General features: G+C 68.8%; 59 protein-coding genes and 2 pseudogenes (2 of these 61 only partly in view). 33 read left to right on the top strand and 28 right to left on the bottom strand.

The features are described from left to right. A protein-coding gene (locus ACWPOB_RS08730) for an AbrB family transcriptional regulator (protein ID WP_455400566.1) crosses the window boundary here: on the top strand, positions 1–67 show its final stretch. It extends 980 nt beyond the left edge of the window; 67 of the gene's 1047 nt are visible here — the last part of the coding sequence; the start codon falls outside the window, past its left edge; the stop codon is at positions 65–67. A gap of 74 nt (positions 68–141) precedes the next feature. Here ACWPOB_RS08730 and ACWPOB_RS08725 read toward each other — a convergent pair whose 3' ends face one another. After that, positions 142–1008, bottom strand: a complete 867-nt coding sequence (locus ACWPOB_RS08725) for an N-acyl homoserine lactonase family protein (protein WP_100055064.1) — start codon at positions 1006–1008, stop codon at positions 142–144. A gap of 970 nt (positions 1009–1978) precedes the next feature. Here ACWPOB_RS08725 and ACWPOB_RS08720 point away from each other — a divergent pair. Beyond that, a pseudogene (locus ACWPOB_RS08720) lies at positions 1979–2242 on the top strand (acetyl-CoA C-acyltransferase); the annotation flags it as partial. Between the two features lie 1650 nt (positions 2243–3892). Continuing rightward, entirely contained in the window at positions 3893–4231 is a 339-nt protein-coding gene (locus ACWPOB_RS08715) for a histone-like nucleoid-structuring protein Lsr2 (RefSeq protein WP_455400565.1), read from the top strand. Positions 4232–4478: 247 nt separating this feature from the next. Here ACWPOB_RS08715 and ACWPOB_RS08710 read toward each other — a convergent pair whose 3' ends face one another. After that, positions 4479–5474, bottom strand: coding sequence for a LacI family DNA-binding transcriptional regulator (locus ACWPOB_RS08710; protein ID WP_455400564.1), 996 nt, complete (start codon positions 5472–5474; stop codon positions 4479–4481). A gap of 317 nt (positions 5475–5791) precedes the next feature. Here ACWPOB_RS08710 and ACWPOB_RS08705 point away from each other — a divergent pair, with 317 nt between their 5' ends. The 5 genes from ACWPOB_RS08705 to ACWPOB_RS08685 all read left to right on the top strand — a co-directional run bounded on the left by ACWPOB_RS08705 (position 5792) and on the right by ACWPOB_RS08685 (position 10611). Next, on the top strand, positions 5792–6328 hold the full coding sequence (locus ACWPOB_RS08705) for a 2,4'-dihydroxyacetophenone dioxygenase family protein (protein ID WP_100055062.1): 537 nt from the start codon (positions 5792–5794) through the stop codon (positions 6326–6328). Positions 6329–6460: 132 nt separating this feature from the next. After that, positions 6461–7465: an alcohol dehydrogenase catalytic domain-containing protein gene (locus ACWPOB_RS08700; protein ID WP_455400563.1), complete on the top strand. Its 1005-nt coding sequence runs from the start codon at positions 6461–6463 to the stop codon at positions 7463–7465. Positions 7466–7503: 38 nt separating this feature from the next. After that, entirely contained in the window at positions 7504–8865 is a 1362-nt protein-coding gene (locus ACWPOB_RS08695) for an MFS transporter (RefSeq protein ID WP_455400562.1), read from the top strand. 90 nt (positions 8866–8955) lie between these two features. After that, positions 8956–9744 carry an SDR family oxidoreductase gene (locus tag ACWPOB_RS08690; protein WP_100055059.1) on the top strand — a complete coding sequence of 263 codons (789 nt, stop codon included), beginning with the start codon at positions 8956–8958 and terminating at the stop codon, positions 9742–9744. A 27-nt stretch (positions 9745–9771) separates the two neighbouring features. Then, positions 9772–10611 carry an HpcH/HpaI aldolase/citrate lyase family protein gene (locus ACWPOB_RS08685; protein ID WP_455400561.1) on the top strand — a complete coding sequence of 280 codons (840 nt, stop codon included), beginning with the start codon at positions 9772–9774 and terminating at the stop codon, positions 10609–10611. Positions 10612–10689: 78 nt separating this feature from the next. Here the strand turns inward: ACWPOB_RS08685 and ACWPOB_RS08680 are convergent, their stop codons facing one another. Then, positions 10690–10854 carry a hypothetical protein gene (locus ACWPOB_RS08680; RefSeq protein ID WP_455400560.1) on the bottom strand — a complete coding sequence of 55 codons (165 nt, stop codon included), beginning with the start codon at positions 10852–10854 and terminating at the stop codon, positions 10690–10692. Positions 10855–11172: 318 nt separating this feature from the next. Here ACWPOB_RS08680 and ACWPOB_RS08675 point away from each other — a divergent pair, with 318 nt between their 5' ends. Next, a complete protein-coding gene (locus ACWPOB_RS08675; protein ID WP_455400559.1) occupies positions 11173–11817 on the top strand; it encodes a dihydrofolate reductase family protein in 645 nt (214 codons plus the stop codon). 387 nt (positions 11818–12204) lie between these two features. Further along, on the top strand, positions 12205–12405 hold the full coding sequence (locus tag ACWPOB_RS08670; RefSeq protein WP_455400558.1) for a hypothetical protein: 201 nt from the start codon (positions 12205–12207) through the stop codon (positions 12403–12405). A gap of 126 nt (positions 12406–12531) precedes the next feature. On the opposite strand, the gene ACWPOB_RS08665 is transcribed toward ACWPOB_RS08670, so the two are convergent. Next, on the bottom strand, positions 12532–13011 hold the full coding sequence (locus ACWPOB_RS08665; protein ID WP_100055056.1) for a carboxymuconolactone decarboxylase family protein: 480 nt from the start codon (positions 13009–13011) through the stop codon (positions 12532–12534). Next, positions 13008–13337: a GNAT family N-acetyltransferase gene (locus ACWPOB_RS08660; RefSeq protein WP_100055055.1), complete on the bottom strand. Its 330-nt coding sequence runs from the start codon at positions 13335–13337 to the stop codon at positions 13008–13010. Before ACWPOB_RS08660 ends, ACWPOB_RS08665 begins: the two co-directional genes overlap by 4 nt. Positions 13338–13596: 259 nt before the next feature. Between ACWPOB_RS08660 and ACWPOB_RS08655 the strand changes: the two genes are divergently transcribed. Then, positions 13597–13932: a YceI family protein gene (locus tag ACWPOB_RS08655; protein ID WP_455400557.1), complete on the top strand. Its 336-nt coding sequence runs from the start codon at positions 13597–13599 to the stop codon at positions 13930–13932. 145 nt (positions 13933–14077) lie between these two features. Beyond that, on the top strand, positions 14078–14320 hold the full coding sequence (locus ACWPOB_RS08650) for a hypothetical protein (protein ID WP_455400556.1): 243 nt from the start codon (positions 14078–14080) through the stop codon (positions 14318–14320). Between the two features lie 180 nt (positions 14321–14500). Here the strand turns inward: ACWPOB_RS08650 and ACWPOB_RS08645 are convergent, their stop codons facing one another. Continuing rightward, a complete protein-coding gene (locus ACWPOB_RS08645; protein ID WP_100055053.1) occupies positions 14501–14998 on the bottom strand; it encodes a MarR family transcriptional regulator in 498 nt (165 codons plus the stop codon). Positions 14999–15373: 375 nt separating this feature from the next. Between ACWPOB_RS08645 and wrbA the strand changes: the two genes are divergently transcribed. From wrbA to ACWPOB_RS08630, 3 genes and pseudogenes are all read left to right on the top strand, one after another. Continuing rightward, a complete protein-coding gene (wrbA, locus tag ACWPOB_RS08640; protein WP_455400555.1) occupies positions 15374–15973 on the top strand; it encodes an NAD(P)H:quinone oxidoreductase in 600 nt (199 codons plus the stop codon). Positions 15974–16102: 129 nt separating this feature from the next. Then, a pseudogene (locus ACWPOB_RS08635) lies at positions 16103–16340 on the top strand (pirin family protein); the annotation flags it as partial. 17 nt (positions 16341–16357) lie between these two features. After that, positions 16358–17143, top strand: coding sequence for a pirin family protein (locus tag ACWPOB_RS08630; RefSeq protein ID WP_455400554.1), 786 nt, complete (start codon positions 16358–16360; stop codon positions 17141–17143). A gap of 207 nt (positions 17144–17350) precedes the next feature. Here the strand turns inward: ACWPOB_RS08630 and ACWPOB_RS08625 are convergent, their stop codons facing one another. Continuing rightward, positions 17351–17800 carry a MarR family winged helix-turn-helix transcriptional regulator gene (locus ACWPOB_RS08625; RefSeq protein ID WP_100055052.1) on the bottom strand — a complete coding sequence of 150 codons (450 nt, stop codon included), beginning with the start codon at positions 17798–17800 and terminating at the stop codon, positions 17351–17353. Positions 17801–17915: 115 nt separating this feature from the next. On the opposite strand from ACWPOB_RS08625, the gene couN reads away from it, so the two are divergent. Genes couN through couM form a run of 3 tightly spaced genes read left to right on the top strand, consistent with a single transcriptional unit; the run spans position 17916 to position 20223 of the window. Continuing rightward, positions 17916–18827: a 4-hydroxyphenyl-beta-hydroxyacyl-CoA dehydrogenase gene (gene couN, locus ACWPOB_RS08620; RefSeq protein WP_100055051.1), complete on the top strand. Its 912-nt coding sequence runs from the start codon at positions 17916–17918 to the stop codon at positions 18825–18827. Then, positions 18824–19714 carry a 4-hydroxyphenyl-beta-ketoacyl-CoA hydrolase gene (gene couO / locus ACWPOB_RS08615; RefSeq protein WP_072634133.1) on the top strand — a complete coding sequence of 297 codons (891 nt, stop codon included), beginning with the start codon at positions 18824–18826 and terminating at the stop codon, positions 19712–19714. The genes couN and couO overlap by 4 nt, the downstream gene beginning before the upstream one ends. Positions 19715–19743: 29 nt before the next feature. Next, a complete protein-coding gene (gene couM, locus ACWPOB_RS08610; RefSeq protein ID WP_050034483.1) occupies positions 19744–20223 on the top strand; it encodes a p-hydroxycinnamoyl-CoA hydratase in 480 nt (159 codons plus the stop codon). An 82-nt stretch (positions 20224–20305) separates the two neighbouring features. Here couM and ACWPOB_RS08605 read toward each other — a convergent pair whose 3' ends face one another. Then, a complete protein-coding gene (locus tag ACWPOB_RS08605; protein WP_100055050.1) occupies positions 20306–20863 on the bottom strand; it encodes a TetR/AcrR family transcriptional regulator in 558 nt (185 codons plus the stop codon). A gap of 100 nt (positions 20864–20963) precedes the next feature. Here ACWPOB_RS08605 and ACWPOB_RS08600 point away from each other — a divergent pair, with 100 nt between their 5' ends. Beyond that, complete coding sequence (locus ACWPOB_RS08600) at positions 20964–21350, top strand: SPW repeat domain-containing protein (RefSeq protein ID WP_100055049.1); 387 nt, start codon at positions 20964–20966, stop codon at positions 21348–21350. Positions 21351–21436: 86 nt separating this feature from the next. Here ACWPOB_RS08600 and ACWPOB_RS08595 read toward each other — a convergent pair whose 3' ends face one another. Next, positions 21437–22468: an aspartate-semialdehyde dehydrogenase gene (locus tag ACWPOB_RS08595; RefSeq protein ID WP_006932608.1), complete on the bottom strand. Its 1032-nt coding sequence runs from the start codon at positions 22466–22468 to the stop codon at positions 21437–21439. A gap of 5 nt (positions 22469–22473) precedes the next feature. After that, on the bottom strand, positions 22474–23739 hold the full coding sequence (locus ACWPOB_RS08590) for an aspartate kinase (protein WP_006932606.1): 1266 nt from the start codon (positions 23737–23739) through the stop codon (positions 22474–22476). Positions 23740–23914: 175 nt separating this feature from the next. On the opposite strand from ACWPOB_RS08590, the gene ACWPOB_RS08585 reads away from it, so the two are divergent. Continuing rightward, positions 23915–25117, top strand: coding sequence for a low temperature requirement protein A (locus tag ACWPOB_RS08585; RefSeq protein WP_455400553.1), 1203 nt, complete (start codon positions 23915–23917; stop codon positions 25115–25117). Positions 25118–25132: 15 nt separating this feature from the next. Here the strand turns inward: ACWPOB_RS08585 and ACWPOB_RS08580 are convergent, their stop codons facing one another. Continuing rightward, positions 25133–26350, bottom strand: a complete 1218-nt coding sequence (locus ACWPOB_RS08580) for a DUF4185 domain-containing protein (protein WP_455400552.1) — start codon at positions 26348–26350, stop codon at positions 25133–25135. A 356-nt stretch (positions 26351–26706) separates the two neighbouring features. On the opposite strand from ACWPOB_RS08580, the gene leuA reads away from it, so the two are divergent. The 4 genes from leuA to ACWPOB_RS08560 all read left to right on the top strand — a co-directional run bounded on the left by leuA (position 26707) and on the right by ACWPOB_RS08560 (position 30450). Next, the gene (gene leuA, locus ACWPOB_RS08575) at positions 26707–28515 is read left to right on the top strand and encodes a 2-isopropylmalate synthase (RefSeq protein WP_050034480.1); all 1809 of its coding nucleotides are present in this window, start codon (positions 26707–26709) and stop codon (positions 28513–28515) included. A 155-nt stretch (positions 28516–28670) separates the two neighbouring features. Further along, positions 28671–29045 (top strand): PLDc N-terminal domain-containing protein, encoded by a 375-nt coding sequence (locus tag ACWPOB_RS08570; RefSeq protein ID WP_455400551.1) that lies wholly within the window; start codon positions 28671–28673, stop codon positions 29043–29045. Positions 29046–29070: 25 nt separating this feature from the next. Then, a complete protein-coding gene (locus tag ACWPOB_RS08565) occupies positions 29071–29853 on the top strand; it encodes a crotonase/enoyl-CoA hydratase family protein (protein ID WP_455400550.1) in 783 nt (260 codons plus the stop codon). A 306-nt stretch (positions 29854–30159) separates the two neighbouring features. Further along, entirely contained in the window at positions 30160–30450 is a 291-nt protein-coding gene (locus tag ACWPOB_RS08560) for a hypothetical protein (protein WP_029547150.1), read from the top strand. A gap of 35 nt (positions 30451–30485) precedes the next feature. Here the strand turns inward: ACWPOB_RS08560 and ACWPOB_RS08555 are convergent, their stop codons facing one another. After that, positions 30486–31859 carry a potassium channel family protein gene (locus ACWPOB_RS08555; protein WP_455400549.1) on the bottom strand — a complete coding sequence of 458 codons (1374 nt, stop codon included), beginning with the start codon at positions 31857–31859 and terminating at the stop codon, positions 30486–30488. Between the two features lie 155 nt (positions 31860–32014). Here ACWPOB_RS08555 and ACWPOB_RS08550 point away from each other — a divergent pair, with 155 nt between their 5' ends. Both ACWPOB_RS08550 and ACWPOB_RS08545 read left to right on the top strand, forming a co-directional pair. Beyond that, entirely contained in the window at positions 32015–33268 is a 1254-nt protein-coding gene (locus ACWPOB_RS08550) for a MurT ligase domain-containing protein (RefSeq protein WP_455400548.1), read from the top strand. Then, positions 33261–33968 (top strand): type 1 glutamine amidotransferase, encoded by a 708-nt coding sequence (locus ACWPOB_RS08545; protein ID WP_006934533.1) that lies wholly within the window; start codon positions 33261–33263, stop codon positions 33966–33968. The genes ACWPOB_RS08550 and ACWPOB_RS08545 overlap by 8 nt, the downstream gene beginning before the upstream one ends. A 175-nt stretch (positions 33969–34143) precedes the next feature. Here the strand turns inward: ACWPOB_RS08545 and ACWPOB_RS08540 are convergent, their stop codons facing one another. Then, positions 34144–34860, bottom strand: a complete 717-nt coding sequence (locus ACWPOB_RS08540; RefSeq protein WP_100057415.1) for a GAF and ANTAR domain-containing protein — start codon at positions 34858–34860, stop codon at positions 34144–34146. 256 nt (positions 34861–35116) lie between these two features. Between ACWPOB_RS08540 and ACWPOB_RS08535 the strand changes: the two genes are divergently transcribed. Both ACWPOB_RS08535 and ACWPOB_RS08530 read left to right on the top strand, forming a co-directional pair. Next, positions 35117–35350 (top strand): hypothetical protein, encoded by a 234-nt coding sequence (locus ACWPOB_RS08535; protein ID WP_043801681.1) that lies wholly within the window; start codon positions 35117–35119, stop codon positions 35348–35350. Between the two features lie 216 nt (positions 35351–35566). Further along, complete coding sequence (locus tag ACWPOB_RS08530) at positions 35567–35707, top strand: hypothetical protein (protein WP_006934528.1); 141 nt, start codon at positions 35567–35569, stop codon at positions 35705–35707. A gap of 45 nt (positions 35708–35752) precedes the next feature. Here the strand turns inward: ACWPOB_RS08530 and ACWPOB_RS08525 are convergent, their stop codons facing one another. The 13 genes from ACWPOB_RS08525 to ACWPOB_RS08465 all read right to left on the bottom strand — a co-directional run bounded on the left by ACWPOB_RS08525 (position 35753) and on the right by ACWPOB_RS08465 (position 48848). Further along, positions 35753–36232 carry a hypothetical protein gene (locus tag ACWPOB_RS08525; RefSeq protein ID WP_455400547.1) on the bottom strand — a complete coding sequence of 160 codons (480 nt, stop codon included), beginning with the start codon at positions 36230–36232 and terminating at the stop codon, positions 35753–35755. Continuing rightward, positions 36222–36761: a flagellar basal body-associated FliL family protein gene (locus tag ACWPOB_RS08520; protein ID WP_100057416.1), complete on the bottom strand. Its 540-nt coding sequence runs from the start codon at positions 36759–36761 to the stop codon at positions 36222–36224. Before ACWPOB_RS08520 ends, ACWPOB_RS08525 begins: the two co-directional genes overlap by 11 nt. Beyond that, positions 36761–37972, bottom strand: coding sequence for an MlaD family protein (locus ACWPOB_RS08515; protein WP_455400546.1), 1212 nt, complete (start codon positions 37970–37972; stop codon positions 36761–36763). The genes ACWPOB_RS08520 and ACWPOB_RS08515 overlap by 1 nt, the downstream gene beginning before the upstream one ends. Continuing rightward, entirely contained in the window at positions 37969–39021 is a 1053-nt protein-coding gene (locus tag ACWPOB_RS08510) for an MCE family protein (protein ID WP_455400545.1), read from the bottom strand. The genes ACWPOB_RS08515 and ACWPOB_RS08510 overlap by 4 nt, the downstream gene beginning before the upstream one ends. Next, complete coding sequence (locus ACWPOB_RS08505; RefSeq protein ID WP_455400544.1) at positions 39018–40145, bottom strand: MCE family protein; 1128 nt, start codon at positions 40143–40145, stop codon at positions 39018–39020. Before ACWPOB_RS08505 ends, ACWPOB_RS08510 begins: the two co-directional genes overlap by 4 nt. Beyond that, complete coding sequence (locus ACWPOB_RS08500) at positions 40142–41179, bottom strand: MCE family protein (RefSeq protein WP_455400543.1); 1038 nt, start codon at positions 41177–41179, stop codon at positions 40142–40144. The genes ACWPOB_RS08505 and ACWPOB_RS08500 overlap by 4 nt, the downstream gene beginning before the upstream one ends. Further along, positions 41176–42198, bottom strand: a complete 1023-nt coding sequence (locus ACWPOB_RS08495; RefSeq protein ID WP_455400542.1) for an MCE family protein — start codon at positions 42196–42198, stop codon at positions 41176–41178. The genes ACWPOB_RS08500 and ACWPOB_RS08495 overlap by 4 nt, the downstream gene beginning before the upstream one ends. Further along, a complete protein-coding gene (locus tag ACWPOB_RS08490; RefSeq protein ID WP_455400541.1) occupies positions 42195–43493 on the bottom strand; it encodes an MCE family protein in 1299 nt (432 codons plus the stop codon). The genes ACWPOB_RS08495 and ACWPOB_RS08490 overlap by 4 nt, the downstream gene beginning before the upstream one ends. After that, positions 43490–44350: an MlaE family ABC transporter permease gene (locus ACWPOB_RS08485; protein WP_100056668.1), complete on the bottom strand. Its 861-nt coding sequence runs from the start codon at positions 44348–44350 to the stop codon at positions 43490–43492. Before ACWPOB_RS08485 ends, ACWPOB_RS08490 begins: the two co-directional genes overlap by 4 nt. Then, positions 44350–45159, bottom strand: a complete 810-nt coding sequence (locus tag ACWPOB_RS08480; RefSeq protein WP_029547144.1) for an MlaE family ABC transporter permease — start codon at positions 45157–45159, stop codon at positions 44350–44352. The genes ACWPOB_RS08485 and ACWPOB_RS08480 overlap by 1 nt, the downstream gene beginning before the upstream one ends. Positions 45160–45230: 71 nt before the next feature. After that, on the bottom strand, positions 45231–46814 hold the full coding sequence (gene fadD5, locus ACWPOB_RS08475) for a fatty-acid--CoA ligase FadD5 (protein WP_455400540.1): 1584 nt from the start codon (positions 46812–46814) through the stop codon (positions 45231–45233). A gap of 274 nt (positions 46815–47088) precedes the next feature. Further along, positions 47089–47868 carry an enoyl-CoA hydratase gene (locus ACWPOB_RS08470; protein ID WP_455400539.1) on the bottom strand — a complete coding sequence of 260 codons (780 nt, stop codon included), beginning with the start codon at positions 47866–47868 and terminating at the stop codon, positions 47089–47091. After that, the gene (locus ACWPOB_RS08465) at positions 47865–48848 is read right to left on the bottom strand and encodes an NAD(P)H-dependent flavin oxidoreductase (RefSeq protein WP_455400538.1); all 984 of its coding nucleotides are present in this window, start codon (positions 48846–48848) and stop codon (positions 47865–47867) included. The genes ACWPOB_RS08470 and ACWPOB_RS08465 overlap by 4 nt, the downstream gene beginning before the upstream one ends. A gap of 248 nt (positions 48849–49096) precedes the next feature. Here ACWPOB_RS08465 and ACWPOB_RS08460 point away from each other — a divergent pair, with 248 nt between their 5' ends. Genes ACWPOB_RS08460 through ACWPOB_RS08450 form a run of 3 tightly spaced genes read left to right on the top strand, consistent with a single transcriptional unit; the run spans position 49097 to position 51971 of the window. Beyond that, the gene (locus ACWPOB_RS08460; protein ID WP_455400537.1) at positions 49097–50377 is read left to right on the top strand and encodes a TetR/AcrR family transcriptional regulator; all 1281 of its coding nucleotides are present in this window, start codon (positions 49097–49099) and stop codon (positions 50375–50377) included. Beyond that, positions 50374–51492 (top strand): NAD(P)-dependent alcohol dehydrogenase, encoded by a 1119-nt coding sequence (locus ACWPOB_RS08455; protein WP_455400536.1) that lies wholly within the window; start codon positions 50374–50376, stop codon positions 51490–51492. The genes ACWPOB_RS08460 and ACWPOB_RS08455 overlap by 4 nt, the downstream gene beginning before the upstream one ends. Before the next feature lie 2 nt (positions 51493–51494). Beyond that, positions 51495–51971, top strand: a complete 477-nt coding sequence (locus tag ACWPOB_RS08450; protein ID WP_455400535.1) for a DUF4334 domain-containing protein — start codon at positions 51495–51497, stop codon at positions 51969–51971. Between the two features lie 105 nt (positions 51972–52076). Here ACWPOB_RS08450 and ACWPOB_RS08445 read toward each other — a convergent pair whose 3' ends face one another. Beyond that, positions 52077–52760: a GntR family transcriptional regulator gene (locus ACWPOB_RS08445; protein WP_455400534.1), complete on the bottom strand. Its 684-nt coding sequence runs from the start codon at positions 52758–52760 to the stop codon at positions 52077–52079. Between the two features lie 4 nt (positions 52761–52764). Then, positions 52765–53916 carry an acyl-CoA dehydrogenase family protein gene (locus tag ACWPOB_RS08440; RefSeq protein ID WP_455400533.1) on the bottom strand — a complete coding sequence of 384 codons (1152 nt, stop codon included), beginning with the start codon at positions 53914–53916 and terminating at the stop codon, positions 52765–52767. A gap of 130 nt (positions 53917–54046) precedes the next feature. On the opposite strand from ACWPOB_RS08440, the gene ACWPOB_RS08435 reads away from it, so the two are divergent. Beyond that, positions 54047–55561, top strand: coding sequence for an aldehyde dehydrogenase family protein (locus ACWPOB_RS08435; protein WP_455400532.1), 1515 nt, complete (start codon positions 54047–54049; stop codon positions 55559–55561). After that, positions 55531–56144, top strand: partial view of an oxygenase MpaB family protein gene (locus tag ACWPOB_RS08430; protein ID WP_006947466.1) — the 5' portion only. It continues 397 nt past the right edge of the window; only the first 614 of its 1011 coding nucleotides appear in the window; the start codon lies at positions 55531–55533; its stop codon lies off the right edge, out of view. The genes ACWPOB_RS08435 and ACWPOB_RS08430 overlap by 31 nt, the downstream gene beginning before the upstream one ends.

The following is a 56144-nucleotide window of genomic DNA, read 5'->3' as shown; positions in this document are numbered from 1 at the left end:
GGCGATGGGCGTTGCGATGGCGGCCTATATCAAGCGCCGCGGCAGTGGGCCCGGCTCCGCGAACTGACCTGGCATCACTCATTCGGCAACACAGACGAGGGGCGGCAGGTCGTCGACCCGCCGCCCCTCGTCTGTGTTGCCTCAGCAGTGCCGCGGCCGCTGGGCGAGGCGGTGAGCCGCGTCGGCCAGTTCCCTCTCCGAGCGCGTCCGCTCGTCCAGGTCCACCGGCTTCGTCAGGTCGATGCACTGATCGGCGGCCACCTCGAACTTCCGGGTGACGTCCGGATCGTGGCCCGGCACGACGAGGGTGTCGGGGCGAGCGTCCAGGTCACGGAACATCTCGTAGCTCCGGTACATCGCAGCGAGATCGTGGAAGGTCGAGAACGGACGGTCCAGATTCATCTCGTCGTAGAAGTGCACGGCGTCCGAGGCGAGGACGAGCCGCCCCCCGTCGGTGTTCACCTCCGCGACGAGCTGCCCCGGGGTGTGGCCCGGCACCTTCGTCAGCACGAGTCCGGGGAACAGCTCATGCGAATTCTCGACCAGCTCCAGGCGCTCCTCACCGGCCAACTGCTGCACCATCCGGACCTCCTCGCTCTCGACCGGCCAGGCGATGGTGGGACGATCGGAGTAGGGGCCTGTCCAATACTCGAGTTCCGCGCGCGCGATGCTGAACGTGGCGTTCGGGAACAGGTCGATGTTGCCGATGTGGTCGTAGTGCATGTGCGAGAGCACCACGTGATCGACATCCTCGGCACGAGTTCCCATCCGGGACAGCAACTCCAGTGGACTTGTCTGCTGCAGCCGATTTCGCGCTCCGCCGCGTTCGTCGTCGAAACCGCAATCGACCAGGACGGTCCGGTTACCGTTGCGGACCAGCCAGAAGTAGTAGTCGAGGTCGCAGGACGAATCCTCCTCCCCGTACACCCCATAACAGTGATACGCCTTGCTGTGGGTCCACGACAGCGTGGCATAACGCAGAGCGAACACCTCATATGTGCTGGTCACAGTCCATCCTCACGTCGGTACGCAGCATCCCGGCGACAAGCACGGCAGGTAGCTACGTGCAGAGTTCACCACCCCAAGGTGTGTTGTTTATAGTATATCCCCAACAGCGCCCGGCAAAGTCGTTCGAGCCGAAGCTATCCCGATTGGCGGCCATGCCCTGGGCCTCTTCTCCTCCAGCGATTACCTGCAGCGCCGACGAGATCACTGCGGTGTCGATCCCGACCGTCGGGGCAGGGAAGCGGCGCGCGATCTGGTGCGGGCTCGCGAGGACTGCCGCAGGGATCCGGTGCGGGCGCGCACCGGCTGTCGAAGCTGCCGCTCCACCCGCAGCATCGTCTACCACGGCGGTGCAGCGCGAATCGGGGCGCACGATCGATGGCTACGTACCGTAACGGCACCGCAGTTGACGCCCAGGCGACACGGATGGCGGTTCGACGCCGACTACGCCCACGTGCTGACGAGGCAAGCCCGGCGCGGGTGCCTCGACACTGCGATCGAGAGAGGTCCGGGCGAGTGAGTTCACCCAGCAGTAACGGCGAGGCAGGCTGCCCTGCCGCGATCGGACCTCGAATGCTGGCATCGGGATCTTCTTGCGGACAAGCTGGATAGATAATATACTATTGTTAGCAGCGCCCAATTTCTCGGCCCGGGCGCCGCTTCCGCTTCCCGCTCTCGCTTCGAGGGTGCATTCGGCGGATGATCGCACACCGCAAAGGTTGGAGCCGCACGTTGATGTCCAAACTCTTCGTTACCCCTATGTCCTGGATACTGGCCGTCGCCGTTGTTCTCCTCGACCGGGCCCTTTCCCTGGAACTGCCCGAGAGCCCGGAGTGGCAGGAACTCGGCGCGCCGACATAGAAGTGGTGCTTGACCATCTGACCTGCCGGCGAATACTCCCGCCGGGGCGACTCCCTCGTAGGAACGCACTCGAGCCTCGCGCGTCCGAAGGGAGGCGAACTTGCTGTACCCCCCGGCCGACATCGACACCATCGAGCTGAACGAGGCGTTCGCCTCGCAGGCCGTCGCCGTGGTCCGCGACGCCAAGCTCGACCCGGCCAAGACCAACCCGCACGGCGGCGCGATCGCCCTCGGCCACGCGGTCGGCGCGACCGGCGCCATCCTGACCCTGCGGGTGGCCAAGGACCTGGTGTGCCGCGACCTCGAACTCGGCATCGTCACCATGTGCATCGGCGGCGGCCAGGCCCCGGCCGCCCTGCTGCGCCGCGTGCGCTGACCACCGAACTCCCCTGAGCGCGAACTGGGTGCGCTCGACTGATCCAGATGTACTGCCAACCATCCATTGAGGGGAAAGAGGATTCCCATGAACGGAATTCCCGCCAGCGCGTGTGCACAACATGAACGCGAAACCGCCTCCGAAGATCTTCTGGCGACAATGTCGTCGGACGCTCTTCTGGTCGCCGCCGACGCTCTCCGCGCATGGGGGGCCGAGAGCGACTCGGAGAGGATCGAAATGTGGGTTGCTCAACGGACGACAGAGCAGCAGCTGGCCCCGTACGAGCCAATTTTCTAGTAATGGACCTGTGCCGTCGACACCAACGAAGTGCACGATGCGGGCGGCCAACGACAGCGTTGCCGGAGTTTTCGGCACAGTTTGCGTACCGTGTCCCCTCGCACCGCAACACGGTGACAGCCCCGCGGTTGTTCGCCGTGCTGCTCGAGGACCTGGAGCATGTGCCGCCGGCCCTGGCCCCGGGCAAGCTGCGCGGCTTCGGCACCGCCCACCGTCCGTCAGGCCAAGCCGCCGCATCGACCACCGCAGCTCGAGATCTCCAACCACCCCGGCGCAGAACCCCGCCCCCGCCCAGCCCACCCGGCAGCGGGGACCGACGATCAAGCACTCACCCTCACTGCGCCACGCGCCACGCGACCCGCTTCTCGTCCCGTCCGGCGACATCTCCCCCGCACGTGCGGCCCGAGGCCGCCGACTCACCGATGAGACCAACCGCGACGCGATCAGCAACGTTCTTCTTGGCTCCGCCAGTCCCCACGCCAGAAGATGTACCAGCGGTCGTGCTGGTCGGCCGATCTTATTTCCCGGCAGTCTGTTTCACGGACAAACGCGGCTGATCGGCGAGCCGCGCGCCCCGTCGCCGAGGCAGTCGAATCCGGCACACTCACCCGTGTCAGGCGCCGAGACATCTCAACCGGCACTGAACAGGTCGATCTCGTCCTCCGAGGCGTGGTCGACATCGAAAACTAGGGACCTGAGATTGTCGAAGTCCGCCTATGAATGCCCGCCGACGAGCCGGTAGTGCATGCCGCACGGGCGCCGGATCCGGAGAGGTAGCGGACAAGGTGATACTGCTCCCCCGACTCTGCAGAATCGCTCTGCACCGTGCCGGTAGCCTTCTCGATGCCAGTCACGCGTTCACCAACGAGCGACCCCAGGTTTCATGATCCGGACGACGATTGATTCTTCGGCGCGAAACGAGCCAGTGACTTCATTGCGTCGACGAAGACAAGTCATTATGCACAAATAATCGTTTCAGCACAATCTATTTCGGAACTCGGCTAGCAATGCAGCGCCCCAGGGATACGACGGGTCGTGTATCCGCGCGTACGCCGCCTCGAAACGGTTCGCCCTACCCCCTTCGATTGGCATGGCGGTCCGTGGAATTGCCGAAACCGAGGCGGGAGAAGGCGGCGCGGGCCCACTCGAGGCCGGCGCCGTGAGCCAGTGCTTAATCCATGAACTTTCGAATGCAATTCTTCTTTGCTTACCGAACGACCAACCGAAGGTGGCAACTACCGGCACCTGGTCACGAGAGTAGACCCCATCGAGTGATACCGGCAGTACGTCGCCCTTCGGTGGGGATAGAGTACTTTCAGTTGGTTTCGAAGCGCCGAAAGTGGAGGTCCACCCGTGGCACGCAGAACAGTCGTCGAGACATTCGACGACATCGATGGAACCCTGCTGGAGACCGAAGGGGAGACGATCAGTTTCGCTCTCGATGGAGTCGAATACACCATCGACCTGAACAAGAAGAACGCCCGGGACTTCCGCAAGAAGATCGACTACTACACCGCACATGCCACCCGCGTCGGAGGACGCAAGCGGCGAGGCGGCACGGCCCGACCGACCACCTCTGGTTCGCCGAATTCCAAAGAAATTCGACAATGGGCCATCGAGGCCGGCTACGAGGTTCCTGCCCGCGGTCGACTGCCCCAGTCGCTCGTCGATGAGTACACGGCCGCACACTGAAATCCCGTACCACTCACGGCACGGCCTTCCTGGGTTCGCCCCCCGGGGCGCTTGCTCGCGCCGGTGGGTGCGCCATCCGCCCTCCGCCCCGACGACCTCTTCCAGCTTCCGCAGATCTCCGACCACAGACAAGGGGAGTGTCCATATGGACACTCCCCGCCTTCGTTCGGCCATGCCTGCGCATCGGTTCGCCCATTCGGCGGTGTGCAGCACTCAACCGGATCGATACGACGCTCCGGTTGGCGAACTATCCGCGGCGGGCGGTCGTATCCCGTACCTGAATGCTGTAGGGCAGTAGTTCGTTGCGTGGAGGACTCTCGTCGCCGGTGATCCGTTGGATGAGCATGCGGGCGGCTCGCTGCCCCATCAGGTCCCGCGGCACCGTCACGGTGCTCAGCTGCAACGGGCCTGCGCTCGAGAAACTCATATCGTCGAAACCGGTCAAGGCCACATCTTCGGGCACGCGCTTGCCGATTTCTCGGCAGACGTCGAGAACGCCGAGGGCGATCAGGTCGTTGCCGCAGACGATCGCATCGGTTTCGGGGTGTTCGGCGAACAGCGCCCGTGCGCGCAGCGCCCCGGAGGCGCGGGTCAGTTCGCCCCACAGGTCTGGTTCGTTGATCGCCTGCAGGCCTGCTTTGGCGAGGGCGTCGCGGTATCCCGCCATGCGGTTGACGGACACACTGGACGTGTCGGGACCGCCGAGGATCGCGACTTTGCGTCGGCCGGTGGCGACGGCGTGGGAAGCCATTTCGAACGAGGCGGAATAGTCGTCGATACCGACCCAGTCGGAGGGCTCGTCCTCGACCTTGCGATAGAGCTGCACCACGGGGATGTTCTCGTGCCGGAGCTTGTCGAGGAGCGGCTTGTCGTCGGCGACGAGCGAGGTGAAGATCAGGCCGCTGCAGTTTCGATCGACCTGGGCCAGTGCGACATCGGCCTGGCGGGAGCCATCCACGCCGACATGGGAGACGAACACCTCGTAGCCTTCCTCGGCGGCGGCAGCGACCACACCGCCGGCGACCTCGGTGTAGAAGGGGTTGGCGATGTCGGCGAGGAGCAGTCCGATGGCTTTCGTGGTACCGGCGCGAAGCTCCCGGGCGATTCTGCTGGGCCGAAATCCCATTTCCTCGGCGATGGCGAGGATCCGTTGACGTCGCTCCTCGCTCACCCCCGGCGCCCCGCTGAGCGCGTAGGAGACTGCTGCCGAGGACACCCCTGCCTGACGAGCGACATCGCTCATCGTCACTCGGCGAGGACGCCCCCCGCGGCGACGGCCCCCGCTCTGGGGGTGGGAGACATCAGCCATACCGAAAGCTTAGTCGGTTAAGCACTCGGCACAGGCCGGGACTTCCTGCCACGGCATGCGCCCAGGTCCGACTGATTCGGTTAATCACATTGACTTGCCGGTATGGCGGACTTGAGTCGCCCTCAGGTAAGCGCAACGCCGCCCACATATGACCAGGTAGACGCGTAATCCCTCCACGGAATCTATGGGGCTTGTGCGCTGGAACACAGGGATGTACCGTAACTTATGCGATTAAGCGAAAGGAGAGCATCATGAGTTCCACCGTTGAGATGAAGGACGAGGCCGCGGTCGCGTACACGGGGCCCAAGCCGTATGGCATGAGTGACGACCTGATCGTTCCGGGTGCCCTGGACCTCGACTGCGACGAACGGCTGTGGGTCCCACAGTCCCAGGACGTCGAGTTCCGCCCGCTGGTGCTGTCGGCGAGCCAGGGGTACTTCGTGAACATCCTGCGAGTACGCCGCTCGGGCATCTTGTCCCGCCACCGGCACGCCGGCGCGGTGCACGCGTTCACCCTGCGCGGCCGTTGGCACTACCTCGAATACGACTGGTGGGCCGAAGAGGGCACCTACGCCTTCGAGCCGCCCGGCGACATCCACACCCTCGAGGTCCCCGAAGACGTGACCGAGATGGCCACCCTGTTCCACGTGAGCGGCGCCTACATCTACGTCGACGTCGACGGCAACACCGTCGGCATCGAGGACGTCTTCAGCAAGATCGACAAGGCCCGCGCCCACTACGAGACGGTCGGTCTCGGCGCCGACTACGTCGACCGCTTCATCCGCTGACACTGCTCCGGCGGACACCGCCCGACATGGCGCAGCCTCACCGAGTGCTCTACGCACGCGGGGGCGGTGTCCGCCGGCGTTTCACCCTCTTTCAGCCCTGAGCCCGTTCGCGGGCGAAAGTACAGGTTCCCCATGCGAGCTCTCACCAAGAAAAGTGCCACCCCCTGCGACGTCCGCGTGCAGAATTTGCCCGAGCCCGAACCGGGCCCGGGACAGGTGCGGGTTCGCACCGAAGCCTGCGGCCTGTGCGGCAGCGACGTGCACGCCTGGCGTCACGACACCGGCTATGAATGGATCCGCCCTCCGGTAGTGCTCGGACACGAGGCGGTCGGATACGTCGAAGCTCTCGGTGATGGTGTCGACCCGAACTGGCTCGGCAAGCGAGTGGTGCCCGTGGCGATCGACGGCTGTGGGGTATGCACGCTGTGCGAGCGCGGATTCCGCCAGATCTGTCCCCAGCGCACTGTCCTCGGGCTGTCCTTCGACGGCGCCGCCGCCGAATCGTTCGTCGTCCCCGAGGTCCGCCTGGTCGAGGTCGACCGCGACCTGCCGGCGTCGACACTGGCCCTGACCGAGCCACTCTCGGTCGCCTGCCGCGCTGTCGCGCATATCGAGAACACCGGCGAGGGCCCCACCCAGGTGGTGGTCTCCGGACCCGGACCGATCGGCACGATGGCTGCTCTCGTCCTCGCCCAGCGAGGCCACGATGTCGTACTTTCAGGAGTCGACAACGACGAGAACGGGCGATTGCCGCTCGCCCGCGCACTCGGTCTGCGCACCGTGATCACCGAACGGGACGAGCTGCCGTTCACCCCTACCGCCTGGGTCGACGCCTCCGGTTCGACCGCGGCACTCGACGCCGCCATCGCTGCCGTACTCCCCGGCAGCCCCATCTCCGTCGTCGGCCTGTTCGCCCGCACCGGAACGGTCGACTTCAACGCCGTCACCCGCAAGGAGATTCGCCTGCAAGGCAGCTACGGATCGACCAAGGTCGACTACCGGGCCGCTGCCACCGCCATGGCCGTCGACCCGACACCGTGGCCGCAGCTGGTGACCGAGATTCCCCTCACTGACGCGGCTTCGGCACTCGAACGTGCCGCGGCCGGCCACGACATGAAGGTCGTGCTCGTCCCATGACCACACCGGACCCCACCCCTGTCCCGAAAGGCCACCCCATGTCCAGTTCCGATGTCGCTGTCGAACCAGCTACTCACGCGGCCGGGCGCACGTCGATCGTCAAGGTCGCCTTCGCCAGCATGATCGGCACAGCCGTCGAATGGTACGACTTCTTCCTCTACGGCTCCGCCGCCGCGCTCGTCTTCGGACCCCTGTTCTTCCCCGACAGCGAACCTGCCACGGCCACCCTGCTCGCGTTCGCGACCTTCGCGGTGGGATTCTTCGCCCGCCCGCTCGGCGGCATCGTCTTCGGTCACTACGGCGACAAACTCGGCCGCAAGAAGATGCTGGTCGTCAGCCTGCTCATGATGGGCGCCGCGACCTTCGCCATCGGATTGCTGCCGACCTTCGCGAGCATCGGCATCGCCGCACCAATGCTGCTCATCGCCTGCCGGCTACTGCAGGGCTTCGCCGTCGGAGGCGAATGGGGCGGAGCAGTGCTCATGGCCGCCGAACACGGCGACAACGATCGTCGCGGATTCTGGACCTCGTGGACCCAGGCCGGCGTTCCGCTCGGAAACCTCCTCTCCGCAGTGGTGCTCTGGGTGCTGGCGTGGGTCCAGAGCGACGAAACCTTCGATTCCTGGGGATGGCGAGTTCCCTTCCTGCTCAGTGCAGTACTGGTCCTGATCGGTCTCTGGATCCGTCTGAGCATCGAGGAATCCCCCGTCTTCGCCGAAAACAAGAGGGCCCTCGAAAACCACAAGAGCGAACACGCCCCCATCATCGAAGTCCTGCGCAAGTACCCGCGCGAGGTGCTCATCGCCATGGGACTGCGACTGGTGGAGAACACCTCGTACTACATCTTCACCGTCGTGGTGATGACCTACATGGTCACCTACCTGGACATGCCCAAGAGTGCCGCGATCGCCGGTGTGCTCATCGCCTCCGTCGCCCAGTTCTTCCTCACGCCGCTCATCGGCGCCCTGTCCGACCGAGTCGGCCGTCGACCCCTCTACTTCACCGGCGCACTCGGCGCCGGAATATGGGGATTCGTGTTCTTCCCCCTCATCGACACCGGCAACCAGACCATCATCGCGGCGGCCATCTTCATCGGCCTGATCTTCACCACACTGATGTACGCGCCACAGGCGGCGATGTTCTCCGAACTGTTCGGCACCAGCGTCCGCTACAGCGGCGCCTCCCTCGGCTACCAACTCGCCTCGGTGTTCGCGGGCGGTCTGGCCCCCGTCATCGCAGTCTCACTGCTGGGAACCGTCGAGGAGAAGAACACGATCGCGGTCAGCATCTACCTCGCCATCCTGGCCGTGATCACCATCATCGCGGTGATCGCCGCGAAGGAAACCGCCCGCACCTCCCTCGTCCACGACCGGGTCCTCGACGAGGCCACCCGGAACTGACAACGCTGCCGGGCCGGTGCGCGGCGCTCACCCGCACACCGGCCCGGCCACCAGGTCTCGTCTCCCGATCCGAGCAGAAAGAGCTCTCGCATGAACGCACCCGTCCACACCCCGGTCCTGGACCTGTTCCGACTCGACGGCAACGCGGCCATCGTGACCGGGGCATCGCGCGGTTTGGGCCGCGCGCTCGCCATCGCGCTCGCGGAGGCCGGAGCCGACATCGTCGCCGTCGACATCGGGGAACTCGATCAGGTCGCCAAGGAGGTACGCGCCCGGGGAGTCCGCTGCGCGACCCGCACCACCGACCTGAGCGGCCTGACCCCCGAATCCGCGGCAGAACTCGTCTCCTGGGCCAAGACCGAGTTCCCGCATCCGACGATCCTGGTCAACAACGCCGGCATCATCCGCCGTGGTCCAGCGACCGAAACCACCCCCTCGGACTGGTCGGCGGTGCTCGACCTCAACCTCACCACCCCCTTCCTACTCAGCCAGGCCTTCGCGCGGTCCGCCCTCGACGACAACGCCGCCGCCAGCATCGTCAACATCGCATCGGTCAACTCGTTCCAGGGCGGGATGGAGGTCCCGTCCTACGCCGCCTCCAAACACGGAATCCTCGGCCTGACACGCGCTTTGGCAAACGAGTGGGCGGCCCACCGCATCCGCGTCAACGCGATCGCCCCGGGCTACATGGAAACCGAATTCACCGCCGCCCACCGCGGCGACCCCACCCGGGCCGAGAACATGCTGCGCCGCATCCCCACCGGCACCTGGGGACGGCCGGAAGACCTCGCCGGCGCGGTCGTCTTCCTCGCGTCGGCCGCGTCCGCCTACGTCACCGGCACCGCCCTGTCCGTCGACGGTGGATGGCTGTCCCGATAACAACGTCGACTACCTGGAGGACCGCCCATGGCACCGACACCCCCGAACCATCCCGTCGTCCCCGCCGCCGATGCCCGATCGTGGTTGCTAGTATCCGCAGCCCACAGCCGGCATCTCGGTGACGCGCGCACCGGAGCGGCGGACGCCGTCATCTACGACCTCGAAGACGGTGTCGTCCCCTCCGCGAGACCCGCGGCACGAGAAGCCCTCTACCTGTGGTTCACTCGCGGCGGCACCGGCTGGGTCCGAATCAACCCCGCCGGAAGCGAGGACTGGAACCACGACCTCGACGCACTCGATGGAGCACCCGGACTGCTGGGCGTGATGCTCGCCAAATGCGAATCGGCAGAACAGGTCACCGAGACCTTCATACGATTACCTGCCGGCACCCCCGTCCTGGCACTCGTCGAGTCGGCACTCGGCATCGAACGCGCCTACGACATCGCTTCCGCAGAACCAACTTTCCGGCTCGCCTTCGGTAGCGGCGACTTCCGCCGCGACACCGGGGCAGCCGATCTCGCACCGGCCCTGTCCTACGCGCGGGGACGACTGGTGGTCGCGAGCCGAGCAGCGGGACTGCCCGGCCCCATCGACGGCCCCACACTCACCACCGCCGAGGACGCGCTCACCGACGCGCTCGCCGTGACCCGCACCATGGGTTTGTCGGGCAAGCTGTGCATGCACCCCGAGCAGGCCCCCATCATCAACCGCGCCCTGAGCCCTACCCCGACCGACATCGACTGGGCCCGCGACGTCATCGACCAACTCGGCGCGGACGGCACCCGCGTCAGAGACGGTAGCGACCTCCCCCGGCTGGCCCGAGCCCGAGCAATCCACCGCCTCGCCTCCGTCTTCGCTCGATCGTGAGGATAATGGGACAGGCGCGACGAGAACCCAGTCGGCAGCACTCAGCGGCGATGGGTGTCATGACAGCGGGGACAGCACTCAGTACCGGCGGGCGAGTTCGGGATGGCGAGCTCGCCGATGCAGACCGCACCACAGCGCGCAGTCGTCGGCGATCCACGGCCAGGCATTCCGGTCCCACTCGGCCGGTTCGGCGAGCGCGTCCGCGACCGTGACCGTGCCGTCCGCGCGTCGGTCCGGGACCACGGTGGGATCGTTCCAGCGCACGTTCGAGGCGCGGAGGAGGATGCGACCAGCACGGCCGTGACCGGCCTCGGTGCGCGATCGGCGGATTCGCTGGTTTCGCCGAGCACCACGGCAACGTCGTCCTCGACGACGGCAATGGGCGCCCCGCCGAGACCGGGGGCCGACGCCCCGTCAAGGGACTCTGATTCCGGATGTTCCTCCCGTCATCTCTCGAGATGACCCGTATTTCGGATGATTGCCATTCCCACCGATGAGTTTGTCCGCCCCGTGGAGTCTCAACCTCCGTATCATCCTCATCGAGAGTGCGGGAGGAACCGAGTGAATCAGCTGCTGAGAGTCCAGAACTTCAACGTCTCGAGTGACGGCTTCGCGGCCGGTGTACACCAGAGTCTCGAGAGGCCGTTCGGACACGCCGACCCTGGCAAGATGTTCGCGTGGGCCGGCGCGACGGCGAGCTGGCCCATGCGCACCGACCCTGGCGGCAGCCGTGGCCTCGACGACTATTTCACGCGGGACTACGCCCGCAATATCGGTGCCGAGATCATGGGCCGCAACAAGTTCGGTCCCCAACGCGGGCCTTGGCCCGACCACGAGTGGCGCGGATGGTGGGGTGACGAACCCCCGTTCCGCACCCCGGTGTTCGTGCTGACCCACCACACGCGTCCGTCGTTCACCCTCTCCGACACCACGTTCCACTTCGTCGACGGCGACCCGGGCACGGTCCTCGAGCGGGCGCGGGAGGCGGCGCGGGGCAAGGATGTCCGACTCGGTGGTGGGGCCACCACCATCCGGCAGTTTCTCGAGGCCGACCTCGTCGACACCATGCACGTGGCGGTCTCGCAGGTGCAGCTCGGATCCGGAGTACGACTCTGGGAGTCACCCGATGAGCTACTCGACCGGTTCCATCTCGAGGTCGTGCCCAGCCCGAGCGGCGTGACGCACCACCTGTTCTGGCGAAGGTGACACCCGGGGGCGCTCTGGATTCCAGAGCGCCCCTCTACACAAGGAGCCAGAGGACGCACCGGCGAATTCTCCCGGCCATTTCGTTCGGCGCACCTCTTCGCGCCGGCACGACCACGTCCTTCCTCCTGCCCGCCTCGGCGGCGGCCGTCCAGGTTCTCGCTGTCGCTTTCCCCCTTCCGCCCTGCCCTGCTCCTTCCGACCCTGCTCCTTCCGACGACGAGCCGGAGTGACGCCGTGCCGTAATCACTGCGCTCGACTCACACGGACGTGGCGAGCCGGCCGCGTACTGAAGGCGCGGGCGAAGTACTCGAGCATGTCAGCTTCCCCATCGTCCTCGTCTCCCTACGTTGGTGGTGACAAGGAAATACGACCACTGAGGAGAGCGACATGAACGAGCCGGTCCAGCGCTGTCTCGCCGCGTGGGACGAGACCGACGCCGCCGCGCGGCAGGCCGTTCTGACGGAGGTCTTCGCCGGGGACGCGGTGTACACCGACCCGCTGGTCTCCGTTCAGGGCAGGGACGGGCTCGACGCCACCATCGCGGCGGTCCAGTCGTGGGCTCGCAGTCGGGTGCTCTGGCCACGGTAGGCAAGGAACTCACCCGATCGGGGAGACGCGGCGCCGCCACAGCGGCGTGCCGCTTTCGTGTCCGCAGCCCGGCACGCTCGGAGAGCGCCGTCGGCAGGCCTCCCGTTTCGGCGGATCGAATCGGCTTCAGGCGTCCCAAGTCGAGGGGCGGACGCGGTGACGGCTGAGGATGGAGATGCGGTTGAAGGCGTTCATCGCGATGACAACCCATACGATCGCGGAGAGCTGGTCGTCGGTCAGATGCTCCCGAGCCTCGGCATAGTTGCGGTCCTGCTCGCCGGGCGACGGCAGGGTCGTCACCGACTCGGCGAGGGTGAGCGCGGCGCGCTCGCGATCAGTGAACAGATCGGTGTCCCGCCAGGCGGGCAGGACGGCGATGCGCTGCGGCGATTCCCCACCCGCGAGTGCGTCGCGCGTGTGCACGTCGAGGCAGTAGGCGCAGCCGTTGATCTGGGAGACACGGATGTTGACCAATTCGACGAGCTTCCGGTCGAGTCCGGCCTGGGCGACGGCGTCGCGGACGGCGACCGCGACGGCTACCTGGGCACGGTAGACGGGTCGGGTCTGCTTGTCGATCGCGATGCGGGCGGGTGCGACTGCAGTCATCGCCGTGCCTCCGGCCAGTCGACGATGTCGTCGTGCTCATGGTGCGTGCGCAGGTACTTGGCGACGTAGGGGCACAGCGGGACGATGCGCTCGCCGGCGGCGGCGACGTCGTCGAGCGCGAACTCCACGAGCCGGGCGGCGAGGCCCAGGCCGCCGTAGTCGGGGTCGACCTCGGTGTGGACGAACACCCGCTGTGCGCCGTCGGGGGTGCGGTAACGGGTGAAGCCGATGACGTTGTCGCCGTCCCGGATCTCGTAGCGGTGCTTGGCGGGGGCGTGGGCGACGGTGATGCGCGCGAGCCGTGGATCGGGGGTGTCGGTGCTCATGGCATGTCCTTCAGGTAAAGGTCCGGTGCGGCCCACCATAGCAGAATTAGTTGACTGTGCAACCATATGCCACCGGTCGTCATCCGAGGCGAGCGGGATCCCGGGCGGTCGGGCCCGGAGCCACCCCGGAGGCGCCACACAGGTCCTGCACCACATCGGGCCCACGCGGGCTACCACCCTCATCTAGTTGACAAGTCAACTACTGGATGGCTACGGTTCCGGTAGTTGCCGAATCAACCAATCTATCCATGGGAGTTTCATGAGCACCGCCCTCGCCCTGCCCGGCCTGACTACCGGAACCTGGGTCATCGATCCGACCCACTCGACCGTCGGGTTCTCCGTTCGGCACCTCGTCGTGAGCAAGGTCCGCGGCACCTTCAACGACTTCTCCGGTGTGATCACCGTGTCCGACAGCGGTGAGCCGTCGGTCGAGGCCTCGGTCGCCGTGGCCTCGATCGACACCCGCAACGCCGATCGGGACGCCCATATCAGGGACTTCGGCATCAGCATCGACATGCCCCTCGAGGGCGGGGGCGCCGTCGTCGGCGACAAGATCACCCTCACCTTGGAGATCGAAGCCGTTCTCCAGCCCTGACCGACGTCCGCGGTGCCGCGCACGACGAATGGGGTTGGCCGTGCGCGGCAACGGGTTCGAGACAGTACCGGCAAATCGCGGTTGCGGCCGGCGCCCGTCCGGCGGGACGCCATCCGCGTAGCGTGCAGAGAAACGGAACCCATCCATGATCAGATCAGACACCCCGTCCCGGTGCACCGTGATACAACCTTCCACCGGTACCGGCGTCCGCGCCGACAGGGACGCCGACAACGCCGCGGACGGACGCCAGTCCACCGCCGGCATCGCGCTCGGAGCGGCCGCCGCTGCGGCCTTCTTCAGCACGCTGTCCACCGGCTCGCCGACAGTGGCGGTGGTGGCAGGAGGGGTCGTGCTCGCCTGCGTGACCGTTGCCGCGATGCTGATCTGACCACTGCCGTATGTCGCACGCCTCCGCACCGCTCGCCATGCCGAGCACGCACTTCTCGCCCGGCAGAGGGCTCACGAGAAGGCCCGCCTGCCTGCGCCGCGGCCGTTCCCGTGCCGCCGCCTTACCGATGCCCGAATCGGTCGGGGCCGGGCCGATCGAGCGGCCGGCATGCCGACGCCGCTACGACGCGACCGCCGAGCCGGGAGTGGCCCGGCAACCACGATTTCCGAGCATGTGCTGCCGCATCTCGGCGAACCTGTGCGTCATCACCGAAACGTCCCGTGGACTGAGCACGTCGAGCATGTTCGCCCGTACTGCCGCGACATGTCCGGGACCGGCTTCGGCGAGCTTGGCGGCACCATCGTCGGTCAGTTCCGCCCAGGCTCCGCGCTTGTCGGATTCGCAGTCCACGCGACGCACCCAACCGGCACTTTCGAGGCGAGTGATCGCCCGGGTGATGCCGCTGCGGCTGACGGTGCTGGCGTCGGCGAGTTCGCGCATCCGCAACCGCCGCTCCGGCGATTCCGACAGCAGCACGAGGATCTCGTAGTCGGCGAACGCGATACCGGCGTCACGGACGAGCTGCCGGTCCAGCTCCTGGAACAGCAGGCGGGTGGCGTCGAGGTACGCCCGCCACAGGCGCTGTTCGTCGTCGGAGAGCCATCGCGTGTCGGTCATACCCCCAGATTACCCCATTTAGTTGACAACGCAACTACATGCGCTACAGTACTTCCAGTTGCTCACACAATCACTTTTCATTCGAGCGGCGCGAGTCCCCTGCCGCCATAGCCCCCCTTCACATAGACAACGGATAGTTGCCGACGTTCCCCGGTTGCCCCGATCGGAAAAAGTTGACAAGTCAACGTTCTCCACTACAGTAATTATTGATTGATCCCGCAACTTTTTATGACATGAGCCGGCGGGTACCGCACAGCAGGATCCGATTCGAAACCAACGATGAAGTTCAACTTCCGCCGCCTCTTCCGAGGCGAGACGAACCAGCCCTCTGCCTCTGTCCACGAGGACACGTACCCCGAACAGGAAAGGACCGACGTGACCAAGCTGTCGATCATCTACTACTCCGCCACCGGCCACGGCACCAAGATGGCCGAGCGCCTGGCCAAGGCCGCCGAAGCCGCCGGCGCCGAGGTGCGGGTGCGCCACATCGCCGAGACCCGCGATCCGGCCACCTTCGCCGAGAACCCTGCGTGGGCCGCGAACTACGAGGCCACCAAGGATCAGCCGGTAGCCACCGGTGAGGACATCGTGTGGGCCGACGCCGTGATCTTCGGCTCGCCTACCCGTTTCGGCAGCACGGCCGCTCCGTTCCAGACCTTCATCGACTCCCTCGGCGGCCTGTGGGCTCAGGGCAAACTCGCCGACAAGGTCTACGCCGCCTACACCTCGAGCCAAACCGCACACGGCGGCCAGGAAACCACCCTTACCAGCTTGTACACCTCGCTGATGCACTTCGGCGGCGTCCTGGTGCCCCCGGGCTACACCAATGCGGTGAAATTCGCCGACGGCAACCCCTACGGCGTCGGCCACATCACCGGCCCGAACAACCAGAACGAGCTCGACGACGCCACCCTCGCGGCCCTCGAGCACATGGCCTCCCGCGTCGTCACCACCGCGGCGAAACTCGCGAACTGACAAGTCTTCTTGTCGCCGACCGGAGGGATCTCTCCCCGGAGCAACACCGAACTCGCCCCCGACGAGATCCGGTGCCGTACAGAGGACCTTCCGGTCGGCGACAAGAGCCACCCCTTCGTCGAGATCATCACCTCCCGTGGAATGCCGCTCGGCGGCGAGCCGTTCGGCGAGATCGTCATGTGGGGGAACTTCGTCGGGCGCAGCCACGACGAGATCATCGAATACCGCGACGCCTGACCACGCGACGGTCGATCGGTTCGGCCGCATCGAGGGCTACCGCGGCAAGGTCGAGCGCCTGCCTGCGGCGCCGCTACCCAACGCCCGGATCCGGCCCCGCCGCAATTCACCGACCAGCCACCGCTACTGATTCCAGGAACGATTCCCGTGTCTGCTCCCACCGCCCCGCACCTCGACCTCCGCCGCGCCGACGACCGGTTCAAGACCCGCATCGGCTGGCTGGACTCGAAGCACTCCTTTTCGTTCAACCATCACTACGACCCGGCCAACACCCACCACGGCGTGCTCACGGTCAACAACGACGACATCGTCACCCCCGGGCAGGGTTTCGACACTCATCCGCACCAGGACATGGAAATCGTCACCTGGGTGCTGCAGGGCTCGCTCGTGCATCAGGACTCGACCGGGCACTCGGGCGTCATCTACCCCGGCCTGGCCCAGCGGATGACCGCCGGCACCGGCATCCTGCACTCGGAGAAGAACGACTCGTGGCGCTTCGACGGCGCCACCGGCATCCACGCGCAGCAGCACGACGACCCGGTGCATTTCATCCAGATGTGGGTCGTGCCGGACGAAGCCGGTATCACCCCCGGCTACGAGCAACTCGAGATCGACCACGACCTGCTCTCCGGTGGGCTCGTGCCCGTCGCCTCGGGCATGAAGCAATACGCCCACCACTCGGCCATCCGTATCGCCAACAAGTACGCCGCGATGCACGTCGCCCGCATGCAGCCCGGGCAGGCATCGATCACCCTGCCCGACGCTCCGTTCCTGCACGTGTTCGTCGCCCGCGGTGAGGCCGCGATGGAGGGCGTCGGCCCGCTCACCGAGGGTGATGCTGTGCGCGTGACCGGCAGCGGGGGCCAGACCCTCAGCACCGCGACCGGCGCCGAGGTCATCGTGTGGGAGATGCACGCAACGATCACGCAGTAGGTGCCGGCGCTCACGAGACCGTCGAGCCGGCCTGGTGATCGTTGAGAATCGGGTTGGGTCTCTGCGTGGCCGGTTCCGTCGCGCGACGGCCGATCCGGGTCTCCTGCGTCAGGATACGGAGCCGGCCACCGGGCAGGTCCTCGACTCCGGGACGTCGGCACGAGCAAACGCCGCCCCCTCGCCTCGACGTCGGCGACGTGCAGCGATTCAGGAGACCGAGTTCACCGACTCGGGAAAAACCATGCGGCCGAGCACATTGCGCATTTCAGTGAGAAGAGCCGGGTCCACGCCGGCGAAGTGCCGGTCCGACACCTCCTCGCTGAGCCGGCGCGCCTCGTCGCACAGCGTTCGCCCCTCGTCGGTGGCGACGATGAGCTTGTTGCGCCGGTCGCCCGGATCCGCGGTGCGCGCCACGAGGCCGCGGCTTTCGAGTTCGTCGACGATCGCGACGATCTGACTGGGGTCGAGTCCCATGTCCGCGGCGATGCGGCGCTGCGCCACACCGGCGGGTTCGTCGCACGCGAGGGAGAGCACCGTGTAGGGGCGCACCCGCAGCCCGAGCGGGGCAAGGGCCTCGTTCACCGATCGCACCACCATCGCGCTTGCACGCGTCAGCAGAAATCCCAGGTCGTCCTCGAGGACGCGTCGACGTTCCATTCCGACAGCCTTTCGTCGTGACCCTCAGGGTAACAGTTCCTCAATCGTTGACTTTTTCAATAATAGATGTTCCTATGTGATTGGGAGTACATCAGCTCGAGCAACGGAGGATCTCGTGGACCTCAGCAACAAAGTCGCCGTCGTCACCGGTAGCGGACAGGGCCTCGGCCTCGCCTACGCCACCGAGCTGGCACGTCACGGCGCCGCGGTCGTGATCAACGACGTCGACCGGGCCACCGCCGATGCCGCCGTCGCGACGATCACCGCCGCGGGCGGACGCGCCGTCGCCGTGGTCGCCCCCGTCGGCCCCACCGAGACAGCGAGGAAGCTCGTCGCCGCCGCGGTCGAGCACTTCGGCCGCCTCGACGTGATGGTGACCAACGCCGGCATCCTGCGCGACAAGGTGCTGTGGAAGATGACCGACGACGACTTCGACGCCGTGATCGACGTGCACCTGCGCGGCACCTTCACGTGCGTGCGCGAGGCCGTGCTCCGCTTCCGCGAGCAGGGCGAGGGCGGGCGCATCATCGCCATCGGCTCCCCCGCCGGCCAGCGTGGCAACTTCGGCCAGACCAACTACTCCGGCGCCAAAGCCGCCGTCGTCGGCATGGTCCGCACCTGGGCGATGGAACTGCAGCGCGCCGGCATCACCGCCAACGCCGTGTGCCCCGTCGCCGTCACGGCGATGACCGAGACCGTGCCGATCTTCGCGCCCTACATCGAGCAGATGAAGCAGACCGGCGAGCTGCCCGCGGTCATCCGCCGCGAGGTCGGCATGGGCACCCCCGAGGACGTCGCGGGCCTGATCGCCTTCCTCGCCTCCGACGACGCCGACGACATCACCGGTCAGGCGTTCTCCGTCGGCGGGGATCGCCTCGCACTGTGGTCGCACCCGCAGCTGACCGCCACCGCCTTCCACGACGGCGGCTTCTCCGCCGACGACGTCGCCGCCCAGTGGCCCATCGTGTTCGCCGACCGCGTCGAGTCCGTCGGCGAGGAATTCCCCGAGGAGGTGCTCGCCAAGTGAGCCGCTACGAGTACGGCATCGACTTCGACAAGATCGACGCCCTCGATATCCACACCCACGTCGAGATCGACGGCTGCGGCCACCGGTCCATGGACGACGAACTGATGGCCGCGTCGGAGAAGTACTTCAAGTCCGGCGAGGAGCGCACCCCGACCATCAAGTCCATCGCCGAGCACTACCGCGAGCGGAACATGGCCGCGGTCGTGTTCACCGTCGACGCGCAGTCGGCCACCGGCCACGCCCCGAACTCGGTCGAGGAGATCGCCGAGTTCGCCGCCGAGAACAACGACGTGCTCATCCCGTTCGGCTCCGTCGACCCCCTGCAGGGCAAGGCCGCCGTCAAGCGGTTGCGCCGCCTGGTCGACGAGTACGGCGTCAAGGGCTTCAAGTTCCACCCGAGCATGCAGGGCTTCGAGCCCAACGACCGGCGCTTCTACCCGCTGTACGAGGCCCTCGTCGAGGCACAGGTGCCGGCCCTGTTCCACACCGGACAGACCGGCATCGGCGCGGGGCTGCCCGGCGGGCACGGCATCAAGCTGCGCTACTCCGACCCGATGCTGCTCGACGACGTCGCCGCCGACTTCCCCGATCTGACCATCGTCATGGCCCACCCCGCTGTACCGTGGGTCGACGCGCAGATCTCCATCGCCACCCACAAGGCGAACGTCTACCTCGACCTGTCCGGCTGGTCGCCGAAGTACTTTCCGCCGCAACTGGTCAAGGCCGCGAACACGATGCTGCGCCGCAAGGTGCTGTTCGGATCCGACTTCCCGGTCATCCAAGTGGATCGATGGCGCAACGATTTCGCCACTCTCGACATCAAACCCGACGTAGCCCCGATGATCTTCAAGCAGAACGCGCTGCGCGTTCTCGGCATCGAGCGCTGACGTCGGTACCTGCGAACCGAGGAGTTCCCATGACCATTCCCGCCACCGCCACCACCCACGTCGCCACCCTGGACGATCTCGAGGCACTCGTCGGGCAACCGCTCGGCGTCAGCTCGTGGCTGCCCGTCGAGCAGGACCGCATCCAGACCTTCGCCGACGCCACCGACGACCACCAGTGGATCCACCTCGACGTCGAACGGGCGAAGAAGGAAAGCCCCTTCGGCGGCCCCATCGCCCACGGTTACCTCACGCTCTCCCTGATCATCCCGATGTGGAGCGAGGTGCTGAAGGTCGACAGCGTGACCATGGCCGTCAACTACGGCCTGAACAAGGTCCGCTTCACCAACCCCGTTCCGGCCGGCGGCAAGGTCCGCCTCAACGCCACGCTGAAGTCGCTCGAGAAGCTGCCGAAGGGCGGCGTGCAGATCACGATCGACGGCATGATCGAGCTCGAGGGCAGCGAGCGGCCCGCCGTCGTCGTCGAGGCGGTCTACCGCATGTTCGAGTAGCGGCCGCCGCCTGCAGCCGAGCGAATGTACCCTTCCGTCGATCTACAAGGGGGAAGGGTACATTCGCTCGTTTCAGGACGGCTCACGGTTGCACGAACGCGGGCAGCAGCGTCTGCGCGACCCGTTCGTTCCAGTCGGCGTCGATGTCACCGCTCCGGGCCCGTTCCGCGAAGTAGGCACCGACGATGCAGTCCAGGAATGTTTCGACGTCGAGGTCGGCTCGCACGAGTCCCCGCGAGATGTGGTGTCGCACGACCTCGGTCAAGGTGCTGCGGTGGCGCACGAGCACCGAGCGGATGAGACCGGTGAACGCGGGATCCGCATCGGTCACCAGCGCGGCGAGGCCACCGAAGCCGACGCCCCCGTCGACCGAACGCAGGGACTGCTCGGCCAGCCACGTCAGTACCTGGTGCGCCGTTGCGTCCGGATCGGGAGGCGCGGGCTGCGCAATCGGCTCCATCACCGCGGTGAGCATCTCGTCCCGGTCGCGGTAGCGGCGGTAGATGGTGGTGCGGGCCATGCCCGTGTGTGCGGCCACGGCCTCGATCGTCACTGCCTTGGGTCCCTTGCGACGGAGCAGCTCGAGCACGGCGTCGGCGATGCGTTCCTCCGGCGTGGCAGTCCCCTCACCTTGCCGCATGCGCCACTCCTGTCCGCTGTCTCGACTTACGACAATCCTACAACAACGCTACACTTAATGTAGCTACGCAACATGTAGCGATTCGAAGAGAGGCACGCACATGAAGATCTCGAACTCGTCGGCCGGAGCGATCGCCCTGATCCTGGGCATCGTCACCATGACCGCATCGGTATGGTTCGACACCACCCCCGTCGGCTCCGGTGTCACTCTCGGACTGGGCGCCATCGCCGCGATTTACGCCCTGTGGTCGCTGATCGCCCGGGATCCGACCAAGGACCACTGGTCCCTGTCCGTCGTCGGTCTCATCCTGTTCATCTCGCCGTGGATCGGGCAGTTCGCCGGCGACGGCGCGGCCTGGACCGCTTGGATCGCGGGGGCGTTGATCATGCTCGTCGGCGGCGCCGCGTACCTCGCCGACGAGTCCGCCGACGTCGCGGCGGCGACCCGGGAAGAGGAACGACGCACGTATGCGTCGACGGCCCACTGAAACGCCGAGGGGGAGGTTGTCGGCGACATCACTCGATCGATGTCGCGACAACCTCCCCCTCGGTGACCACCTCGAGGCGGATGAATCTACACCAGCAGCTCCGCGATCTGGATCGTGTTGAGGGCGGCGCCCTTCCGCAGGTTGTCCCCCGAGACGAACAGCGCCAGACCGCGCCCGTCCGGCACACCCGGGTCCTGACGGACCCGGCCCACCAGCGACGGATCCTGGCCCGCGGCCTGCAGCGGCGTCGGAACGTCCACGAGCCGCACGCCGGGGGCGTTCGCGAGCAGTTCCTTCGCGCGCTCCACCGACAGCGGGCGTTCGAACTCGGCGTTGATCGACAGCGAGTGGCCGGTGATCACCGGCACGCGCACGCAGGTACCCGACACCAGCAGGTCCGGCAGTCCGAGGATCTTGCGGGACTCGTTGCGCAGCTTCTGGTCCTCGTCGGTCTCGCCGCTGCCGTCGTCGACGAGGGAGCCGGCCAGCGGCAGCACGTTGAACGCGATCGGCGCGACGTACTTGTCCGGGGCCGGGAAGTCGACGGCGCTGCCGTCGTGCACCAGCTTCTCGGCGTCGCCGATGACGGCGCGCGCCTGGCCGAGCAGTTCGTCGACGCCGGCGATGCCGCTGCCGGAGACAGCCTGGTAGCTCGAGACGATCAGCCGCTGCAGTCCGGCCTCGTCGTGCAGGACCTTGAGCACCGGCATCGCGGCCATGGTGGTGCAGTTCGGGTTGGCGATGATGCCCTTGGGCGGGTTCTTCGCCTCCTGCGGGTTCACCTCGCTCACGACGAGGGGAACCTCGGGATCCTTGCGCCAGGCCGAGGAGTTGTCGACGACGGTCGCGCCGGCGGCGGCGAACCGCGGCGCCTGCGCACGCGAGAGGGTCGCACCCGCCGAGAACAGGGCGATGTCGATGCCCTTCAGATCCTCGTCGGAGGTCGCCGCTGCGTCCTCCACGACGATCTCCTCACCGCGGAACGGCAGCTTCTTGCCGGCCGAGCGGGCCGACGCGAAGAACCGCACCCGGTCGGCGGGGAAGTTGCGCTCTTCGAGCAGGGTGCGCATGACGATGCCGACCTGTCCGGTGGCACCGACGACAGCGAGAGTGGTCACAGCGATTACCGTCCCGTTCCGGCGTGGACGACGGCTTCTTCCTCGCCGCCGAGTTCGAACGCGGCGTGCAGGGCGCGCACCGCGTCGTCGAGTTCCGTGTCGTCGACGAGCACCGAGATACGGATCTCCGACGTGGAGATGAGGTCGATGTTGATGCCCGCACCCGCGAGGGCCTCGCAGAACTTCGCCGTGACGCCCGGGTGGCTCTTCATGCCGGCGCCGACGAGCGAGACCTTGCCGATGTGGTCGTCGAACAGCACCTGGGTGAAGCCGATCTCCTCCTGCTGCTTGCTCAGCAGCTCCACGGCGCGCGGGCCGTCGCCCTTGGGCAGGGTGAAAGTGATGTCGGTCTTGCCCGTCTCCACCTTGGAGATGTTCTGCAACACCATGTCGATGTTGATCTCGGCGTCGGCGACGGCGCGGAACACCTTCGCGGCGTAACCGGGGGTATCGGGCAGGCCGACGACGGTGACCTTGGCCTCGCCGCGATCGTGCGCGACGCCGGTGATCAGAGCCTCTTCCACGGGGATGTCCTCCATCGATCCGGACACGATGGTGCCGGGCTTGGTGGTGTACGACGAACGAACGTGCACGGGCACGTTGTAGCGGCGGGCGTACTCGACGCAGCGCAACATGAGCACCTTCGCGCCGCACGCCGCGAGCTCGAGCATCTCCTCGAACGAGACCTTCTCGAGCCGCTGCGCGTCCTTGACGATGCGCGGGTCGGCGGTGAAGACGCCGTCGACGTCGGTGTAGATCTCGCAGACATCGGCGTTCAGCGCCGCGGCCAGGGCGACGGCGGTCGTGTCGGATCCGCCGCGGCCGAGGGTGGTGATGTCCTTGCTGTCCTGGCTCACGCCCTGGAAGCCGGCGACGAGGACGATGCTGCCCTCGTCCAGCGCGGCCCGGACGCGGCCGGGGGTGACGTCGATGATCTTCGCGTTGCCGTGGCTGCTCGTGGTGATCACGCCGGCCTGCGAGCCGGTGAACGACCGCGCCTCGGCGCCGAGCGAGTGAATCGCCATCGCGACCAGGGCGTTGGAGATCCGCTCACCGGAGGTGAGGAGCATGTCCATCTCCCGCGCCGGCGGCGCCGGGCACACCTGCTGGGCGAGGTCGAGCAGCTCGTCGGTGGTGTCGCCCATCGCCGAGACCACGACGACGACATCGTTGCCCGCCTTCTTGGTCTCGACGATCCGTTCAGCGACGCGCCGGATCCGCTCGGCCGTCGCGACCGAGGATCCTCCGTACTTCTGGACGACGAGTGCCACGCTGGCGAACCTCCGGGGTCTTGGGTGCAAGTCCAGGGGACCAGCTTACCGATGCGGCCTGGAGGGACGGGGCTCGACCTGCCCCGGCACCCGGCAGCCGACCGATAGCGACCTCCGGCGAGGAGCGGAATCGTCGGGCGTGACAGCGGTCTCGGGTGGTGACAGCATCTCCGGCGTGAGCATCGGCAGACGCCTCCAGGTCCGAGCGGTGGACGAACGTTCCTCCGCCTCCCCCATCGAGTTGTTCTTCGATCTCGTGTTCGTCTTCGCCCTGACCCGGGTCACCGACCTCATGGCGGTGGACACCCGCGGCGTCGACGTGCTGCGCGCCGCCCTCGTCATGGCGGTGCTGTGGTGGGTGTGGGTCGGCTACTCGTGGCTGGGCAATCTCGCCCGTGCCGACGAGGGCCTCATGCGAGTGGTGATGTTCGCTGCGATGGGGGCCGTGTTCGTCGTCGCCCTGACGATCCCCGAGGCGTTCGACGACATGCCGGGTGGCCTCGACGGACCGGTGATCTTCGCGGTCGGCTACTTCGCCGTGCGCCTGATCCACCTGTCGACGTTCCTCGTCCTGAGCCGGGACGATCCGCAGCTGCGGCGGCAGGTGCTCCGATTCCTTCCGAGCATGCTGGCGGGGACGGCGTTCCTGCTGATCGCCTCGCAGCTGTCCGGACCCGCGCAGACGGTGCTGTGGATCCTCGCCCTCGCCGGCGACTACCTCGGCACCTTGGCCGGGGGCACCGGGTGGCGGCTCCGCTCGGTGAGCCACTTCGCGGAGCGGCACGGACTCATGGTGATCGTCGCCCTCGGTGAGTCGATCGTCTCGATCGGGATCGGCGTCGCGGCGCTGCCGATCTCCTGGGCGATCATCGTCGCGTCACTGCTGGGTCTGTCCGTCTCGGCGCTGCTGTGGTGGGCGTATTTCGACGTCACGTCCCTGGCCGTCGAGAAGGCCTTCGACGCGGCGACCGGGACCCGGCTGATCCGGATCGCCCAGCGTTGCTACAGCTACGCACACCTGCCGATGGTGATCGGAATCGTCATGCTCTCGCTGGGCCTGAAGAAGATCCTCGCCTACGTCGGGGACGGGAACCATCATCGGCTCACCGATCCCCTCCAGGGCTGGCCGCTGGTCGGCCTCTACGGCGGGGCCGCGCTCTATCTCCTCGCCCTGGTGTTCTTCCGCGCCTACGCGACCGGTCGCATCGAGATCCCCCGGGCGACGACGGCGGTCGTCCTGCTCGCACTCGTTCCCGTGGTCGGGCACGTCCCGGCGCTGGCGACCCTCGGCATCCTGGTGGCGGTGCTGCTCGTCCTCATCGGGTACGAGACCGTCCGTTATGCCGAGCCGCGCGAGACGATCCGTCACGGGGGCTGAGCCCGGACGGGCGGCTCATCCCGCGACGGTCGTGCGCAGCAGCATGACGTTGTAGTCGCTCCAGCGTGACGCGACGAAGTACAGGTCGTCGCCGCTGGACCACGGGTGGATGTACGGCGCGTACAGGCCGCCGATCTGCGCGCTGGTGACGACCGCCCGCGGCGCGCTCCACGGCCCCTCCGGCCGCGCGCTCGTGCGCATCTCGATCTGCCCGCGTTCCTCGTTGCCGTAGAGCATGACGAAGGTGCTGCCCGTCCAGTGCACCGACATCTCGCCGACCGGGGCGTCGACGACGGGGACCGCCGTATCGATCCCGCCGAGGACCCAGTGGGTGCCGGTCCAGAACTCGTAGGCAGTGAGGTCGCGGATCTGCGCCTCGGGCACGCGCGAGACGTAGGCCGGGCCGAAGCGCCCGTCGGGCGTGCCGAAGTCGTAGACGTAGCCCTCGTGCTTCACGTACGCGTGCTGTTGGAAGTTGCTGTTGCCCGTCGCCAGTTGCTGGACGCCGGGGACCTCGACGGGGGTGTTCACCCGCGCGGTGGCCGGGTCGACGGTCCATGTCTCACCGTTGTCGGTCGAGTACGCGACGGCCGAGGCGTTGGTCCACCACTCGCCCGGATCGCCCCAGGCGCGCACCGACATGAAGTTGATGTACTGCGTGCCGCCGACCGAGATGCCGGCGGTGGGCACGACGGTGGTCTCGACCCCGTCGATCCCGATGCTGCCGAGGATCTCGCGGGCGAAGTTCGGGTCGGAGGGGAGCACCGGCGCCCCGGAGTAACGATCCCCGGGTCGGGGGTCGGGGACGGCGATGCCGTCCGACAGCTCGGTGTCGCCGCTGCGCATGAGGATGTTGCGGCGCCATTCGTCGCCCTCGGCCGTGCAGTCGCCGAAGGTGTCTCCGAAGGCCATGAGCACCTGCCGGCCGGGGCCAGGGCCGCCGTTGTCCCACATGATTCCCAGATCCGTGCCCGAGACGGAGAAGCGGGTGTCGGTCCGGTTCGGGCTGCGCGGTCCCGTGACCCAGGCGACGGTGCGGGTGGGCCCGGAGGTGATCGTCGGGAGCGGTCCCTGCGGCGTCCCGGCACCGGGGTTGCTGCTGCCGAAGCCGCTGCTTCCGGACCCGGAGCCCCCGCACGGTTCCGCCTGAGCGGTGGCGGCGAACGGGACCGCGCAGCCGAGCGCGAGCAGCAGCGCCGAGGAGAACGTCGTCGCCGGCCGGACCGCCCTCATGAGCCCTCCTCCCTGCCGGGTGACCGAAACGCGTCTTCCCCGATACTCCTGTGACCAATGGTGCTTGTGTGACGAATGAGGTCAACGTATTGGATCGGCGGGGCTCGCGACAGCGCCCTCCGTATCGATCGGGTCACGGTCGTACGGCCTGCTCCGCTCGGCCCCGGCAGCGGAATCCCCGCATCCCCGGGTGGGCTCCGGCGGGGGCGAGCGAGTACACTGCCTGGCATGCAGCGCGCGCTTCTCCTCGGCCGCCGCGGCGGGATCTGACCAGACCGGCTTCCCGTCGCGGGGTGTGGTCGCGCCGGTCGTATCCTCATCCGGGCTCACCGGTCCCCTTTTTTTGGAGTTACGTCATGTCACCCGCCGACGCATTCACCTCCGGCTCGCGCACTATCACGCCGCCGAGCAAGCCCGCCCCCGCCGATCAGCCGGCGTGGAACACGCAGAAGAACTCCTCGATGCCGACCTACCGGTACCGGCCGTTCGCCGAGGAGGTCGAGCCGGTCACGCTGCCGGACCGCACCTGGCCGGACAAGGTCATCGACCGGGCCCCCGCCTGGTGTGCCGTGGACCTGCGTGACGGCAACCAGGCGCTCATCGACCCCATGAGCCCCGCCCGCAAGCGGCGCATGTTCGACCTGCTGGTACGCATGGGCTACAAGGAGATCGAGGTCGGCTTCCCGTCGGCGAGCCAGACCGATTTCGACTTCGTCCGAGAAATCATCGAGGACAACGCGATTCCCGACGACGTCACCATCCAGGTGCTGACGCAGGCCCGCCCCGAGCTGATCAAGCGCACCTTCGAGGCGTGCGCCGGGGCCCACACGGCCATCGTCCACTTCTACAACTCGACGTCGATCCTGCAGCGCCGCGTGGTGTTCAAGGCGGACAAGGACACGGTCAAGAAGATCGCCACCGACGCGGCCGAACTGGTACTCGAGGAGGCGAAGAACCACCCCGACACGAACTGGCGGTGGGAGTACTCCCCCGAGTCGTACACCGGCACGGAACTGTCGTACGCCAAGGAGGTGTGCGACGCGGTCGTCGACACCCTGGGCGCGACCCCCGAGAACCCCGTGATCATCAACCTGCCGGCGACGGTCGAGATGGCCACGCCGAACGTGTACGCCGACTCGATCGAGTGGATGCACCGCAACCTGGCCAAGCGCGACTCGATCATCCTGTCGCTGCACCCCCACAACGACCGCGGCACCGGCGTCGCGGCGGCCGAACTGGGCTACCAGGCCGGCGCCGACCGCATCGAGGGCTGCCTGTTCGGCAACGGCGAGCGCACCGGCAACGTGTGCCTGGTCACCCTCGGTCTGAACATGTTCAGCCGCGGCGTGGACCCGCAGATCGACTTCTCCAACATCGACGAGATCCGCCGCACCGTCGAGTACTGCAACCAGCTGCCCGTGCCCGAACGGCACCCCTACGGCGGCGACCTGGTCTACACCGCCTTCTCGGGCAGCCACCAGGACGCCATCAACAAGGGCATGGACATGATGAAGGCCGACGCCGACGCGGCGGGCACCGACGTCGACGACCTGACCTGGGCGGTGCCGTACCTGCCGATCGACCCGAAGGACGTCGGCCGCAGCTACGAGGCCGTGATCCGGGTGAACTCGCAGTCCGGCAAGGGCGGCGTGGCGTACATCATGAAGCACGACCACGGCCTGAACCTGCCGCGGCGGCTGCAGATCGAGTTCTCGCAGGCGGTGCAGCGCGTCACCGACGGTGAGGGCGGCGAGGTCAGCCCCAAGGAGATGTGGGACATCTTCCACGAGGAGTACCTGACCCCGATCACCCCGCTCGAGCGGATCCGGCAGAAGGTCGCCGCGGCCGAGACCGACGACGGCACCGACACCGTCACCGCGGTCGTGAAGTATCACGGCAAGGAACAGGAGATCACCGGGTCCGGCAACGGCCCGCTCGCCGCCTTCGTCGACGCCCTGGAGACCCTGGGCTACCAGGTGGCGGTCCGCGGCTACGCCGAGCACGCCATGTCGGCCGGTGACGACGCCCTCGCGGCCGCGTACGTCGAGGCGGACGTGACCCGGCCCGACGGGGTCTCGGCCCTGGTCTGGGGTGTCGGAATCGCGCCGTCCATCACGACGGCGTCGCTGCGCGCGGTGGTCTCGGCGGTGAACCGGGCCCACTGAGCCCTCCGGTCCCGCGAACACGGCGACAAACGGCGCGAATTCGGACGAACGCGGCGGTACTCTTTCGCAGGAGTGCCGCCGCGTGTCCGTTTGTCGGCCGGGCGAATCTCGGTTCGGATCCGTCTCCGCACGTGCCCCACGAAAGGGAGCGTCACATGGATTTCTGGGACATCATCTGGTTCATCATCGTCAGCTTCGCGTTCATCGCGTACCTGATGGTGCTCTTCTCCATCATCGGGGACCTGTTCCGCAACCACCAGCAGTCCGGCTGGATCAAGGCGATCTGGATCGTCTTCCTGATCTTCCTGCCGTTCCTGACCGCCCTGATCTATCTGATCGTCAACGGCAAGGGCATGGCCGAGCGCTCCGCGCGGGAGTACGCCCAGGTCAAGCAGGCCCAGGACAGTTACATCCGCGAGGTCGCCGGCAAGTCCCCCGCCGAGCACATCGCCGACGCAAAGGCCCTGCTCGACGCGGGCACCATCACCGAGACCGAATACCAGGCGCTCAAGGCCAAGGCGCTGTCCTGACGCCGCCCCCGGGGGGATCACGACGATGACGTCCGATCCGGTTCGGGTCCGCCGCGACGGGCCCGTCACCACCATCGGGATCAACCGTCCCGAGGTCCGCAACGCGGTCGACCGGGAGACGGCGCAGGCGCTCGCCGACGCCTTCCGCGCCTTCGACGCCGACGACGAGGCGGCGGTCGCCGTCCTGCACGGCGAGGGAGGCACCTTCTGCTCCGGCGCCGACCTGAAGGCGATCAGCGAGGGACGCGCGAACCGGGTCGCCCCGGACGGTGACGGGCCGATGGGCGTGTCGCGGATGCGGCTGTCCAAGCCCGTCATCGCCGCGATCTCGGGCCACGCCGTCGCGGGCGGGCTCGAGCTGGCGCTGTGGGCCGATCTGCGCGTCGCCGAGGAGGGGGCGGTGCTGGGCGTGTTCTGCCGCCGCTGGGGCGTGCCGCTGATCGACGGCGGCACGGTGCGGTTGCCGCGGCTCATCGGCGAGAGCCGCGCGATGGATCTCGTCCTGACCGGCCGTCCCGTCGAAGCCGACGAGGCGCTGCGCATCGGGCTGGTCAACCGGCTCGTGCCCGCCGGGCAGGCGCTCGCCGCGGCCCGCACGCTCGCCGCCGAGATCGCCGCCTTCCCCCAGACCTGCCTGCGCCGGGATCGTCTCTCGCTGCTCGAGCAGCACGGTCTCGACGAGGACCAGGCCCTGCTCAACGAGTTCCGGCACGGCACGGTCTCCCTGGCCCACGACACGCTCGAGGGCGCCTCCCGGTTCGCCGCCGGCGCCGGGCGGCACGGCAGCTTCAACGAATCCGGCACCTAGCCGGAGCCGTCCCACACCACATGGCCGTCGGCCCGCACAGTCAGGAAACTCGTGACCGCGGCGACGGCACACGCGCCGCGGCATCAGCGAACATGTCGGGGTGAACGAAGCATCCGGAGCAGAGAACGAACCGATGCCGTCCGAGGCCAAGGACGTCGGCCCCCTCTTCCATGACACGAAGGCTGACCTGCAGCCGGGGGACTTGCTGAAACCGCCCCTCGCGCACTCCAGGCTGTTCGCAGCCGGTTGACGTTCTGTGTCCCGGTTCCCGGACCGAGAGGACCGTATAGGCAGGGGGAATCGCAGATGTACGTCCTACCGCGCACCCAGCTGGGGAAGCGCGCGTTGTGGCTGCTGCTACCCGTGCTGCTCTACCCCCTGTACTGGTCCGTACTGCGCCTGATCCCCGACTCGTGGCGGGCTCTCAGCATTGCGGCAGGCATTGCCATCATCGGGCTCGCTGGCGTCTCGCTGGTCACGGCAGGCCTGGCCATCTTCCGGAAGGGGGAGCGGTCGATTCTCCTTGTCGTGATCGCCTCCCTCACGCTTCTACTCGTCGTCGCCTTCGCTGTTGGCGAGGCCTTCGGCGGTCGCTGACGTCGGGACGGTGCTCTCCGGCATACCACCGACGTCTACCGCAGGCTCGTCCCCACGCCCGCAGCCGACGTGTGCCGGCATCCACCCGGCGACGCGATCGGCAGCTCCTCGAACCGGCCGTCCGGGAAGCGCAGGTGCACATGCACCGCACCGGCGACCACCCCCAGCGGCTCGCGACCCAGCAGGCGCGCGAGCACGTACGTCGCGCTCAGGCTGGTCACGTCGCGGATCACGCCCAGCGGCAGCAGCGAGCCCGTCTCGGCGAGCACCTCGCGCTCGCCCGCGCGCAACACCAGCCGCAGGCCCGGCGCGACGCCCTGGACGGCGAGCGAGACCGCGACGTTGTCCCGGTCGTCGGAGCCGACCGCGGCGAGCGCCGCCGCGCGATGCACCCCGACGCGTTCGAGCAGCCGCCGGTCGCCGCCGTCGCCGACCACGGCGGGAATGTTCAGGTCGCGCACGAGCCGCAGGTTGCGGGCATTGGTGTCCCGCTCGACGCCCACCACCGGGATGCCGAGGTCCCGCAGCTCCCGGCACAGCCGCAGGCCCACCTGCCCGAGGCCCACCACGATCACGTGCCCGGAGCGGGGCAGCGACCGGGGGCCGAGCAGCGCGGTCAGGCGGGGGCCCAGCAGCCGGTCCACCACCCCGGCGGTGAACATGGCGGTGAACACGATCGTCGCCAGCATCGCGGTCGACGCTATCGCGGCGTACGCCTCGTTGCCGTGCGGATCGGCCGCCGGGCCCACCGTCGTGACCACGCGGACCGCCTCGTGGAACGCGTCGATCGCCCCCTTGCCCTCCCCGAAGGTCAGCCAGGCCCAGTCGCCGAACAGCACCGCCGCCAGGCCGAGCAGCCCGGCCAGCAGGATGCGGGTGCCGGTCTCGTGGGTGCGCAGCACCGCGGTGAGCTGCCCGGCCCACCGCTGCCACACCATCCGGCGCGGCACCGCGACGGGCACCTCGTCGAGCACGTCGCCGGCCACGCGGATGCCGCGCGGTTCGCGGGTGGAGGTCACGGCCAGCAGGTCGGGTGCCACGCACGGCCCGGCCAGGGAGGCCACGGCGAGATCCGCCGGTGACGTCACGTCGCACTGCGGCAGGAACCGTGCGAGCTGATCGCCGATCGTGCGGTCGAAGATCGTCGCGACCATCGGTGCGTCCGGCTGCAGGTGCGCCGCGGCGAGCGCATACCGCAGCGCGACCACGTCGTCCTGCAGGAGCACCGCGATCCCGGCGACCGGCGGCCGGTCCAGGAGGGCCCGCAGCTCCTCGTCGTCGGGCCGGGGCGCGTGCCGCACCGCGCAGCCGAGGTCGACGAGCGAGGCGCAGACCCGGCGCGCGACGGTGGTGTCGCCCACCACGACGTACGTCCCGGTGTTCCCGCCGGTTCTATCCGCCTCCGCCACGGCGACCACCTCCCCGCCTCAGGGGACCACGCAACCTGCGGCGGCGCATCCGGCGGCGCGGTCGCTGTGAGCGATTCCCGCAGCGTAGCGGCGTGTGACCGTGCGGACACGGCCGCGCCGCGGCGGTGCCGGCGCCGCTGTGGAAAACTCGCGACGTGGGTACAAGCACTCGAATCACCGGGCGCGGGCGGCTGGCGCTGCGCGCGGCGAAGGCCGCCTCGTGGGCGTCGCAGAAGGCGGGGCGCGGCAAGGGGTCGATGATCGGCGGCCTCGTCGCGCTGAAGATCGATCCGCGCCTGATGGAACAGCTCGGCCGCGGCCGTCGCACCGTCCTGGTCACCGGCACCAACGGCAAGTCCACCACCACCCGGATGACGGCCGCGGCCCTGGAGACGATGGACGCCGTCGCCACGCAGGCCGACGGGGCGAACATGGACGCCGGCATCGTCGCCGCGCTGGTCGCCCACCAGGAGGCGCCGCTCGCCGCGATCGAGGTCGACGAGCTGCACACCCCGCACGTCGCGGACGCCCTCGACCCCGAAGCGATCGTGCTGCTCAACCTCAGCCGCGATCAGCTCGACCGCGTGGGTGAAATCAACATGATCGAACGCAAGCTGCGTGCGGGTCTCGAACGCCACCCGGACGCGGTGGTCGTCGCCAACTGCGACGACGTGCTCGTCACCTCCGTCGCCTACGACCACCCGAACGTGGTGTGGGTGGCGGCCGGTGCCGGCTGGTCGAGCGACTCGGTCAGCTGCCCCCGCACCGGTGAGCCGATCCTCTGGGAAGACGGGCGCTGGCATAGCACGGGCTCGGATTTCGCACGGCCCGAACCGGATTGGTGGGTCGACGACGAGAATCTCTACGGGCCGGACGGTCTGGTGCTGCCGATGACGCTGACCCTGCCCGGGCGCGCCAACCGCGGTAACGCCGCTCAGGCGGTCGCCGCGGCGGTCGCCCTCGGCGCCGAACCGGCCGCGGCCGTCGCGGCGGCGGGTGTCGTCGAGGAGGTCGCCGGCCGGTACAAGACCGTGCAGGTGGGTCCGCATTCGGTGCACATGCTGCTCGCGAAGAACCCGGCCGGGTGGCAGGAGGCCCTGTCGATGATCGACCCGACGGTCGACGGTCTCGTCATCGCGGTCAACGGGCAGGTGCCCGACGGGGAGGACCTGTCGTGGCTGTGGGACGTGCGGTTCGAGCACTTCGAGAGCGTGCACGTGGTGGCGTCCGGCGAGCGCGGCACCGATCTGGCCGTGCGGCTGACCTACGCCGGGGTCGAGCACACGTTGGTGGCGGATCCGATCCGGGCCATCGCGTCGTGCCCGCCGGGACGAGTCGAGGTCCTGGCCAACTACACCGCGTTCCGGGATCTGAACACCGCCCTGGCGAAGGGAGCCGCGCATGTCTGAGTCCACCGTGCGGATCGGGCTCGTGCTGCCCGACGTGATGGGCACCTACGGCGACGGCGGCAACGCGCTGGTCCTGCGGCAGCGCCTGCGGATGCGCGGGCAGGACGCCGAGGTCGTGTCGATCAACCTGACGGACCCGGTGCCCGAGTCCCTGGACCTGTACACCCTCGGCGGGGCCGAGGACTCGGCGCAGCGCCTCGCCACTCGGCACCTGCAGCGCCATCCGGGCCTGCAACGGGCGGTCGAACGCGGGGCGCCGGTACTGGCGATCTGCGCGGCGATCCAGGTGCTCGGCAACTGGTACCAGACGTCGGCGGGCGAGCGCGTCGACGGCGTCGGCCTGCTCGACGTGACCACCGCTCCGCAGCAGACCCGGGCCATCGGCGAGGTGGTCACCACTCCCCTCGTCGAGGGCCTGCGCCTGCCGCTGACCGGATTCGAGAACCACCGCGGCGGAACGACTCTCGGCCCCGCCGCCCGCGCACTGGGCCGGGTCACCCGAGGCGTCGGCAACGGCGTGGGCGACGGCGTCGAAGGGGTCGTCCAGGGCTCGGTGGTCGGCACGTACATGCACGGGCCGGTGCTGGCCCGCAATCCCGAGCTGGCGGATCTGCTGCTGACCCGCGCGCTCGGCGTGGACTCGCTGCCGCCGCTGGACCTGCCGGAGGTCGAGCAGCTGCGCCGCGAGCGACTCGCCTGACCCGCCGCTCGGACGGAACCGCCCCCAGACAGGGGTTCGGCCCGGGAATCGCTTTCGCAACCTCCGGGCCGGATCTCTGCTTCACGAGCCTCTGTCGTCCTCGGACGTCTGCTCGATTCGCACTATTGATGTTACCTGCATCACACCCGGAAGGCAAGGGGTGGAGGTCCGAGGTTCAGCTACTCCCCTTCGTCTCGCGGCGATGCTGGTCGACGACGGTGCGGGCCAGCTCCGCGACCTTGACGTTTACCTGCTGCGATGTCCGGCGGAGGAGATCGAACGCCTCGTCGTCGGAAATCTTGTTCAGTGCCATCAGGAGACCGATCGCCTTGCCGATCTCCCGATTGCTCTCGATGCCGTTGCGGAGCGACGCGACGTCCTCGCCCCGGGAGACGGCGGCGACGGAGACAGCCGCGAAGGCGGCCAGGACGGTGCCGTGCGCGGCGGCCGCGAGGTCGAAGGCCCCCGGCGTGTCGGAGAACAGGTTCAGCGACCCGACCTTGCGGTCGTCGACCCGTAATCGGAATCCCATCGCCCCGCGCACGGGCGTCTGCCTCACGACGCCGGGAGCCAGGTGCGGCCACTGCTCGGAGACACTCAGGTCCGGCTCGATCTGGGCGGCTTCTTCCTCGATCGCATCCAGGCACGGCCCCTCGCCGGTGGCGCGCTCGAGGTCGTCGACGTGCCGCGCGACGACGTCGGAGGCGCCGACGGTGACGTACGCCCTGCCTTCCCGCAGCATGAGGCTCGCATGGTCGCAGCCGGGAACCAGCATCGTGGCGGCCACACAGATCGCGGCGTACGCCTCCGAGGGGTCTGCGCCGCGATAGACGATCTCGGCGAGTGCGGCGAACACCGTCGCCGGATCAGCCGCGGTCTGTCCGTTCTGCATGAGCGCTCCTCGACCTCTTCGCCGTGCCCTTCCGCGTGGGGCGTCGGATCGCCATTCAACCAGACACGCCGGAACGCCCTCCGAGCCGCCGGACGGCGAATTCGCGCCCTACATGCGAATTCGGGGCGGTCCGGCGGTCCGGCGGCTCGAGTTGGACATCCGTTCGAGTAGCGCCGCGCGCTGTGATGCGGTACAACACATCGGCATTGGTTTTGTGAACCAAGTCACGATTTGCTTGCAGGGGGATAAACCGAATATGACAGGCACGGCAACGCGCCGCCACACAGCACACGACGAGGACGCCCGAAGCACCCCGTTGGTGCTCACGTCCACCACCGGCGCATCGACGTCGGGGTGGCGCTCCGCTCTCGGGCACGCACTCGGCACCGCCGTCTCCGTCAGCGCCGCGGCCCTCATGGTCACCGGCCTGACGGCGATCGGCGCCACCACCACCGTCACGGGTCTCGTGTCCTTTCTCCGGACGAACTGATCGTCCCGGTCGACCGAGCCCCGTCCATTCCGACACCCCAGACAGGAACAACACCACAGATGCACACCTCCGCTGTCGCCGCGGCCCGTCGCTCCATGAGCACCGAGGAGATCAAGGCCCGCATCGAGGCCATGTTCGCGGAACACGACCAGCAGGAGCACCCGACGGCCGACTGACACTCGGCAACTCGGGCCACACGTCGAGAGGAGAACCGAAATGAACGCGAACGTGGTCCAGCTACTGCTACTGCTCGGTGCCGCACTGGGCGGCACCGCGGCCTTCAAGGCCTACCTGGTGCGATCCGATTCCGAGCATCCGCACCTGTCCGACGACCTGGGCCCCCGGCCCCGGTACTGACGGGACAGCACCCGCCCGGGAGACTCCTCTCCCGGGCGGGTCTTCTCAGCCCGGGCCCGGACGGCCCAGCCCTCGGAGCACGGCGCGGGCCGGTCCCGACACGTCGTGCCACGGTCCGTGCAGGAGCGGCAGTATCTCCGCCGGCAACCGGGTCAGCTGCCGGCGGGTCGCCGTCACCGGGGTGAGCAGCCAATCGGCGGTGTCCACGATCCGTTCGATCTTCCGGAGGGTGAGGTCCACCCGGTCGATCGACGCGCCGAGCCGGTCCACCGCCACGGCGAAGTCCCCGAGCTGTTCGTCGAACCGCCCCAGCACCCGGTCGAAGTTCGCGAGCGAGACGTCGATCCCGTCGGCCACGCCCTCGACCCGGGCGATCGTCACGTCCGCGTTGAGCGCGGCCTGCGTCAGCCTCCTGATCCGTCCCGACGTACCGTCGCCGGGTCCGGTCAGGTCCGCCATGTCACCGCCCCGCGCCATGTCACCGCCCCGCGCCATGTCACCGCCCCGCACGCCGTCATTTCGCATCCGCTCCCTGCAGCAGCCACCGGTCGTCCACCCGATCGAGGGTGATCAGGAACCGCGTCGCGTCGACCCGCCCGTCCGGCACCGCGACGTTCTTCACGTCCTGGTCGAGGAACACGAGCACCGTCGCGCGATCCGCGTCGAGTGTCTCGACCGCGGCGTGCGACACGGTCGCGACGGACACGCCCTGCCCGTTCTCGACGAGCCCGCGCAGGTCTCCCGCCACCGAGCGGTACTTCTCGGCGAACTCCCCGGTGGAGACGTCGGTGACCGCGGCGAGCGCATCGTCGAAATGCTGGTAGTCGTAGGTGCCGAGCGCGATCGCGTACTCCCGGGCCCGGTCCAGCGCGTCGGCGCGCAGGCCCTCGACCTGCTCGGCCTGCCACCACCGGAATCCGCAGAATCCGGCGGCCGCGGTGAGCAGCACGATCAGTGCCGGCGTCAGCCATCGCCGCACCCGGGAGCGCGGGGCCGGCGGATCCGACGGCGCGGTCGCGGAGGTGTCGTCGACGGTGTGGTCGGTGGTCGACATCAGTTACCCAGTCCTTCCAACAGCTTCTGCCAGTACTGCAGCACCTCGACTCCGGTCGGGACGAGCAGCGGGTCCTGCGCCATGTCCGGCCCGGTCACCCTTCCTGGGGTGCTCTGGTGTTGCAGTCCGAGGTCGTCGGACCGCGGCGCGGCGCGGGCGCCGCGCTGGGCGAGGTCTTCGCCCGGCGGACAGTAGAGCGACAGGTTCGGCGTGCGGGGGCTTTCGTCGCCGACCATGCGGCGCTGTGTGTCGTAGTAGCAGACCGGACCCTGCGTGGCGACGAGCGAGAAGTCGCCGCGGTCGCCCTTGACCACCGAGGTCAGATCGCCGAGCGCCGCAGGGATCGAGTCGAGGCCGGCCGCCAGCGCCGGGGTCCGCGGGGCGAGCACGTCGCCCACGGTCACCAGGTTCGTCAGCAGCAGCCCGTAGTCGTCGCGGGTCTCCGCGAACAGCTCCTCCGTCTTCGCCAGCGCGTCCGGCGACCGGTCCAGCAGGTACACGAGCGCGTCCCGGCTGCCCACGAGCTGGTCGGAGACGTCCCGGACGGCGCGCATCGCACCCGGGAAGGTGCCGGCGTCCTCGGCGAGCGTGTTCACCAGATCGACGCCCTGTTCGAGGAGCGCCGCCAGGGTCGGCGCCCGCTCGGATGCCATCGTGGAGAGGGCGTCGGCGTTCTCGATCATCGACTGCAGGTCCGCGCCGGTCCCGGCGAGGGCGGTGCCCCACGTCTCGCCGAGCGTGGCGACGGACTGCGGATCGATGCTCTCGACCAGTGCGCTCATCCGGACGAGCATCTGATCGAGGCGCAGTCCCTGCTCGTCCGCCGGGACCTCGACGGTGTCGCCGTCCGCCAGGTACGGGCCGTCGGCGGTCTGCGGTTCGATGTCGAGGGTGAGGATTCCGATCGCGGTCGCGGTGGCGATCCGTCCGGTGCTGCCCACCGGGATGCGGGTGTCCGGATCCAGCACGAGCACCGCCGTCGAGCCGCGACCGCCGTCGTCGATCGTCACCGATTCGATCTCCCCTACCGCGACCCCACGGTAGGTCACCGTCGTTCCGGGGCCGATACCGCGGGCGTCGACCAGGTGCGCTCGCACCTCGATGCCGCCACCGAAGCTCTGCGGGCCGAGGACGTAACGGACGCCGAAGGCGGTGGCCAGCAGGCCTACCACAACGAACAGTGAAACCTGCACCAGCACCGGGCGTTTCATCGAACACCTCCCCGAAGCAGGTCCGGCAGCCCCGCCGGGACGGTGACCGGCGGCGATTCGCCGAGCACCGGAACGCCGCCGGTGAGCAGCATGTCGATCGCTCCCGGCACGTCCAGGGCGCCGTCGAACAACAGGTAGTCACCGTGCACGGATCGCGCGAAGCCGTCCATGAAGGCGTTGATGTTGGTCAGCGCAGACCCCACGGTTTTGTTGAAGTCACTTATACCGGAAAGTATTTCGTCCAGATCGTCGACCGCTCCGCCGATCCGGCCGGAGTCCGCCAGCACCGTGTCCAGGGAGGTGAGCACGGTCGAGGTGCTCGAGACCAGGGACCGGAGGTCCTGCTCCTGAGCGGCGAGCAGGTCCACGACCTCCGCGCTGCTCGCCAGACCGTCGTCGATCAGCTGTTGCTGCTGCGCCAGCCGCGCGGCCACCGCGTCGGTGGCTCGCAGCGCCCGCGAGATGTCGTCGCTGTTCTCGGCGGCCAGCGCCATCGTCCGGTCCGTCCGCTCGAGCAGTTCCCGAACGGTCTGTCCTCGGCCGCCGAAGGCGGCGTTCAGCTCGGTGGTGATCGTGCGCAGCTGGTCCAGACCGCTGCCGTTGATCACCTGTCCGAGCATCGCGAACGTGGCCTCGAGTTCCGGCCCCATCCCCGTCCGGTCGATGACGTCGCCGTCGGCGAGCAACTCCGGCGACGGCTGCTCCGGCAGATCGATCTGGACGAACGGGTTGCCCAGCGCGGACGGGAGCCGCACGGAGGCACCGACGTTCGACGGAAGCGCGGCCCGTTCACTCATGCTCAGCTCGAGGAAGGCCCGGTGCCCGTCCGTCGAGATCCCGTGCACCCGGCCGACCACAGCCTGCCCCGCCCGCACCTCGGTGCCGGGATCGATCCGATCGGCTCCGTCGAACACGGCGATCACGCGGTAGCTCTCGCCGGCGCCGCTGCGTCCCGTCGGCAACTGATGCAGACCCAGTCCGCAACCGGTCACCGAGACGGCCACCGCGGTCAACGAGGCGACGAATCCTGTTCTTCTCCAACGACTCACCGGACGCCTCCCTCGTTCAGCGCCCGGTCGAGCGACTCCGGCACGAGGTCCTGGAACGGATCGGACAGGTCGAAGGGAACGGTGATCGGGTTGGTGAAGCCGGCGCCCGTGCACAGAGGGAGGCGCTCGCGCTCGCAGAGTTCCTTCGCGCGGGGAAACTGGCCGACCTGGGTGGAGATGTTCAGTCGGATACGGGCGGTGGTGTCGGCGCCGATCGTGTTGTCGATGTTCTGCATCGCCAGCGGCAGCACATCCATGAACTCGGCGAAGTCGACCTCGTGCTGTGCGAACTGCCCGGTGAGGACCTGGGCGTTCGAGACGACGGCGGCGATGTCCTCGCCGCGGGAGCCGAGCAGGACGTCGAGCCGATCGAGGATGGTCGTCAGCTGACCGATCGGCCCGGCGACGTCGAGGTTCTGTCGTTGCATCTCGGTGCCGAGTTCGGACAGCCCCCCGGCGAGCTCGGACAGAGAGCCCTGCCGGGCGTCGACGGCGGCGACCGCGACGCCGAGGTCGTCGACGAGGGCACCGATGTCCTCGGACCGGGCACCGAGCACCGAGCCGGCCGACCCGAGCGCGCGCAACGCCCGGTTGATCTCCGGCCCGAGACCTGCGGTGGCGCCGGCGGCGAGGTCGAGGGTGGATCCGAGCGACCCGGATTCCGGTCCCAGCGCTGCGGCGATCGTGTCGACGCTCTCGAGCAGTTCGTCCCAGTTGATCGGCGCGTGACTGCGTCCGGGCGGAATGACATCGTCGCCCTCGAACCGCGGGCCGGCGGCGTACACCGGACTCAGTTCCACGAACCGGTCGCTGATGATCGACGGGTTCATCACGAACGCCGACACGTCGGCCGGCAGCGTGATGTCGTCGGGGATCCGCATCGTCACCTCGACCACCGCTCCGGCCGGTTCCACGGCTTCGACGGTGCCGACGGGCAGTCCGAGCACCGCGACCTTGCTCCCCGGGTAGATGCCCCCGACGGAAGCGAACTCGGCGGTCACGGTGCGGGTGCGGTCGGTGCCGACGAACACGTACCAGGCAGCGGCAGCACACAGCGCCGCGACGACGACGATCCCGATGCCGCGCAGCAGCCGGGTCTTCCGCGTGGTTCCGACGGTGGTCACCGGCAGCCCTCCATCGCTCCGAGGGCACACAGCAGGTTGTCCGGGATCGGGCCGGCCGGGGCGTGGACGTCGACCCAGTTGCCGTTGCCCGAGGCGTCGGCCGCGGCGCGCAGGGCCGGCGGAAGCCGGGTCATCAGCACGTCGATCTGCTCGGCGTTGCGGTTCAGCGTGTCGGTCACCGACCGCATGTTCCCCAGCAACGTGTCCATTTCGCCGGAGTTGTCGGTCAGGAACGTCGCGGTGTGCTCGGTGAGCAGCCGCAGATCCTCGACGAGTTGCACGAGGGATTCCTTACGGGCATCGAGGATCGACACCACGGTCGTGGCGTTCTGCACGAGCAGCTCGACGTCCCGGCTCTGGCCCGCCACGATGGACGTGAGCGACTTCGACGCCTGCAGCAGGGAGTGGATGCGGGCGTCGTTGCGGGACAGCATCTCCGCCGCGGCGGTGGCTCCGGCGAGCGCATCGGCGATCCGTCCCGGGTCGGACGGTACGGCGTCGGCCAGGGTGTGCATCATCGCCTCGAGGGCGGGCACGTCGAGTTCGCGGGCCACGTGCTGCGCCTCGGACGCGAGGTCGTCGAGGCTGTACGGAACGGAGGTCCGCGCCAGGGGGATACGCCCGCCGGGCAGTTCTCCGGCACCGGCGGGCGTCACCGCCAGGTAGATCTTCCCGAGGATGGTCCTGAGCCGCACCTCGGCGGTCGTCCGGTCGCCGAGCGGCTGGCCGCCGTCGACGCGGAACGTCACGATCACCCGGTCCGCCGCGAGCTCGAGGCTCTCCACCCGTCCGGCGGGCACACCCGCCACGTACACCGGATCGTTGGGTTGCAGACCGGCGGCGTTGGCGAATTCCGCGGTGTAGCCGTTCGTCCGGAGCAGGTACGTGGCCCGGGGTGCGGCCAGGGCGACGGTCATCACCAGGGCGACGAGGACGATGCCCACGGCCCCGACGACGAGCGGGTTGCCGGCGCGGCCGCGGCGGCCGGCGAACACGGCCCGTAGCGCGTCGCGAATCTGCTGCGCGCGCCTCATCGGCACACCTCCGAGTACGTCGAACCGAAGATGTTGGTTTCGAAATCGCCTGCCTTGATGGTGAAGTTGCACATGTAGAGGTTCAGCCAGCCGCCGTAGTCGCTGACACGGTTGAGGCTGTCGGCCAGTTCCGGCAGCCGGCGCACCGCCTGCTCGAAGTTCTCCGTCTGCGGGATCCAGGCGTCGGTCATCACCCGCAGATCGGTGACGGTCCGGTCGAGGGGCGCCATCGCGCCGGCCATGAGCACCGCCGTCGAACGCACCGCGGTGCTGCCACGGTCGACGAGCGTGGCGAGTTGCTCACCGTCCCCGGCGAGCGCGTCACTGACGACGGCCAGCCCGGAGAGCAGCCGGCTGATGTCCTCGCTGCGCCGGTCCGCCACGGCGACGAGCGTCTCGAGATTGCCGACGAGACTGTCGAAGACCTGCTCGTGGTCGGCGATGTCGCTGCTGACCGCGGCGATGTGCAGCAGCAGGGAATCGAGGGTGCCGCCCTGCCCCTGGAACGCCTCGATCACCGAGGTGGCGAGCGAATTGATCTGCGCCGGATCGATCGACTCGAACAGCGGCTCGAATCCGTTGACGAGCGCGGTGAGATCCAGGGCGGGTGCGGTCTGCTCGATCGGGATCGTCGCGCCCTCCGGCAGTACCGTGCCGGTGCTGCGCTCCGGCAGTGTCAGCGCGACGTACCGGACGCCGATCATGTCGCCGTAGTTGATGTCGGCGGTGACATCGGTGGTGAGTTCGAATTCCGAGTCGATCTCGAAATCCACCACGGCCCGCGAGGTCCCGTCGTCCCGGGGGGCGAACGTCACGTCCGAGACGCGCCCGACGCGCACGCCGGCGAGCGTGACGTCGCTGCCGGGGCTCAGCCCCTCGACGTCGGTGAACTCGGCGGCGTAGTCCCGGGTGGGCCCGGTGACGGTCCTGTCGAGGGTGTTGCCGACGACGACCGCTGCGAGGACCCCCACCGTGCAGAACGCCGCCAGGCGCAGCGCCGGCCGGAGCAGCGTGTTCACGAGACCGCCACCTCCGTGCCGCGGACCAGGGGTGCCAGCAGAACCGAGGCCGCGGTGGACGGGTCCACCGCCGTCGCCGTCGGGTCGGACGGATCCACACCGCCCGCGATCTGCTCCAGGTAGCCGAGGGTGTCGCGCTCGGTGGCGGCCGAGAGGACCGGCCGGCCGTCGACCGGGTCACCGCAGTTCGCGCCGTCGAGCCCGGGATAGCGCGGGCAGTCCGCCGCGGTATACGGCATCGGATCGGAGAAATCCACGACCGCGGTGATGTTGAACCGGCCGGTGGCGAAGACCCGCGCGCCGGCGTCGCCGAAGGTCGTGAGGTAGCGCAGGGTGTCGTCGAGGCCGGTGGTGTCCGCGGCGAACGTACCGAGCACCGGGCTGCCGTTGCGGACGACCGAGATGATCCGGTCGGTGTTCTCCGACATCAGCGCGGAGCCCTCGGCGGCCAGGCCGGCGCCGCCGCGCAGCAGCCGCGCGATGCCGTCCCGGCGCTCGAGGACGATCTCGGAGAGCGTGGCCGCGTCCTGCATCGTGCCGATCATGTCGTCCGTCGCTGCGGCCATGGCCTCGGTCACCGCCGCCAGCTGCGGCGACGCCGCCAGGCCTGCGTCGATCCGGGGACCGAGCTGCTCGGTGAGCGCGGCGGTGCGGTCGAGGGTCCGGCCGAGGGTCTCACCGCGGCCGGCGAGCGCCTGGCTCATCGCGTCGAGCGCGACCGCGAGCCGGTCCGGGCGCAGTTCCTGCAGCAGCTCCGTGGTGGTGTAGTACAGGCCGGCCAGTTGCGCGGCCTCGGCCGAGGTGTCCGCGGTGACCTGCGCACCGTCGCGCAGGCGCGGCCCGGCGGCGGGGTCGCCGGGCGGCACCAGTTCGAGGAAGACGTCACCGAACAGGGTGCGCGGCACGATGCGCACGCGCACTGCTGCCGGGATGTTCCGGATCGCGTCCGGGTCGAGCTGCATCGTGATACGCGAGCCGGTGATGCCCGCGTCCAGGCGGGCGAGCCGGCCGACGTGCACGCCCTGGTACTGCACGCCCGCGGCACCGAAGATCACCCCGGCACCGGCCGGGACGACGGCGGTGATCTCCGGATCCCTCGACAGCCCAACGGATCCGGAGACGACGAGCAGTCCGCCGGTGACGGTGAGCACCGCGACGGCGAGCACGCCGACGACGGCCAGGGTGCCGGTGCGCAGTCCGAGCCGGCGACTGCGGCGGGGCGCCGCGGACCGCGTCCGGCCGTTCGGCGGGATGCTCGTGCCGGACGGAGTCGTCCGGTCGCGTTGGGTCGTCACGCCAGCCCCACCCCCGGCACGGTGGGTACGAGACCCCACAACGCGAACGTCAGGACCACGTCGGTGATGCCGATGGCCAGGATGCTGGTGCGCAGTGCGCGTCCGGCCGCCCGGCCGACGCCCTCCGGACCGCCCGTGGCGTGGTAGCCGTACGAGCAGTGCACGATGCCCACGATCACCGCGAACACGACGGCCTTGGTCAGCGAGTACCACAGGTCGGCCGGGGAGAGCGCGAGGTGGAAGTAGTAGTCGTAGGTGCCGGCCGAGTTGCCCTGGAAGGTGACGACCACCAGGCGCGTCGCGATGAACGCGGACAGCAGGCCCACCATGTAGATCGGGACCACGCACACCGCCGTGGCGATGAGCCGGGTGCTGGCCAGGAAGGGCACCGACTTCACGGCCATGGCGTCGAGGGCGTCGATCTCGTCGGAGATCCGCATGGCACCGAGCTGCGCGGTGAAGCCGGTACCCACCTTCGCGGCCAGGGCGATGGACGCGACCACCGGCGCCAGTTCGCGGGTGTTGGCCAGAGCGGAGAGCATGCCCGACAGCGAGGTCATCCCGATCAGTTCGAGACCCCGCTGGGTTTCGACTCCGACCATCATCGCGGCGACGGCGGACATCGCGAACACGATGCCGATGGTGCCGCCCCCGGCGAGCAGTGAGGCGTAGCCGAAGCTGACCTCCCCCACGTGGTACATCACGTGCTTGAAGTAACGGCGCAGCGCCGTGGGGACACCGGCGATCGCCTCGACCGCGAACACCACGTGCCGGCCCACCGTGGCGAACGCGTCGACGACCCCGGTCAGCGACCGATGGACGGCCCGGGCCTGCGTCACCGCCGAATAGGAGAGCATCAGTACGTCCCCACGGCCGGCACCATCACGGTGTACATCTGGGACAGAACGGTGTTGACGACGAATACCATGACGAACGCCAGCACGACCGCCTCGTTGACGGCGTCGGCCACGCCGCTGGGACCGCCCTTGGCGTGCAGGCCCTTGAACGCGGCGATCAGGGCGGAGGTGATCCCGAAGAACGCCGACTTGACCATCGCCGTCGCGAAATCCGACAACCGGCCGTATTCGCCCAGGGTGCGGAGGAATCCGCCGCCGGAGGCATCGTTGAGATAGATCTCGTACAGATAGCAGGCGCCCACTCCTACGAGCGTGACGAGCGCGCAGAGCATCACCGACACCAGGACCGCGGCGAGCAGCCGCGGCACGACGAGGCGTTCGATGACGTTCAGCCCCATCACCTCCATCGCCTCGATCTCCTCGCGGATGGTGCGTGCGCCGAGATCGGCGCAGATCGCGGAGCCGCCCACGCCGGCCAGCATGAGGGCGCACACGAGTGCGGCGGCCTGTCCGACCACGACGAAGGCGACGATCGCGCCGGAGTAGGCGCCGGCTCCGAGCTGGCCCGCCAGGGATCCGACGGAGACCGCGATGAGCACCCCCACGGGCAGCATCAGCAGCAGCGCCGGACCGCTGCACACCTTCGCGATGAACAGCGACTGCGTGATCGTCTCGCGCAGCGAGAGGCGACGGCCGACGACGACGCGCACGGTCGTGGCGAGGGTCTCCACCGAGAACCCCACCAGCGCACCCACCTGGATCGCCAGGTCGTGCACCGGCCCCCTCGCCTTGGGCAGCTCGAACGTCACTCCCACACTCCCGTACGCGTCATCGCGGCGTCCCCCGTCCCCCGATGGAACCCCTTCGGCCCCTGTGGCGTTCAGCCCTGCACGACCGCCGACAGGCCGCCGCGCAGCTGGTGCTTGACGACCTTGCCGCTGGCGTTGCGCGGCAGGGCCTCGACGATCACGACCTCCTTCGGATGCTTGTAGCGCGCGAGCTGCTCGTCGAAGAACGGCTGCAACTCGTCGAGCGTGAGATCGTCGTGGCCGGGCCGCAACGCGATCACCGCGACCGGAACCTCGCCCCACTTCGCGTCCGGACGTCCGATCACGGCCGCCTCGAGGATCTTCGGATGCGAGAACAGCACGTTCTCGACCTCGGCGCAGTAGATGTTCTCGCCACCGGAGATGATCATGTCCTTCTTGCGGTCGACGACGTAGACGAATCCCTCCTCGTCGACGCGCACGAGGTCGCCGGAGTGGAACCAGCCGCCGTGGAACGCATCCGCCGTCGCAGCCGGGTTGTTCCAGTACTCACTCATCATGGTGGGCCCGCGGTAGACGATCTCACCGACCTGACCGGGTGCCACGTCGTTCATCTCGTCGTCGACGACGCGCGCCTGGATCGTCGGGATGACGCGGCCGACGGAACCGAGCTTGCGCAGCGCGTCCGCGCCGTCCAGCACGCAGGTGATGGGCGACATCTCGGTCTGGCCGAACACCGCGACGTTCGACGCGTCGGGGAACGTCTCGGCCATGGCGCGCAGGATGGTGTCGGAGGACGGCGCCGCGCCCCAGGAAATGTTGGTCAGGGCCAGCTTCCGCGGATTCGCCTGCTGTGCGGCGCACACCGCCTGCCACTGCACCGGCACGAGGAACAGGTTGGTGACCTGCTCGGCCTCGAGGACGTCGAGCAGCTCGTTCGGGTCGAACGCCCCGACCGGATGGATCACGGTGGTAACGCCCAGCATCAGGTTGGGCGCCATCGCGCCGAGCGCGGCGATGTGGAACATCGGGGAGGCGCAGAACCCGACGCCGGACTCGTCGAACAGATGGAACGCGCGGATGCACGTGAGCGCCTGCGCGGACATGTTGCTGTGGGAGAGCACCGCGCCCTTGGGCCGACCCGTGGTGCCGGAGGTGTACATGATCAGGGCCGGGGTGTCGTCCGGGACGTCGACCGCCGGGTGGGGGTCGCCGGCCTCGGCGATCAGATCCTCGTAGGCGAGGCCGTCGCCCTCGGGGATGCCGCCGACGGTGACGGACAGTTCCGGGCCTTCGCTCTCCGCACGGGCCGCGGCGGCCAGCGGAGCGAGCGGCGCTTCCACGACGATCGCCTTGGATCCGCTGTCCCGCAGCAGGAATGCCACCTCGGGTGCGGTGAGGCGGAAGTTGACCGGGACAGCGATCGCACCGAGGGCGTTGGCGGCGAGCACGGTCTCGAGATATTCGGGACGGTTCAGCATCAGGACGACGACCCGGTCGCCGAAACCGACGCCGCGCCGCGCGAGGGCGTCGGCGAGCCGCTCGACCCGCTCGTGCAACTCCGCCCACGTGATCGACCGGCCCTGGAACCGCAGCGCAGTGCGGTCCGGGATCATCAGGGCGTGCCGCGCGACGTGGTTGTTCCAGTTGTTGCGGCGCAGGCGCTGGGTCTCGGCGAGGGCTGACGCGGTGACCATGAGGATTCCTCTCGGGACGTGACGGGGGGTGCCGACGGGACGCGATCCCGGTTCTCGATGTGAGGCACATTACAGGCATCGGCCGCATTCGGCCAGCACTTTGTTAATGGCGATTCTCGTCGTATCGGCCAGGAGCAGCCCGGGTGGACGCAGGCATCACATTCTACTTATTGCCATGAATATTACTGGCGCCCAGGGGTAGAACAGAGATTCCCGGCACGGACCCGACGATCGGCCGGCCGGGTAACCGGGCCGGGAAGTGTACGAGGTGTCGTCAGGAGAATCGCGGTGGGCGCTTCTCGAGCATGGCCATGGCCGCCTCGGCGAAGTCCGCCGAGGCGAGCAGTTCCGTCTGGCCGCTCTTCTCCCGGGCCAGCGCGTCGTCGAGCTGGCCGAGTGTCGCTGCGGCGAGGGCCCGCTTGGTCAGCTCGAAGGCGCGCCGCGGCATGGTCGCCGTCCGGGCCGCCACGGCGTCGACGTGCGCGGCGAACTCCGCGTCGGGCAGAGTGCGCGCGACGAGGCCGAACCGGTCGGCGTCCGCGGCCGAGACCCGCTCGCCGAGCAACGCCATCTCCGCGGCCCGCGCACGTCCGACAGCGGCAGGAACGAGCAGGCTCGCTGCGCCGTCGGGCATCAGCCCCATGTTCACGAACGACAGCAGGAAGTAGGCGCTCTCCGTGGCGTAGGTGAGGTCCGCCGCGACAGCCATCGACACACCCACCCCCGCGGCCGGGCCGTTGACGGCGGCGATCACCGGCACCGGAACCGTCGCGAGGGATCGGATCACCGCGTTCGCGGCGTCCATGACCTCGGACGGGTCGGCCGGGTTCGTCGCCGCCGCAGCGATATCGGCTCCGGTACAGAACGCGGTCCCCTCGCCGGTGAGGACGACGGTGCGCACCCGGGGATCGGCACCGGCCCCGTCCAGCGCGGCGCCGAGCGCCCGCATGGTCGGCAGGTCCACGGCGTTCATCCGCTTCGGCCGGTCGATGGTCAGACGCAGGATGCCGTCGGCGAGTTCCGACCGCAGCCCCGCGACGGTCGGCGTACTCATGCCCGGACCCCCTGTCCGACGAATCCGCGGAGCCGGTCCTCGATGATCGACTCCGCCTCGGTCACCATGCGGTCGACGAGTTCGGCCACGGTCGGGATGTCGTCGATCAGGCCCTGGCTCTGCCCGGCCGTCCAGATGCCCGCCTCGAGATCGCCGTCCTCGAACACCTTCCGGCCACGCGCGCCGGCGACGAGGTGCGCGATGTCGCCGAACTCGGCTCCGCGCGATTCGATCTCGACGACCTCCGCGCTGATCGAGTTCGCCGCCACGCGGGCGGTGTTGTGGAGGGTGCGGAAGATGAGCCTGGTGTCGCGTTCGGTGTTGGCGACGATCTGTTCCTTGACCGCGTGTGCGACGGGCGACTCGACGGTGCACATGAACCGGGTCCCCATGTTGACCCCGTCCGCGCCCAGGGCGAGCGCGGCGACGAGACCGCGCGCGTCGGCGATGCCGCCCGAGGCGATCACCGGGATCTGCAGTTGCCGAGTGGCCGCGGGGATCAGGACGAGGCCGGGCACGTCGTCCTCGCCGGGATGACCGGCGCACTCGAACCCGTCGATGCTGACGGCGTCGACGCCGACCCGTTCCGCCTTGAGCGCGTGCCGCACGCTCGTGCACTTGTGGACGACCTTGACGCCGGCGTCCTTCAGGTGGGGCAGATGGTCGACCGGGTTGGAGCCGGCCGTCTCGACGATCTTGATGCCCGACTCGATGATGGCCTGCCGGTACTCGGCGTACGGCGGCGGGGTGATCGACGGCAGGATCGTCAGATTGACGCCGAAGGGCTTGTCGGTGAGCTCGCGGGTCCGGGCGATCTCCTTCACGAGGTCCTCGGGCGTCGGCTGGGTGAGCGCGGTCAGGAATCCCAGGGCGCCGGATTCGGCCACGGCGGCGACGAGCTCGGCGCGACCGACCCACATCATCCCGCCCTGGACGATGGGGTGCTCGACCCCGAATGCCTCGGTGAATCGGGTTCTCACTGGACCTCCTCGGATCCTGGACCTGCGCCGCGACGCGCAGGGGACGGACACGTCCGGCACAGCGCCGGATATCGCGATGACTTCAAGAATTCTCGTTAACTTTCGCGGTGTGCGGTCTTGTTTGTCAAGGGCTCTCCGCAGGCTTTTCCGCAGGGCGGCCCGACGGAATTCGCCGCCGCGGATATGGTGCTGGGCGCTAACGTTTGCGATAGGCTGCCGGGATCACGCCCGGCATGGATGGAGGTACGGTGGCGGAGCAGACCCGGACCGGTTCGCGGGCGACGCGGACACGGTCGACCGCCCGCACGTCGACCGAGGCGGCACCGGCTCCGCGACGGCGGCCGAAGGACCGCAAGGCCCAGATCGCTGCGGTCGCCGCGGAAGCGTTCAGCGAACGGGGTTACCACGGCGTCGGGATCGACGAGATCGCCGCCGCGGTCGGCATTTCCGGCCCCGCCCTCTATCGGCACTTCCCCAACAAGTACGCGCTGTTCCGGGACGCCGCGCTGAGCCTGGGCACGACGCTCGGCACGGCCGTCGCCGAGGCGGACGAAGACGCGGTGGACGATCCCGCCGAGCGGCTCGACCGGCTGCTGCTCGCCGCGATCCGCACCACCGTCGAGTGCCGCCGCACCGCCGGGCTCTACCGGTGGGAGAACCGCTATCTGACGGCCGAGGACCGGAGCGAGGTCCGCAGCGTGATCTGGGGCGTCAACCGCCGCGTCGGCGCCGCCCTGGCCGCACTGCGCCCGGACCTGCCGGAGCCGGACAACGTGTTGCTCAGCGCCGCCATGCTCAGCGTCGTCGGCAGCATCACCGCCCATCGGGCGCCGCTGTCCAACCGCCGGATCGAGCGGTTGCTGCTGGACGCGTGCCGGTCGGTGGCCGCGGTCCGGCTCGAGGTGGCCGGCCCGTCGCGCGCCGCGGCCGTCCGGCCCCCCGGCCTCGCCGTCGCCAACAAACGCGAGGTGCTGCTGCACGAGGCGATCCTGCTGTTCCACGCCCGCGGGTACCACGACGTGAGCATCGAGGAGATCGGCGCCGCGGCCGGCATCAACGCCTCCGGGGTCTACCGGCACTTCGCGAGCAAGTCCGACCTGCTCGCCGCGGCCTTCCACCGGGCCGCGGACCGGCTCTCCGTCGCCGTGAACACCGCGCTGGCCGACTCCACGTCTCCGGCCGAGGCGCTGCGCGCCCTCACCGACGTGTACGTCCGGTTGTCCTTCGCCCAGAGCGAGCTGATGTCGGTGTACTTCACGGAGATCGGCAGCCTGCCCGCCGCGCACCGCACCGACCTGCGCAACATCCAGCGGCTCAACGTCGAGGAGTGGGCCCGTCTACTCGCCGACGTACGGCCGGGCCTGTCCGCGGTCGAGTGCCGATTCCTGGTCCATGCCGCGCTGAACCTCGTGCTCGACATAGGCCGGCTGATGCACTTCGAACCCACCCCGTCCAACGAGAGCCGGGTGCAGCAACTGATGCTGGTCACCCTCCTCGGCAACAGCGCCCCGCGGGAGGCGAACTCGTGACGCACACGGCCACCGCGGCGGTGCTGCGCGACTACGGGACGACGCCGCGGGCGGAGCCGATCGAGTTGCCGCCGCTGCGGCCCGACGAGGTCCTCGTCCGGATCGGTGGCGTCGGCATCTGCCACACCGATCTCACCGCCGCCGCCGGCGGGGTCCCGATCCCGCTGCCGGCCGTCCTCGGACACGAGGGTGCGGGCACCGTCGTCGAGATCGGCCCCGACGTCACCGATCTCGCCGTCGGCGACCCGGTGGTGCTCGGATTCGACTCGTGCCGCACGTGCCGCAACTGCGCGCGCGGCCGCCCGGCCTACTGCACCCGCTTCGCCCCGCTCAACTACGGCGGCCGTCGCCCGGACGGCTCGACCACCCTGTGCGACGCGTCGGGGGTTCCCCTGCACGGGAACTGGTTCGGACAGTCGTCGTTCGCGTCCCTCGCGATCGCCACCGAACGCAACGCCGTGCGCCTGCCGGACGACGTTCCGCTCGCCCCGGCCGGACCGCTGGGCTGCGGGTTGCAGACCGGTGCCGGAGCGGTGCTGCGGGTCCTGCGGCCCGAACCCGGCTCGTCGATCGCCGTGTTCGGTCTCGGCGCGGTCGGCATGGCCGCCGTCATGGCCGCCCGGATCGCCGGGTGCGGCACCGTCGTCGGCGTCGACCCGAACCCGCGGCGGCACGCGCTCGCCCGCGAGCTCGGTGCGACGGAGACACTGAACCCCGACGAGCACCCCGACCCCGGCCGGCGGATCCGCGAGATCACCGGTGGGGGCGTCGATCACGCCGTCGAAGCCGTCGGTACCGAAGCGGTGATCCGGCAGGCACTGGCCTCGCTCACGATCCCCGGAACCTGTGCCACGCTGGGACTGCGCGCCAGCCGGAATCCGGTCACCGTCGACCAGACGCATCTGCTCAACGGGCGCACCCTCACCGGGGTGATCGAGGGGGACGCCGACCCGCACGTGTTCCTCCCCGAACTCGTCCGCCTGTGGCAGCAGGGCTCGTTCCCGGTGGAGAAACTGATCCGCACCTTCCCGTTCGAACGATTCGACGAGGCGCTCGCCGCCGTCCGGGCCGGCGACGTCGTCAAGGCCGTACTCACCTTCGACCCTCAGGAGTGACCATGACCGTGGCCGACGAACTGGCCGCACTGCGCAGCCGGACCGACGTGATCTCACCGCGCGAACTCGACGCCCTGTGGGCGCGTCTGGAGCCCGCCCGCCTCGACGATCTCGTCGGATACCGCTGGCGCGGATTCAGTTTCGACACCGGCCACCGGACCCACACCCTCCTCGGCCGGGCCCGGTGGTACGGCAAGCAGTTCGCCGCCGCCGACGACGTGCAGCCGCTGCTGTGCTACAACGCGAACGGGGAACTCTTCTCCGACGTCGACACCGGGCGCGGCGAGGCGAGCCTGTGGGAGATCCGCTTCCGCGGCGAGGTCACCGCCACGATGGTCTACGACGGCATGCCCGTGTTCGACCACTTCAAGAAGGCCGACGACGACACGCTCGTCGGGGTCATGAACGGCAAGGGCAAGCTCGTCTTCGACGCGGGCGAGCACTACTGGTTCGGCCTCGAACGCGACGTCGCGCTGTAGCCCCGATGCCGTTGGCAGCGGCCGAATGTCACATTCCTTCGGTCTGATCGAAGGAATGTGACATTCGGCCCTCACCACCACCACCACCGCCACCCGGGGTGCGGGTCAGCTGCGAGGTGCGATCCGGTCCAGGTGGGCCAGCAACCGGGCCACCGCGTCGTCGAACTGCACCTCGGTCTGCGCGATCACCTCGGCGCGGTCCCCCCTGCGGAACGCGTCGATCAGCCGGGCGTGCGACGCGACAGCGAGCCGGCCCCATTCCGGGTCCGCCGCGTAGAGCCGGTACGGGGTGTAGCGCGCCGCACTGTAGAGAAACCAGGCGAGCTTCGGGCTGGCCGCGATCCGGTTCAGGTCCCGGTGGAACTCGAACTCCGCGTCGGCGATCCGCTGCGCCTCTCCGGACTCGACGGCCAGGCACAGCGCATCGTTCAGGGCGCTCAACCGCTCGAGGTCCGCGGGTTCCGCGGAGCGCAGCGCGCGCAGGGCCAGCTCCACCGCGATCTGCTTCTGCAGCCAGAAGATGTCGGCCACGTCGCCCCGGTCGAGCGGCGAGACGACGTAGCCGCGGTTGGGTACCGACTGCACCAAGCCCTCGCCGCGCAGCGTCAGCAGCGCCTCCCGGACCGGGGTGACGCTGACCCCGAGTTCGGCGGCGGTCTCGTCGAGCCGCACGAAGTCGCCGGGCCGCAGCGCTCCGGAGATGATGAGCCCGCGCAGGTGGGTCGCGACCTCCTCGGAGAGCTGGGGCCGTCGCCGCAGCCCGCGCGACGCTCGGGTCGGTGCCGTCATCGGTCTACAGCCCGTAGCTCTTGCCGATGATGTCGCGCTGGATCTCGTTGGTGCCGCCGAAGATCGTCGACACGATCGTCCTGCGCACGTGGTGTTCCATGTCGAACTCGGTGGCGTACCCGTAGCCGCCCATCATCTGCATGCCTTCGAGGGCGGTCTTCTTCGCGACCTCGGTGGCCTTGAGCTTGACCATGGACGCCTCGCGCGGGAACAGCTTGCCCGGGTTGGCGTCGACGAGGCGCGCGACGCGGTACACCAGCAGCCGGGTGGCCTCGATCTCGGTGGCCAGGTCCGCGACCCGGTGGCGGATCGCCTGGAACGTGCCGACCGGGCGGCCGAACTGCTTGCGTTCGGTGACGAACTGCAGGGCGTCGTCGAAGGCGCGCTGCGCGGTGCCGAGCATCATCGCGGCCAGGATGAGCCGCTCGGTGTTCAGTCCGGCCATCAGCTGGGTCCAGCCGTTGCCGACCTCGCCGACGACGGCGTCCTCCGGCAGGTGCACGTCGGTGAGGTAGAGGTCGTTGACCTCCTTGCCGCCCATCGTGTCGATGCCGCTGATCTTCAGGCCCGGCGTGCCGGCCGGCAGATGGAACATGGTCAGGCCCTGGTGCTTGGCGCCGCTGCGGTCGGTGCGGGCGACGAGCAGGATGTTGTCGGCGAAGTGCGCGTTGGAGCACCAGGTCTTCTGGCCGTTGATCAGCCAACCGTCGTCGACCTTCTCGGCGCGGCAGGTCAGGGCGCCGACGTCGGAACCGGCCTCGGGCTCGGACATGGAAATGGACTGGGACCGGCCCTCGACGATGCCGCCGAGCACGGTCTCCTTCTGCGCTTGCGTGCCGAACTTCTCGTAGGCGGCGCCGGTGATGAGGGTGGGGCCGATGCCGCCGATGGGGGCCATGCCACGCGTGGTCTGCTCGAGCAGGATGCACAGGTCGACCGTGCTGCCGGCGGATCCACCAAACTCCTCGGGGACGGTCACGCCGAGCCAGCCGAGGGCGGCCATCTTCTGGTACAGCTCCTGGCTGTGACTGTGCGTGCCGTGGTCGGTGAGGGCGTCGCGCTGGGCGCGGGTGCCTACCTCCCGGCGGCAGAAGTCGGCGACGGCAGCCGCGAAGTCCTGCTGCTCCGGGGTGAGCTCGGCGAGGTTGGTGTGCATGGGATCGGCCTCCTGGCCTGGACAAGTAGTGGGGGGTTGTCGACGCCGGGCGCGCCGCCTAGTGTGAGATCCACGACAGTGAATCACATCAAATATATTTGATGCGACCCAGTGAAGGAAGCGTCACTCCATGACCCAGGACCTCAGCACCACCGACACGCCGTCGCCCGTTCCCCCGTCCGCCACCTTCGCCAGCCTCGACCCGCGCGACGGTTCCGTCCTCGCCGAGTACCCGATCGCCGACGCCACCGACGTGGCCGCCGCCGTCGACCGCGCCCGGTCGGCCGCCCGCTGGTGGGCCACCCAGGGCTTCCGCGGCCGCCGGGACTGGCTGCTCGAGTTCAAGAAGGCCGTCGCCGCCGACGCCGAGTCCCTCGCGGCCCTCGTCTCCGCCGAGACCGGCAAGCCGCGCGGCGACGCCTTCCTCGAGGTGATGCTCGCGATCGAGCACCTCGACTGGGCCGCCCGCAACGCCAGGAAGGTGCTGCGCCCGCGCAGGGTGCCGTCCGGCCTGGCCAGCGCCAACCAGCAAGCCACCCTCGAGTACCAGCCGCTCGGCGTCATCGGCGTCATCGGGCCGTGGAACTACCCGGTCTACACCCCGATGGGTTCGATCTCCTACGCCCTCGCCGCCGGCAACGCCGTCGTGTTCAAGCCGTCCGAACTGACCCCGGGCGTGGGCAGGTGGCTCGAGCAGAAGTGGAACGCGCTCGCTCCCACGCAGCCGGTGTTCCAGGTGATCACCGGCCTCGGCGAGACCGGTGCGGCACTCGCCCGCTCCGGTGTCGACAAGATCGCCTTCACCGGCTCCGGCGCGACCGCCCGCAAGGTCATGGCCGTGTGCGCCGAGACCCTCACCCCGCTCGTCGCCGAGTGCGGCGGCAAGGACGCGATGATCGTCGCCGAGGACGCCGACCTCGACAAGGCCGTGGAGATGGCCGCGTTCGGCGCGTTCGGGAATGCGGGCCAGACCTGCGCCGGCGTCGAACGCATCTACGTCGTCGAGCCGGTCTACCGGCAGTTCCTCGACAAGCTCACCGCCACTATCGAGCGGGTGCGCCCCGGCGGCACCGACGATGCCAGCTACGGCCCGATGACGCTGCCCCGGCAGATCGACGTCGTGCGCGGCCAGATCGACGACGCGCTCGATCACGGCGCCGAGGCCGTCGTCGGCGGCCGCGAGTCGGTGCACGACCGCTACGTCGATCCGGTGATCCTCACCGACGTGCCGGAGCGGTCCTCCGCGGTGTGCGAGGAGACCTTCGGCCCGACGGTGGTGGTCAACAAGGTGCGCGATCTCGACGAGGCCGTCGAGCGCGCCAACGCCACCGACTACGGCCTCGGCGCGTCGGTCTTCACCGAGGACCGCTCCCGCGGCCGCAAGATCGCCGACCGATTGCGCACCGGCATGGTGTCGGTGAACTCGGTGCTCGGCTTCGCCGGCATCCCCTCGCTGCCGTTCGGCGGCATCGGCGAATCCGGGTTCGGCCGTATCCACGGCGCCGACGGCCTGCGCGAATTCAGCCGGCCCAAGTCGGTGACCGTCGAGAGGTTCCGGGCCCCGCTGAACCTGCTCACGCTCGAGCGCACCGCGCGGGACATGAAGATCGCCGCGTGGATGCTCAAGACCCGGCACGGGCGGTGACACCGATGACGTCGACCTCCCCCGACCGCACCCAGGAACGCACGCGCGGCGCGTCCGTCGCCGCCCGCCCCGACGCCCGGACGGAGAAGGCCACGACCTTCCCGGCGCCGAACCGGGACCCGCACGCCGGGCTCGGCCGGTTCGGCTGGCTGAAGGTGATCGAGGGCCTGGACCCGGTGACCCACCATCAGGACATCCTGCGGATCACCGCGGGCTACGAGTTCCCGTGGGACTACCAGCGGTCGCTCGAGTTCGCGCTGTTCCGTACCTACTGCGTGCCGAGCATCTCCGCGCTGCTGGCCCGCACCGGCGAGTTCGAGCACCGCCCGCAGAAACGCTACGACGACACCGCGATCCTGATGTCCGAGCTCGTCGAGCACGGCTACGACTCCGATCGGGGCCGCGAGTCGCTGCGCAACGTCAACCGGATGCACGGCAGGTACTCGATCGACAACGACGACATGCTCTACGTGCTCTCGACGTTCGTCTACGACCCGATCGACTGGATCGACCGCTACGGCTGGCGGCGGCTGCACCCGCACGAGCGCCTCGCGTCGTTCCACTTCTACCGGCAGGTGGGAAT

This window comes from Rhodococcus sp. 2H158, assembly GCF_053764755.1.
This window is presented reverse-complemented; position numbering and strand designations above follow the sequence as displayed.

Bases quoted from the DNA above. Each gene is read 5' to 3' on its own strand.
- ACWPOB_RS08545 (WP_006934533.1), top strand. From the start codon at position 33,261: ATGTCTGAGTCCACCGTGCGGATCGGGCTCGTGCTGCCCGACGTGATG.
- ACWPOB_RS08470 (WP_455400539.1), bottom strand. From the start codon at position 47,868: ATGAGTACGCCGACCGTCGCGGGGCTGCGGTCGGAACTCGCCGACGGC.
- ACWPOB_RS08530 (WP_006934528.1), top strand. From the start codon at position 35,567: ATGAACGCGAACGTGGTCCAGCTACTGCTACTGCTCGGTGCCGCACTG.
- ACWPOB_RS08695 (WP_455400562.1), top strand. From the start codon at position 7,504: ATGTCCAGTTCCGATGTCGCTGTCGAACCAGCTACTCACGCGGCCGGG.
- ACWPOB_RS08580 (WP_455400552.1), bottom strand. From the start codon at position 26,350: ATGAGGGCGGTCCGGCCGGCGACGACGTTCTCCTCGGCGCTGCTGCTC.
- couM (WP_050034483.1), top strand. From the start codon at position 19,744: ATGACCATTCCCGCCACCGCCACCACCCACGTCGCCACCCTGGACGAT.
- ACWPOB_RS08500 (WP_455400543.1), bottom strand. From the start codon at position 41,179: ATGAGGCGCGCGCAGCAGATTCGCGACGCGCTACGGGCCGTGTTCGCC.
- ACWPOB_RS08670 (WP_455400558.1), top strand. From the start codon at position 12,205: ATGAACGAGCCGGTCCAGCGCTGTCTCGCCGCGTGGGACGAGACCGAC.
- ACWPOB_RS08625 (WP_100055052.1), bottom strand. From the start codon at position 17,800: ATGGAACGTCGACGCGTCCTCGAGGACGACCTGGGATTTCTGCTGACG.
- ACWPOB_RS08660 (WP_100055055.1), bottom strand. From the start codon at position 13,337: ATGAGCACCGACACCCCCGATCCACGGCTCGCGCGCATCACCGTCGCC.
- ACWPOB_RS08690 (WP_100055059.1), top strand. From the start codon at position 8,956: ATGAACGCACCCGTCCACACCCCGGTCCTGGACCTGTTCCGACTCGAC.
- ACWPOB_RS08700 (WP_455400563.1), top strand. From the start codon at position 6,461: ATGCGAGCTCTCACCAAGAAAAGTGCCACCCCCTGCGACGTCCGCGTG.
- ACWPOB_RS08570 (WP_455400551.1), top strand. From the start codon at position 28,671: ATGGATTTCTGGGACATCATCTGGTTCATCATCGTCAGCTTCGCGTTC.
- ACWPOB_RS08560 (WP_029547150.1), top strand. From the start codon at position 30,160: ATGTACGTCCTACCGCGCACCCAGCTGGGGAAGCGCGCGTTGTGGCTG.
- fadD5 (WP_455400540.1), bottom strand. From the start codon at position 46,814: ATGGTCACCGCGTCAGCCCTCGCCGAGACCCAGCGCCTGCGCCGCAAC.
- ACWPOB_RS08485 (WP_100056668.1), bottom strand. From the start codon at position 44,350: ATGCTCTCCTATTCGGCGGTGACGCAGGCCCGGGCCGTCCATCGGTCG.
- ACWPOB_RS08450 (WP_455400535.1), top strand. From the start codon at position 51,495: ATGACCGTGGCCGACGAACTGGCCGCACTGCGCAGCCGGACCGACGTG.
- ACWPOB_RS08520 (WP_100057416.1), bottom strand. From the start codon at position 36,761: ATGTCGACCACCGACCACACCGTCGACGACACCTCCGCGACCGCGCCG.
- ACWPOB_RS08685 (WP_455400561.1), top strand. From the start codon at position 9,772: ATGGCACCGACACCCCCGAACCATCCCGTCGTCCCCGCCGCCGATGCC.
- ACWPOB_RS08705 (WP_100055062.1), top strand. From the start codon at position 5,792: ATGAGTTCCACCGTTGAGATGAAGGACGAGGCCGCGGTCGCGTACACG.
- leuA (WP_050034480.1), top strand. From the start codon at position 26,707: ATGTCACCCGCCGACGCATTCACCTCCGGCTCGCGCACTATCACGCCG.
- ACWPOB_RS08665 (WP_100055056.1), bottom strand. From the start codon at position 13,011: ATGACTGCAGTCGCACCCGCCCGCATCGCGATCGACAAGCAGACCCGA.
- ACWPOB_RS08540 (WP_100057415.1), bottom strand. From the start codon at position 34,860: ATGCAGAACGGACAGACCGCGGCTGATCCGGCGACGGTGTTCGCCGCA.
- ACWPOB_RS08710 (WP_455400564.1), bottom strand. From the start codon at position 5,474: ATGAGCGATGTCGCTCGTCAGGCAGGGGTGTCCTCGGCAGCAGTCTCC.
- ACWPOB_RS08605 (WP_100055050.1), bottom strand. From the start codon at position 20,863: ATGCGGCAAGGTGAGGGGACTGCCACGCCGGAGGAACGCATCGCCGAC.
- ACWPOB_RS08655 (WP_455400557.1), top strand. From the start codon at position 13,597: ATGAGCACCGCCCTCGCCCTGCCCGGCCTGACTACCGGAACCTGGGTC.
- ACWPOB_RS08515 (WP_455400546.1), bottom strand. From the start codon at position 37,972: ATGAAACGCCCGGTGCTGGTGCAGGTTTCACTGTTCGTTGTGGTAGGC.
- ACWPOB_RS08650 (WP_455400556.1), top strand. From the start codon at position 14,078: ATGATCAGATCAGACACCCCGTCCCGGTGCACCGTGATACAACCTTCC.
- ACWPOB_RS08535 (WP_043801681.1), top strand. From the start codon at position 35,117: ATGACAGGCACGGCAACGCGCCGCCACACAGCACACGACGAGGACGCC.
- ACWPOB_RS08445 (WP_455400534.1), bottom strand. From the start codon at position 52,760: ATGACGGCACCGACCCGAGCGTCGCGCGGGCTGCGGCGACGGCCCCAG.
- ACWPOB_RS08600 (WP_100055049.1), top strand. From the start codon at position 20,964: ATGAAGATCTCGAACTCGTCGGCCGGAGCGATCGCCCTGATCCTGGGC.
- ACWPOB_RS08525 (WP_455400547.1), bottom strand. From the start codon at position 36,232: ATGCGAAATGACGGCGTGCGGGGCGGTGACATGGCGCGGGGCGGTGAC.
- ACWPOB_RS08645 (WP_100055053.1), bottom strand. From the start codon at position 14,998: ATGACCGACACGCGATGGCTCTCCGACGACGAACAGCGCCTGTGGCGG.
- ACWPOB_RS08440 (WP_455400533.1), bottom strand. From the start codon at position 53,916: ATGCACACCAACCTCGCCGAGCTCACCCCGGAGCAGCAGGACTTCGCG.
- ACWPOB_RS08435 (WP_455400532.1), top strand. From the start codon at position 54,047: ATGACCCAGGACCTCAGCACCACCGACACGCCGTCGCCCGTTCCCCCG.
- ACWPOB_RS08565 (WP_455400550.1), top strand. From the start codon at position 29,071: ATGACGTCCGATCCGGTTCGGGTCCGCCGCGACGGGCCCGTCACCACC.